55 protein-coding genes (2 of these 55 running past the window's edge) are annotated in these 57,671 nt (G+C 41.7%); 19 read left to right on the forward strand and 36 right to left on the reverse strand.

Annotated features, from left to right (window positions below; genetic code table 11):
• The 3 genes from BM192_RS06780 to BM192_RS06790 form a co-directional block, all read right to left on the reverse strand.
• A protein-coding gene (locus tag BM192_RS06780) for a replication-associated recombination protein A (protein ID WP_037442273.1) crosses the window boundary here: on the reverse strand, nt 1–479 show its 5' end (the start). It extends 802 nt beyond the left edge of the window; 479 of the gene's 1,281 nt are visible here — the first part of the coding sequence; its start codon is at nt 477–479; its stop codon lies off the left edge, out of view.
• A gap of 84 nt (nt 480–563) precedes the next feature.
• Nucleotides 564–1,877 carry a DEAD/DEAH box helicase gene (locus tag BM192_RS06785; RefSeq protein ID WP_051760022.1) on the reverse strand — a complete coding sequence of 438 codons (1,314 nt, stop codon included), beginning with the start codon at nt 1,875–1,877 and terminating at the stop codon, nt 564–566.
• Nucleotides 1,878–1,965: 88 nt separating this feature from the next.
• On the reverse strand, nt 1,966–2,703 hold the full coding sequence (locus BM192_RS06790) for a DUF4197 domain-containing protein (RefSeq protein WP_037442275.1): 738 nt from the start codon (nt 2,701–2,703) through the stop codon (nt 1,966–1,968).
• A gap of 154 nt (nt 2,704–2,857) precedes the next feature.
• On the opposite strand from BM192_RS06790, the gene BM192_RS06795 reads away from it, so the two are divergent.
• Nucleotides 2,858–3,436, forward strand: coding sequence for an RNA polymerase sigma factor (locus tag BM192_RS06795; RefSeq protein WP_051760024.1), 579 nt, complete (start codon nt 2,858–2,860; stop codon nt 3,434–3,436).
• Nucleotides 3,429–4,334 carry a hypothetical protein gene (locus BM192_RS06800; protein WP_037442277.1) on the forward strand — a complete coding sequence of 302 codons (906 nt, stop codon included), beginning with the start codon at nt 3,429–3,431 and terminating at the stop codon, nt 4,332–4,334. Before BM192_RS06795 ends, BM192_RS06800 begins: the two co-directional genes overlap by 8 nt.
• Nucleotides 4,335–4,371: 37 nt before the next feature.
• On the opposite strand, the gene BM192_RS06805 is transcribed toward BM192_RS06800, so the two are convergent.
• The 9 genes from BM192_RS06805 to BM192_RS06845 all read right to left on the reverse strand — a co-directional run bounded on the left by BM192_RS06805 (nt 4,372) and on the right by BM192_RS06845 (nt 13,013).
• The gene (locus BM192_RS06805; protein WP_037442279.1) at nt 4,372–4,992 is read right to left on the reverse strand and encodes a hypothetical protein; all 621 of its coding nucleotides are present in this window, start codon (nt 4,990–4,992) and stop codon (nt 4,372–4,374) included.
• Entirely contained in the window at nt 4,989–5,504 is a 516-nt protein-coding gene (locus BM192_RS06810; RefSeq protein WP_037442281.1) for an RNA polymerase sigma factor, read from the reverse strand. The genes BM192_RS06805 and BM192_RS06810 overlap by 4 nt, the downstream gene beginning before the upstream one ends.
• A gap of 696 nt (nt 5,505–6,200) precedes the next feature.
• On the reverse strand, nt 6,201–7,211 hold the full coding sequence (locus tag BM192_RS06815) for an inorganic phosphate transporter (RefSeq protein WP_037442283.1): 1,011 nt from the start codon (nt 7,209–7,211) through the stop codon (nt 6,201–6,203).
• A 12-nt stretch (nt 7,212–7,223) separates the two neighbouring features.
• Entirely contained in the window at nt 7,224–7,865 is a 642-nt protein-coding gene (locus tag BM192_RS06820) for a DUF47 domain-containing protein (RefSeq protein WP_037442285.1), read from the reverse strand.
• Nucleotides 7,866–7,951: 86 nt separating this feature from the next.
• Nucleotides 7,952–8,977, reverse strand: a complete 1,026-nt coding sequence (locus BM192_RS06825) for a sensor histidine kinase (RefSeq protein WP_037442287.1) — start codon at nt 8,975–8,977, stop codon at nt 7,952–7,954.
• A gap of 54 nt (nt 8,978–9,031) precedes the next feature.
• A complete protein-coding gene (locus BM192_RS06830) occupies nt 9,032–9,793 on the reverse strand; it encodes a TIGR03915 family putative DNA repair protein (RefSeq protein ID WP_037442289.1) in 762 nt (253 codons plus the stop codon).
• Between the two features lie 15 nt (nt 9,794–9,808).
• On the reverse strand, nt 9,809–11,065 hold the full coding sequence (locus BM192_RS06835; protein WP_037442291.1) for a putative DNA modification/repair radical SAM protein: 1,257 nt from the start codon (nt 11,063–11,065) through the stop codon (nt 9,809–9,811).
• Between the two features lie 52 nt (nt 11,066–11,117).
• A complete protein-coding gene (locus BM192_RS06840) occupies nt 11,118–11,777 on the reverse strand; it encodes an HD domain-containing protein (RefSeq protein WP_234797521.1) in 660 nt (219 codons plus the stop codon).
• Nucleotides 11,778–11,807: 30 nt separating this feature from the next.
• Entirely contained in the window at nt 11,808–13,013 is a 1,206-nt protein-coding gene (locus BM192_RS06845; protein WP_074588702.1) for a THUMP domain-containing class I SAM-dependent RNA methyltransferase, read from the reverse strand.
• 72 nt (nt 13,014–13,085) lie between these two features.
• Here BM192_RS06845 and BM192_RS06850 point away from each other — a divergent pair, with 72 nt between their 5' ends.
• The 4 genes from BM192_RS06850 (at nt 13,086) to BM192_RS06865 (ending at nt 18,489) form a co-directional block, all read left to right on the forward strand.
• Nucleotides 13,086–13,454 (forward strand): DUF3127 domain-containing protein, encoded by a 369-nt coding sequence (locus BM192_RS06850; RefSeq protein ID WP_037442292.1) that lies wholly within the window; start codon nt 13,086–13,088, stop codon nt 13,452–13,454.
• A gap of 172 nt (nt 13,455–13,626) precedes the next feature.
• Nucleotides 13,627–15,450, forward strand: a complete 1,824-nt coding sequence (locus BM192_RS06855) for a sensor histidine kinase (RefSeq protein ID WP_037442294.1) — start codon at nt 13,627–13,629, stop codon at nt 15,448–15,450.
• Nucleotides 15,451–15,503: 53 nt separating this feature from the next.
• Nucleotides 15,504–16,202: a response regulator transcription factor gene (locus BM192_RS06860; protein ID WP_037442296.1), complete on the forward strand. Its 699-nt coding sequence runs from the start codon at nt 15,504–15,506 to the stop codon at nt 16,200–16,202.
• 28 nt (nt 16,203–16,230) lie between these two features.
• Nucleotides 16,231–18,489 (forward strand): helix-turn-helix domain-containing protein, encoded by a 2,259-nt coding sequence (locus tag BM192_RS06865; protein ID WP_051760026.1) that lies wholly within the window; start codon nt 16,231–16,233, stop codon nt 18,487–18,489.
• On the opposite strand, the gene dapF is transcribed toward BM192_RS06865, so the two are convergent.
• On the reverse strand, nt 18,490–19,296 hold the full coding sequence (gene dapF / locus BM192_RS06870) for a diaminopimelate epimerase (RefSeq protein WP_234797522.1): 807 nt from the start codon (nt 19,294–19,296) through the stop codon (nt 18,490–18,492).
• A gap of 248 nt (nt 19,297–19,544) precedes the next feature.
• Between dapF and BM192_RS06875 the strand changes: the two genes are divergently transcribed.
• From BM192_RS06875 to BM192_RS06890, 4 genes are all read left to right on the forward strand, one after another.
• Nucleotides 19,545–21,080, forward strand: coding sequence for a S1C family serine protease (locus tag BM192_RS06875; protein WP_037442298.1), 1,536 nt, complete (start codon nt 19,545–19,547; stop codon nt 21,078–21,080).
• Nucleotides 21,081–21,289: 209 nt separating this feature from the next.
• Entirely contained in the window at nt 21,290–21,970 is a 681-nt protein-coding gene (locus BM192_RS06880) for a succinate dehydrogenase cytochrome b subunit (RefSeq protein ID WP_037442300.1), read from the forward strand.
• 27 nt (nt 21,971–21,997) lie between these two features.
• Nucleotides 21,998–23,977, forward strand: coding sequence for a fumarate reductase/succinate dehydrogenase flavoprotein subunit (locus tag BM192_RS06885; RefSeq protein WP_037442301.1), 1,980 nt, complete (start codon nt 21,998–22,000; stop codon nt 23,975–23,977).
• Nucleotides 23,978–24,001: 24 nt separating this feature from the next.
• Nucleotides 24,002–24,772 carry a succinate dehydrogenase/fumarate reductase iron-sulfur subunit gene (locus tag BM192_RS06890; RefSeq protein WP_037442303.1) on the forward strand — a complete coding sequence of 257 codons (771 nt, stop codon included), beginning with the start codon at nt 24,002–24,004 and terminating at the stop codon, nt 24,770–24,772.
• 92 nt (nt 24,773–24,864) lie between these two features.
• On the opposite strand, the gene BM192_RS06895 is transcribed toward BM192_RS06890, so the two are convergent.
• The 3 genes from BM192_RS06895 to BM192_RS06905 form a co-directional block, all read right to left on the reverse strand.
• The gene (locus BM192_RS06895; protein ID WP_074963936.1) at nt 24,865–26,115 is read right to left on the reverse strand and encodes a M56 family metallopeptidase; all 1,251 of its coding nucleotides are present in this window, start codon (nt 26,113–26,115) and stop codon (nt 24,865–24,867) included.
• Between the two features lies 1 nt (nt 26,116).
• Entirely contained in the window at nt 26,117–26,488 is a 372-nt protein-coding gene (locus BM192_RS06900) for a BlaI/MecI/CopY family transcriptional regulator (protein WP_037442307.1), read from the reverse strand.
• Between the two features lie 247 nt (nt 26,489–26,735).
• On the reverse strand, nt 26,736–26,924 hold the full coding sequence (locus BM192_RS06905) for a hypothetical protein (protein WP_139218412.1): 189 nt from the start codon (nt 26,922–26,924) through the stop codon (nt 26,736–26,738).
• Between the two features lie 341 nt (nt 26,925–27,265).
• Here BM192_RS06905 and BM192_RS06910 point away from each other — a divergent pair, with 341 nt between their 5' ends.
• Together BM192_RS06910 and BM192_RS06915 are read left to right on the forward strand one after the other, a co-directional pair.
• Nucleotides 27,266–28,291, forward strand: coding sequence for a sensor histidine kinase (locus tag BM192_RS06910; protein ID WP_037442311.1), 1,026 nt, complete (start codon nt 27,266–27,268; stop codon nt 28,289–28,291).
• A 33-nt stretch (nt 28,292–28,324) separates the two neighbouring features.
• Nucleotides 28,325–29,083, forward strand: coding sequence for a LytR/AlgR family response regulator transcription factor (locus BM192_RS06915; RefSeq protein WP_037442313.1), 759 nt, complete (start codon nt 28,325–28,327; stop codon nt 29,081–29,083).
• Between the two features lie 20 nt (nt 29,084–29,103).
• On the opposite strand, the gene BM192_RS06920 is transcribed toward BM192_RS06915, so the two are convergent.
• From BM192_RS06920 to BM192_RS06930, 3 genes are all read right to left on the reverse strand, one after another.
• Nucleotides 29,104–29,847: a lysophospholipid acyltransferase family protein gene (locus BM192_RS06920; protein WP_037442315.1), complete on the reverse strand. Its 744-nt coding sequence runs from the start codon at nt 29,845–29,847 to the stop codon at nt 29,104–29,106.
• Between the two features lie 7 nt (nt 29,848–29,854).
• Nucleotides 29,855–30,409 (reverse strand): NUDIX domain-containing protein, encoded by a 555-nt coding sequence (locus tag BM192_RS06925; RefSeq protein ID WP_037442317.1) that lies wholly within the window; start codon nt 30,407–30,409, stop codon nt 29,855–29,857.
• Nucleotides 30,410–30,499: 90 nt separating this feature from the next.
• On the reverse strand, nt 30,500–32,983 hold the full coding sequence (locus BM192_RS06930) for a TonB-dependent receptor (protein ID WP_051760029.1): 2,484 nt from the start codon (nt 32,981–32,983) through the stop codon (nt 30,500–30,502).
• A gap of 96 nt (nt 32,984–33,079) precedes the next feature.
• On the opposite strand from BM192_RS06930, the gene BM192_RS06935 reads away from it, so the two are divergent.
• On the forward strand, nt 33,080–33,679 hold the full coding sequence (locus tag BM192_RS06935; RefSeq protein ID WP_037442319.1) for a thioredoxin family protein: 600 nt from the start codon (nt 33,080–33,082) through the stop codon (nt 33,677–33,679).
• Between the two features lie 23 nt (nt 33,680–33,702).
• Here the strand turns inward: BM192_RS06935 and BM192_RS06940 are convergent, their stop codons facing one another.
• From BM192_RS06940 to dcd, 5 genes are all read right to left on the reverse strand, one after another.
• Nucleotides 33,703–33,984, reverse strand: a complete 282-nt coding sequence (locus BM192_RS06940) for an ATP-dependent Clp protease adaptor ClpS (RefSeq protein WP_037442321.1) — start codon at nt 33,982–33,984, stop codon at nt 33,703–33,705.
• A 65-nt stretch (nt 33,985–34,049) separates the two neighbouring features.
• Nucleotides 34,050–34,925 (reverse strand): SDR family oxidoreductase, encoded by an 876-nt coding sequence (locus BM192_RS06945; protein WP_037442323.1) that lies wholly within the window; start codon nt 34,923–34,925, stop codon nt 34,050–34,052.
• 4 nt (nt 34,926–34,929) lie between these two features.
• Nucleotides 34,930–35,688 carry an enoyl-CoA hydratase/isomerase family protein gene (locus BM192_RS06950; RefSeq protein ID WP_037442325.1) on the reverse strand — a complete coding sequence of 253 codons (759 nt, stop codon included), beginning with the start codon at nt 35,686–35,688 and terminating at the stop codon, nt 34,930–34,932.
• A 15-nt stretch (nt 35,689–35,703) separates the two neighbouring features.
• A complete protein-coding gene (locus BM192_RS06955; protein ID WP_037442326.1) occupies nt 35,704–38,397 on the reverse strand; it encodes a carboxypeptidase-like regulatory domain-containing protein in 2,694 nt (897 codons plus the stop codon).
• A 143-nt stretch (nt 38,398–38,540) separates the two neighbouring features.
• Entirely contained in the window at nt 38,541–39,077 is a 537-nt protein-coding gene (gene dcd / locus BM192_RS06960) for a dCTP deaminase (protein WP_037442328.1), read from the reverse strand.
• A 66-nt stretch (nt 39,078–39,143) separates the two neighbouring features.
• On the opposite strand from dcd, the gene BM192_RS06965 reads away from it, so the two are divergent.
• Nucleotides 39,144–39,779, forward strand: a complete 636-nt coding sequence (locus BM192_RS06965) for a 4'-phosphopantetheinyl transferase family protein (protein WP_037442330.1) — start codon at nt 39,144–39,146, stop codon at nt 39,777–39,779.
• 10 nt (nt 39,780–39,789) lie between these two features.
• Nucleotides 39,790–40,497, forward strand: coding sequence for a lipoyl(octanoyl) transferase LipB (gene lipB / locus BM192_RS06970; protein WP_037442332.1), 708 nt, complete (start codon nt 39,790–39,792; stop codon nt 40,495–40,497).
• Here the strand turns inward: lipB and BM192_RS06975 are convergent.
• The 9 genes from BM192_RS06975 to miaB form a co-directional block, all read right to left on the reverse strand.
• Entirely contained in the window at nt 40,478–41,905 is a 1,428-nt protein-coding gene (locus BM192_RS06975) for an L-serine ammonia-lyase (RefSeq protein WP_037442334.1), read from the reverse strand. The genes lipB and BM192_RS06975 overlap by 20 nt on opposite strands.
• 34 nt (nt 41,906–41,939) lie before the next feature.
• Entirely contained in the window at nt 41,940–42,596 is a 657-nt protein-coding gene (locus tag BM192_RS06980) for an MgtC/SapB family protein (protein ID WP_051760031.1), read from the reverse strand.
• A gap of 102 nt (nt 42,597–42,698) precedes the next feature.
• Complete coding sequence (gene groL, locus BM192_RS06985; protein ID WP_037442336.1) at nt 42,699–44,339, reverse strand: chaperonin GroEL; 1,641 nt, start codon at nt 44,337–44,339, stop codon at nt 42,699–42,701.
• A gap of 68 nt (nt 44,340–44,407) precedes the next feature.
• Nucleotides 44,408–44,698 (reverse strand): co-chaperone GroES, encoded by a 291-nt coding sequence (locus BM192_RS06990; protein ID WP_037442338.1) that lies wholly within the window; start codon nt 44,696–44,698, stop codon nt 44,408–44,410.
• Nucleotides 44,699–44,926: 228 nt separating this feature from the next.
• The gene (gene secG / locus BM192_RS06995; protein ID WP_037442340.1) at nt 44,927–45,280 is read right to left on the reverse strand and encodes a preprotein translocase subunit SecG; all 354 of its coding nucleotides are present in this window, start codon (nt 45,278–45,280) and stop codon (nt 44,927–44,929) included.
• Nucleotides 45,281–45,294: 14 nt separating this feature from the next.
• Entirely contained in the window at nt 45,295–46,386 is a 1,092-nt protein-coding gene (locus tag BM192_RS07000) for a hypothetical protein (RefSeq protein WP_037442342.1), read from the reverse strand.
• 36 nt (nt 46,387–46,422) lie between these two features.
• The gene (locus BM192_RS07005; protein WP_037442345.1) at nt 46,423–46,932 is read right to left on the reverse strand and encodes an LptE family protein; all 510 of its coding nucleotides are present in this window, start codon (nt 46,930–46,932) and stop codon (nt 46,423–46,425) included.
• Between the two features lie 3 nt (nt 46,933–46,935).
• Nucleotides 46,936–48,168, reverse strand: coding sequence for a sigma-54 interaction domain-containing protein (locus BM192_RS07010; RefSeq protein ID WP_037442347.1), 1,233 nt, complete (start codon nt 48,166–48,168; stop codon nt 46,936–46,938).
• 33 nt (nt 48,169–48,201) lie between these two features.
• A complete protein-coding gene (gene miaB / locus BM192_RS07015; RefSeq protein ID WP_037442349.1) occupies nt 48,202–49,635 on the reverse strand; it encodes a tRNA (N6-isopentenyl adenosine(37)-C2)-methylthiotransferase MiaB in 1,434 nt (477 codons plus the stop codon).
• A gap of 135 nt (nt 49,636–49,770) precedes the next feature.
• Between miaB and BM192_RS07020 the strand changes: the two genes are divergently transcribed.
• Nucleotides 49,771–51,591, forward strand: coding sequence for an AsmA family protein (locus BM192_RS07020; protein ID WP_037442351.1), 1,821 nt, complete (start codon nt 49,771–49,773; stop codon nt 51,589–51,591).
• Between the two features lie 80 nt (nt 51,592–51,671).
• Complete coding sequence (locus BM192_RS07025) at nt 51,672–53,456, forward strand: hypothetical protein (protein ID WP_037442353.1); 1,785 nt, start codon at nt 51,672–51,674, stop codon at nt 53,454–53,456.
• 35 nt (nt 53,457–53,491) lie between these two features.
• Here BM192_RS07025 and BM192_RS07030 read toward each other — a convergent pair whose 3' ends face one another.
• The gene (locus tag BM192_RS07030) at nt 53,492–53,776 is read right to left on the reverse strand and encodes an efflux RND transporter permease subunit (protein WP_201771393.1); all 285 of its coding nucleotides are present in this window, start codon (nt 53,774–53,776) and stop codon (nt 53,492–53,494) included.
• Nucleotides 53,777–53,838: 62 nt separating this feature from the next.
• On the opposite strand from BM192_RS07030, the gene BM192_RS07035 reads away from it, so the two are divergent.
• Together BM192_RS07035 and BM192_RS07040 are read left to right on the forward strand one after the other, a co-directional pair.
• Nucleotides 53,839–54,540 (forward strand): DUF3800 domain-containing protein, encoded by a 702-nt coding sequence (locus BM192_RS07035; protein WP_037442357.1) that lies wholly within the window; start codon nt 53,839–53,841, stop codon nt 54,538–54,540.
• Nucleotides 54,540–55,034, forward strand: coding sequence for a hypothetical protein (locus BM192_RS07040; RefSeq protein ID WP_037442359.1), 495 nt, complete (start codon nt 54,540–54,542; stop codon nt 55,032–55,034). The genes BM192_RS07035 and BM192_RS07040 overlap by 1 nt, the downstream gene beginning before the upstream one ends.
• A gap of 525 nt (nt 55,035–55,559) precedes the next feature.
• Here BM192_RS07040 and BM192_RS07045 read toward each other — a convergent pair.
• Both BM192_RS07045 and BM192_RS07050 read right to left on the reverse strand, forming a co-directional pair.
• On the reverse strand, nt 55,560–56,516 hold the full coding sequence (locus BM192_RS07045) for a gliding motility protein GldB-related protein (protein ID WP_074963937.1): 957 nt from the start codon (nt 56,514–56,516) through the stop codon (nt 55,560–55,562).
• Nucleotides 56,517–56,981: 465 nt separating this feature from the next.
• Nucleotides 56,982–57,671: the 3' portion of an endo alpha-1,4 polygalactosaminidase gene (locus tag BM192_RS07050; RefSeq protein ID WP_051760035.1), read on the reverse strand. It continues 153 nt past the right edge of the window; only the last 690 of its 843 coding nucleotides appear in the window; its start codon lies off the right edge, out of view; its stop codon occupies nt 56,982–56,984.

Below are 57,671 nucleotides of genomic sequence, written 5' to 3' on the forward strand. Positions count from 1 at the left end.
TCCTCATCCAGAGCCTGCAAAATATAGACCTGGCAACGGGACAGTAAGGCAGAAATGACTTCGAAAGAAGGGTTCTCCGTAGTGGCGCCAATTAAAGTTACGAGTCCTTTTTCAACTGCGCCCAGCAGACTGTCTTGCTGCGATTTACTAAAGCGGTGAATCTCATCAATAAATAGGACAGGGACACCCATCAGACTATCTTTTAATCTGGCCGCCCGTTCTATGACATCCCTGATATCCTTTACTCCGGAATTAATAGCACTCAGGTTAAAAAAAGGTCTGTCCAGCGTTTGGGAAATAATATAAGCAAGTGTTGTTTTTCCGACACCCGGCGGGCCCCAAAAGATCATGGAGGGTAATTGTCCACTTTGGATAGCTTTTCTTAAAACAGCATCCGGACCAACCAAATGCTTTTGACCTACATATTCGTCCAGATTTTGCGGACGCATACGTTCTGCCAATGGAGGGAGGTTTTGCATAAATATAAAGTTAAAAAAAAACAGGAGCAATTAGATGCTCCTGTCTGTGTTTGATCGTTTTCTGCTGCGGAAAAGGTCTTGCTTTTATGCCTGACTTGCACTGCTTTCACCAGAGACAGTACCTTTTGTATTATTATCAGAGGCCGGTCCGGACTGGTTAGCCGCGGTACCTGCGGTCTTTGGTTTTTTATTCCAGACCTTGCGCTGAGGTTTTCTTTTGTCTCTTCCAGAGCGGTCTGACGTAGATTTGTTTTCACTTTCTGCAGGAACTTCGCCCAATTCTTCGGGTAATGGCATCCGCTCAATGGTTTTACCGATCAGCTTCTCAATGTTTGCGAACTTTCGTTTGTCCTTTTCATTAACCAGTGTAATGGCCGTTCCTGTCGTGGCAGCACGTGCTGTACGACCAATTCTGTGAATATAGTCCTCTGGATCATGTGGCACATCAAAGTTGATCACCAATGTAATACCTTCCACATCTATTCCTCTTGAGAGTACGTCAGTACCAATTAGTACCGGAACTCTTTTGTTCTTAAATTCAGATAAAATCGCTTCTCTTTCTTTCTGGTCGAGGTCAGAATGAAAAGCTTCAGCTTTGAAACCCAATCCACGGAATACCTTACCCAGATTCTTAACTTTTTCCTTAGTGGAAGCAAAAATCAGGATGCTCGGATAGTCTACATTTTTCATCAGACGGGTGAGTAACTTTACCTTTTGTAAATCATGTACAAGGTAAGCTTGCTGGCTGATCCCGGCTGCGGGTTTGGATATAGCAATACTCACCTGTTCAGGTTCATGGAGCAAACTGCCGGCAAGTTTTCTGATCTTAGGGGGCATAGTTGCCGAGAATAATACTGTTTGTCTTTTCTCGGGCAAGAAACTCACAATTCTCATGATGTCGTCGTAAAAACCCATATCAAGCATGCGGTCTGCCTCATCCAGGATCAGATGCTGGAGCTGGTCTAGTTTTAAAACGCCTGAAGAAAGATGGGATATTAGTCTGCCCGGCGTCGCGATAATAATGTCGACACCGTCACGCATACTGCGTTTTTGCTGTTCATAGGCGATTCCATCTCCACCGCCATAAACTGTAATTGAGCTGATGTTGGTAAAGTAAGAGAGGGCTTCTACCTGTAAATCAATCTGCTGGGCAAGTTCCCTTGTCGGCGCAAGAATTAAAGTATTATTATGACGGTTTTCCGTTTGGCTGATCATATTCATAACCGGCAACAGATAAGCCCCGGTTTTTCCGGTGCCCGTTTGTGCACAGGCAATGAGGTCTTTCTTTGCCAGTATTAAAGGAATAGCTTCCTGTTGTATCGGGGTTGCATTTCTGAAACCCATGGCTAATAACCCTTCGAGTAATTCCGGGTTAAAATTAAAATCTTTAAAATCCAATATATTGTCTTTATGCGTAATGATTCTGTAAAGTAATCTTTTTTTTTTACTTCTGTTAATCAGTATAGTTAATCTGTCACCCCTATGCCTATTTCTGCTTATCGGCGTAGCCAAATACTTTCTGTAAAACAGGTGAGGTACGAGCTCCAAGATTATTGCGGACGTCAAGTTCTTCCCTGGCTACCTGGATAAACATCCCTTCAATTGCTTTCTCTGCTACATAGGCAGACAAATCTGTATCTACCTTTTTAACCAGTGGAAGCTGGTTATATTTACCTGCAGCGTCAGACCAGTATTTAGTTGCACCCATTTTATTCAAACTAGCGGTAACTACGGGACTAAATTTTTCCATCAGCTGTGAAGTTGTCACTCTTTTAAAATAGTTGGTTGCGGCATCGTCACTTCCCAGCAATATCTGGCTTGCATCTTTTATTGTCATTTGTTTGATGGCAGAAACGAAAATTGGTTTAGCCTCTTTGGCTGCATCTTCTGCCGCATGATTTAAACTGGTAATGACATTATCTGCAAGTTTGCCCATTCCTAGCTGACGCAACGACTTTTCTACCTTTTGTGCCTCCGGTGGAAACAAAATTTTCACAGCCGGATTACTTAAGAATCCATCTTTTGCTGAAAGTTGATCAGCACCTTTGGAGATGCCAATAGTTAGGGCTTCCTTTAAAGCTGAACTGATGTCAGTAGTAGTTGGATTGTTTGAAGATTTAGTCGATTTTAAGAGATTGCCGAGATTAATTTGTCCCCTGGCAGTAATGCTGACAAAGCTTAGTATCAGAAAGAAAGAGCAGATGCTCCATTTATATATATTCATAGTGTTGTGTTACAGACAAAAATAAGCAAAATTCCAGCCATTAATCTGATAATTAGCTGTCACAGCTATTTTATATGACCCGTTTGTGTATAAGAAACATGGCTTTCCCGGAAAAAATATTTATACTTGAAGAGAATTTTCCCCGAGAAACAACTTGAAATTTATTAAAAATACAGACGGAAAGAGAGATACGGCAGATGCAGAATTGATTGCCCGGTATAAATCGAGTGGCGATCTTGAGATCCTGGGTACACTATACAGTCGCTATATGCATTTGGTTTATGGTGTGTGTCTGAATTATTTCAAGGATGAAGAGGCAAGCAAGGATGCTGTTATGCAGATCTTCGAAGAGCTAATTCCCAAACTGAGGATACATGAAGTGCAGAATTTCAAAAGCTGGCTGCATGTTTTAACCAGGAATCACTGTCTGATGGCTATGCGTAAATCTTCTCGTTATCAGACTGTCTCTATTGAAGATCAGTTTGTGGAAAATGACACATTTGTGCATCTGGATATAAGTGATGTACAGGAACAGCAGTTTACTGTGATGGAAAAGTGTATGGAAACGTTATCGGAGGAGCAGCGCCAAAGTGTTGACCTTTTCTATTTGCAGGAAAAGTGCTATAAGGAAGTAGCGGAAATTACAGGATACGAAATGTTAAAGGTGAAGAGCTATATTCAGAATGGGAAAAGGAATTTGAAAATTTGTATAGAAAAAAACAGCGGTGAATAACGATTGGTTAGATATAGCAATACTGGAAGATTACCTGGATGGTAAGCTTGATGCCAAAAGTATGCATCAGGTGGAAAAACATGCGCTTGAGGACCCTTTTGTGGCACAGGCGTTAGCTGGTCTCGCCGAGCATCCTTCTCGTATGTCACAACAGGTTTCACTGTTGCAGAAACAACTTTATGAACGAACTGCGGTACAGCGTCAGCAAAAAAAATCCAGTGTTTTTACTTGGCAGCGTTTAAGTATAGGGGCAGCTGCTGCTGTCATGTTTATTACAGTGAGTGTAATCTTTCTAATGCGCGAAAGAGCCGGAAAAGAACAGCTTGCAGCAAATCCTAAGAAAGTTGAGGTCGATCTTGGTCCGGTAACCGGACCTGCCGGGCAAAGTCTGGTAAACCCGGGTGGAGATTCTGCGGAATTACCGCAGGCTGAGCTGAGCGTAGCCGCTGTTCAACCAAAACATAAACCGGTAACATCTGCCGGAAACACCGTTGACGCTGCTACAGCAATGTCAGCGCCAGTTGCTGCTGATGTACAAACTTTCGGCGCAAGTGATATTTCAGACTCAGTAGCCGTAAATACGGCCGCTGTAACTAGTAAGATGGCCTCTGCCCGCATTGCCACTGCAGTGCCTGCTGCTTCTGCGCCAGTAGATGGTTGGGCCGAACTTGACACTTACCTTAACGACCATAAATCGGTAAATACACCGGAAGGAATTGCGAAGATCGTTGAGCTTAGCTTTCAAATTAATGCTGCTGGTAAGCCCTTTAATTTTAAAGTACTGACAAGCGCAGGTAAGGCTCTGGATAGTGAAGCTATCAAGTTGCTTGCTGAGGGGCCGCTTTGGGAAAAACCAGCCACTCCCGAGACCAGAGTAAACTACACTGTTGCCTTTTAGCAGAAAGCAATCTGTCATTAATCTGATCCTGCTCAGTTTATTTCAGCTGTTCGTTTTCTTTTAAATCATTTAACAGTGACTCAAGCTCAGATTTCACCTCGTCTATTTCAATAAGCTGCTTTTTATGTTTGTAATTCCTGCTCCATAATGTAATTCCTAAAAGATAGGAAGTTGTGATAGCCATTGCAGTGAAAGTGAACAGGAAACTGGCACCTTTAGTTATCTCAATAATGTAGATGGAAAAGGCAAACCATAATATCGTGTTATAAATCCATATATAGACTGTGAGTGTTTTACGTTGCCATTGGATTTTCTGCAACTGGTGCCGGATAAAATCAATACTCGATTCACCTCTGTTCTCTTTTTTGAATGCGTAGCTTCGCCAGCTTACGAATAAGAAAACTATCATTGAGCAGTAAATTGCCGCAATGCTTAATTCGAATGGCCATTCATATTTACTCCGAAAAGTAAAGTACACCCAGCCGATTACCATTAGTGCCATTAGAAATCCAACGCTCATGCACATATTTGACCACAATACTTTACGTTGGTTCCGCTGCCATTTATCAGGCAGCGCGGAATTAAGTGCTTCTTGCTTAACAGATGTGCTGACAGGCTGGGAAAGCCAGTTCTTTTGTAAATCTTCGAAATTTGTCATGGCTTAATAGTCTCCATTAGATTAAGTAAACGACCTTTTATACGGTTAATTTTTACCCCTGTATTGCTCAAACTGCTACCGGTAATTTCTCCGATCTCTTTATAGCTTTTATTTTCCAGTACCAGTGAGATGATCAGCCGGTCCTGTGGAACTAGTTGACTAATACAGAAACGGAGTTTAATTAGCTGGGCTTCCTGTTCCTTTTTTTGCACCAGTGTATCCTGATAGGGGATTTGAAAAGATTCTGGTAAAGGCAAATGCTGATGGCGTTTGTTTTTGATATTATAACTAATCGCAGTGTTTACTGCGATACGATATATCCAGGTACTGGCTTTTGCCTGTCCTTTGAAGTTCTTAAGTCCCTTCCAGGCCTGGTAGAGTATCTCCTGATACAAATCATCAGCATGAGAAATATCATACAGGTAAGCTCTGCAAATACGATATATGCTCGCATGATTTTCCCTGACCAGTTCGGAAAACAAATCTTGTTGTTGATTTAAAGTATTTTGCACAGCCAGATCCTATTTATTTATTCTTTGCTGTATTAGTCCGGGCAATATCGAATTTATTACAGTTGCTGCTGGATTATTTTCAATCATGGTAAACACGGTTTTGATGGGTTAACCCCAATTTGAATAAAACGATACCCGACCAATACAGGAGCCATACGACCATAAAAAAGAGGTCGTGTCATTGATAATCTTAAGAGCTGCCTGTCCTAACCAGAAAGACATAACTTATATATTTTTGATTCATGCCAGCTGCCGTTCAGCATAAACATACACTTGTATCATTGCTTAAAGCAAACAGCCAAAAGTTGAGATCTTACGTATTTCGAACGTAAGCATCTTTGGTTCCTTTATAACAGAGAAATTAGTTAGCTAGTTTTACGCTAAAAGGCTATTGAGTCGGTATTGATAGGGTGTTCAGTCGGTCATTGGGTATATCAACACCGACTGAACACCCTGTCAATACCGTATCAACACCATTTTAACCTTTAACAATATCCGAGTTGTCCTATATTGGAATTAGTTTACAGTAAAAAAGTAAATTACTGATTAGTGTTTACATTAATAAGTGGTCTAATACAACCAACCGTTTTTAGATCGATTGCCAAATGATACCCGACCAATACAGGAGCCATACGGTCATAAAAAAAGGGTATCCATAACTATGGACACCCCTAATCAGGAAAACCTGTTTATTTTTTAAAAGAATAAGTGAATCACAGAAAAGATTAAAGCGGCAAGAGTTGCAGATACAGGGATGGTTAATACCCATGCCCAAAGTAAACTTACCGTTACACCCCAACGTACTGCAGAAACACGTTTAAGCAATCCTACACCTACAATGGAGCCAGTAATCGTATGGGTTGTAGATACAGGGATACCGAAATGCTCAGTGATACCCAGGGTTACAGCACCAGCAGTTTCAGCTGCTACACCTTCGAAGGCATTTACTTTAGTAATTTTGGAACCCATTGTTTTAACGATTTTCCAGCCACCACTCATTGTTCCGAGTGAGATTGCGGCATAACAAGTAATAGGAATCCATTCAGGCATTGCATCACCTGTTTTCAGTACGTTTCCGGCAACCATGGCGACATAGATGATACCCATTACTTTTTGAGCATCATTACCGCCATGCGTGAAACTTAAAGCTGCCGATGAAACCAGCTGTAATTTCTTAAACCAGTATTCAGCGACAGATGGTCTTGCGTTCTTAGACAAATGCAACAGAATAATTGATATAATCACGGAGATTACCATACCAATAACTGGAGCAAGTACGATAAAGGCAACCACTTTCAGGATAGGGGCAAGATTAATAGCAGTCATAACACCTGCGCCCATTGACGCTGCTTTAGCCATACCAGCGCCGGCAAATCCACCAATTAGTGTATGAGATGAACTGGACGGTATACCATACCACCAGGTTAGCAGGTTCCAGAGAATTGCTGCGACCAGGCCCGAAAGAATCACCTCCAGGGTAATGAAGTTCTCCACTACGGTTTTGGCTATTGTATTTGCAACTTTATGGTCTGTAAAATAGAAATATGCAGCAAAGTTGAAAATAGCCGCCCAAAGTACGGCTTGAAACGGGCTCAGGACTTTTGTAGACACAACTGTGGCAATAGAGTTAGCCGCATCGTGAAAACCGTTGATATAATCAAAGGCAATAGCCAGGAAAATAACAACAATTAATAAGGTTGATACCATTTTTTAAATTTTTTAAGCGTTCTTAACCAAAATAGATTCCAGCACGTTAGCTGCATCCTCACATTTATCAGTAGCCATTTCCAGCGTTTGCAGGACTTCTTTTTGTTTAATCAGCTCAATTGCGTTGGTTTCGAATTCAAATAATCTTGCGATAGCCAGATTACACACATTGTCTGCCTGGTTTTCACCACTATTAATTCTAACGCAGGCGTCAGCAATTACACGGATGTTTTTAAAGCTTCTCAATTCTTTGATCGCTTTTTCCAGGTCGGTACACATTTCTACAAGCAATTCTGCCAGTTTAACCATGGCGTCACCAATGTTAGTGATCTGGTATAAATGGATATTACTTGCCGAAGCGTGGATATAATCTGCAATGTCATCTACTGCACTGGCAAGGGCATGGATATCTTCCCTGTCAAAAGGAGTAATAAAATTCTTGCTGAGTTCCAGGAAGATTGAATGGGTGATATCATCACCCACGTGCTCTAAACGCTCGATTTCATCGATATGTTTTTTTCTCTCATCCAGATCTTTAGCGCTAACTGCAAGTAACAGTGCTTCAGAAATCTTTAATACATTACTTCCTGCCTGCTCAAACAGCGGTTGGAATTTCTTGTCTTTCGGGGTAAAGAACTTAAAAAGATTATTCATGCTAACTAATAAATATGCTACAAAAGTAGGATCGCAATGTTAAGTTAGTGTTAAGTGTTAACATAAAAACCATATTTTTTTAAAAACTACCCTCCTTTTTCTAAGGTGAATGCGAAGGTGGTACCAATTTGTAAAGTACTTCTTACAGAGATAATTTGCTCATGAGCCTCCAGAATATGTTTCACAATTGCCAGACCGAGTCCTGTGCCACCTACTTCTCTGGACCGGTGAGAGTCAATTCTATAAAATCTTTCGAACAATCGCGGCAGGTGTTTTTCATCGATTCCGATACCATCATCAGTAACTTCAATCAGAAACTGATCATGGAGTTCAAATATTTTAAGAGAGGTAGATCCATTTTCCTTGCTGTATTTCATTGAATTAGAAATCAAGTTAATAAGTACTTGACGGATCTTTTCCCGGTCAGCCCTGACAAAGGCAGGGTGCATATATTTATCCTTGAAGAATAGTTTGATACCACGTTTTTTTGCTTTGTCTTCCATTGATTCCATCACTTCCTTCGTCAACAAAACGATATCAAATTTTTCGTAATTAATTGGAATTTCGCCAGTCTCAAGTTTCGAAATAGAATCCAGATCATTGATCAGGTAACTCAGGCGTTCTACATTATTCTCTGCTTTCTGCAGGAACCTCACTGCAGTTTCCGGATCATCGATCAGGCAATCCTTTAGCGTCTCGATATAACCCTGTATTGCAAAAAGCGGAGTTTTAAATTCGTGAGAGACGTTAGATAGAAATTCCCGTCTGAACTGTTCTTGCTTTTTAAGCAGTTCAATCTCATTTTTTTTGGCTCCTGCCCATTCTTTCACTTCATGCTCCACATCATTAATCGGATCGGAACTCACATATTCTCCCAAGGCATCCTTCAGATCTTTACCGAGCTTGAGATTGTGTATGAGCTTGTAGATCAGCTTGATTTTAGAATAGATGAATTTTTCGAGCAGGTAATAAAATAAGATGAAACTGGTCGCAAAGGAGATCCCGAAGGAGACCAGCATAAAATACCAGCTCTGTTGAAAATGGAAATTTACAAGCCCGATCGACAGGCCTACCGCCAGTGCGGTGATTAAAACCAGGATACTTAATTTCATAGGACCAAATTAGCATTAAATTTGATCAAAGCTAAAGGAACCTGCATTACTAAATTATTGTTTTTCTGTGAGGTATTTCCAATAGCGTTTAGGCACGTGGCGGATATGCAGGGCGGTATTTTTTCGCGCCGGAATATTAGTGCTTTTAAAATAATCCTGCCACAGCAGTGAATACAAACTTTCTTGTGCCGACTGTTGTGTGGCAGGTAGTATCGAAGATCTCAGGCCCATTTTCAGGTCGAGCTGTATTTCCTGAACATCCTGTTTATTATAGAAGATCCCATACTTTCTTTTAAGGTCGTAAATTATCCACTGCTGGTCGGCATAGCGGTTTTGAAAATGCCGCTGCAATAATGGGATAACATTGAAATCCGGGTCGATTCCACAATAATAAATTCCGTCGGCTGTTTCCTGAAACCGTATAAACGCCTCCATGCGATGTTTTTCTCTTTCCACTTTCTTTGCAGTTTGGCTTAACAAAAGCACATTAGGATCTCCATAGTTGTATTGAATCGCGGCAGGTGTTGTAAAGAGATTACAGCAGAACTGGAAAAGGGCAATCCAGGTTTCTTCATTTTCGGCCAGACAGCAGCAGTGGAGCCTTCGGATCCAATCTTTGCTAAGTTTCTGTACCAAACCCTTCCAAACGCGGCTTGCTTTCTGACTGTCATTATGAATAAACATGACATCATAGAAGGCATCCGGCTGGTGTTTATCTTTGGTTTGCAGGCTGATTTTTCCAGGTTTTCGCTCAAACCATTCGAAGACCGCAGTGAGCAGACCTTCAGTAGTTCCGTCAAATAAGTATATCTGCATATTATTCCGGGGGAGCTAAAAAAGTTTAATCTGATTGAGGTCGTGTTTCAGGTACTTGCTCTGACTTTCTGCAAGGATAAAGGCTTTAATCTGAAAGCCCTGGTAGTCTCTCAATTGTATAGGGCTGTCTGCACACTGGATAAAGTGCCTTGCGCGATTGTAGGCCACGCCAATCTTTTTTAGCTGATCGATACGGAGCCGGCCAAATTGCCTGGCCTGAACGATCTTTTTAGCCGATCCCACGCCAATTCCCGGAACTCTCAGAATCATTTTATACGCAGCGGTATTAATGTCGACGGGGAAGTACTGCATGTTGCGGAGTGCCCAGCTTAATTTAGGGTCTATATCAATATCCAGATGAGGATTACTGTCATTAAGAATTTCATTGACATGGAACCCGTAAAAGCGCATTAACCAGTCTGTTTGGTATAATCTGTTTTCACGAATGAGTGGCGGCTGTGTGCCAATTACCGGGAGACGCTGGTCATGAGAAATAGGGATATAACCGGAATAATAAACACGTTTGAGCGAGAAATCCTGGTAGAACCGATGGGCAGTCTGCATAATTTCTTTATCTGTCTCCGGTGTTGCTCCGATAACCATTTGTGTACTTTGACCTGCAGGAACAAATTTAGGGACATTGCGGATAAGCTTGCGTTCCTCCTTAAATTGTACAATCTGTTTCTGTACGTAGTCAAGGGGGGTAATAACTTCCTGATGTGTTTTTTCCGGCGCTAGCAATCTCAGGCCGGCCTCGGTTGGCATTTCCAGATTAATACTCATACGGTCTGCATAAAGGCCGGCTTCTTTGATGAGTTCCTCACTGGCACCTGGAATCGTTTTGAGGTGGATGTATCCGTTAAACCGTTCTTCAAGCCGTAATTTTTTGACCACACGTAATAAACGTTCCATCGTGAAGTCTGCATTTTTGAAGATACCGGAGCTGAGAAAAAGGCCTTCTATATAATTTCTCCGGTAGAAATTCATCGTTAGAGAAACTACTTCCTCGACAGTAAAAGCTGCTCGCTGGATGTCATTGCTTTTTCTGGAAACACAGTAAGCACAATCAAAAATACAGTGATTGGTTAAAAGGATTTTGAGCAAAGAAACGCAACGTCCGTCCTCAGTATAAGTGTGGCAGATTCCTGAGGAATGGCTGTCGCCTAGACCTTTATTAGTGTTTTTTCTGGTTCCGCCGCTTGAGGAGCAGGAGACATCATATTTGGCTGCATCAGCCAGAATGTTTAATTTTTCCCGAATACGATCTGACATAAGACTAATTTGCTAACAAATATAGTATTATGTTACTAAATAAATTAGTTATTTATTTTTTACCTTCCCATTCAGCGTAAAACTGGTCAAGAAACTGCAGCATAAACTCGTGTCTTCCTTCAGCCATTTTTCTTCCTGTATCGGTTTGCATCAGGTTTTTCAGGCGCAAGAGCTTTTCGTAAAAATGATTGATGGTAGGGGCAACAGAGTTCTTATAAGTTTCTTTATTGAGATCTTGTTCGGGGGGGATAGCAGGATCGTAAAGTAGCCGGTTTTTATAACCGCCATAAGTGAAAGCACGGGCTATACCGATGGCTCCGATTGCATCCAGCCTGTCGGCATCCTGTACAACCGCCATTTCGTGGGAATAGTAAGTAGTTCCACCCAGACTTGCTTTATAGCTCATGTTTCTGATGATCTGTTTCACATCTTCCACAACACGCTCTTCGACCTGGATTTTTTGCATAAATTCTACAGCCAGCTGCGGGCCTATCTCTTCATTGCCGCCATGAAATTTACTGTCTGCTATATCGTGCAGCAGGGCAGCAAGCGATACTCTCAAGGATTCGGCATTTTCGACAGCATTGATATGAAGTGCATTGTGATAAACCCGTTGGATATGAAACCAGTCATGCCCGGCTTCTGCACCTTCGAGTGTCTTCTTTACGAAAGTGATTGTTTTTTCGATGATTGAACTGATACTGGTCTCCATAACACTAAAGATAAAACAAAAAAAACCGGATTATTGTTCCGGTTTTGGTGTTTTTGGCTGGGGCCTTTCATGCTCAGGTCTTTTTGTACCGTCGTACAGCTCGTACTCCAGCAGACGGCAATCCAGTTTCCCATTATAAAATTCGACTTTTCTGGAAGCTTTCAATCCTATTTTTTTGGCAAGATCAGGATTACCGGTAAAAATATAGCCGTTATATCCTTTGCACTCCTGTTTAAGGAAATCTCCTATCCTTTTATAAGTCAGTTCAAGTTGTGAATGTACACCCAAACGTTCACCGTATTCCGGGTTAAAGACTACAACACCTTTACCCCCCTGCGGTACCTGTGTATCGGCGAAGTCACATACCTCGAAAGTGATCAGTGTATCTACTCCTGCGGTTTTTGCATTCTTCCTGCTGATATCAACTGCATCTTCGGAAAGATCGGTAGCCACAATCTGCAGGTCTGTATTTTTTATAACCTGGTCTTTCAGAATCCGGCGTTCTGCAAAGAACACTTCTTCATCATATCCCAGAATGTGCATAAATCCATAATTCATACGGAACAAACCTGGTCTTCTGTTGGTCGCAATTAATGCAGCCTCAATAGCCAGAGTTCCCGAACCACACATCGGATTAATAAATGGTGTTTTGCCGTCCCAGCCTGTACCCATCACTACACTGGCTGCAAGTGCCTCCAGCATCGGTGCTTTTCCAGGGATTTTACGGTAACCATGTTTAGCCAGTGTTTCACCTGAAGTGTCCAGGAAAATATCGGCTTTATCATCTTTCCAGTAAAGGTGAACTACAGTTTTATTTGCATCCGATCCTGAATTGGGGCGCATACCCTTTTTTTCTTTGATTCGGTCTACAATTGCGTCTTTTACTTTCAGGTTGGTGAAAAGCGGTGTAGTTATGGTTGGGTTATCCACATTTGAGGTAACCGAGAAATAGCCCGAAAAATCAATCAGGTCTTCCCATGGCATATCGACTAATTCGCGGTAAAGTTCTTCCGGATTATTTACTTCAAAACTTTTCAGGGAATACAGGATCTGACTTGCGCAACGCAGGTTTAAATTCAGTTTAATGCACTCCGAAAGTGTGAGGTGAAGCTCTAGTCCGGTAGGGAACTCCCTGACAATTTCGTACCCGAGTTCAGTCACCTCAGTTGCGAGGTAGGCGGAAAGCCTTTTGTTACAGGTTATAATAACCTTACTTTTGTTGTGGAAAACTTGCATAATTTATTGTGCGAAGTTATCAATAATAATATAGAGATTTGAATTAGAAAGTAGAATAAAAGAGTATTTGTTATGGAATTAAAAGGAAAAGTGCACGAAATCGGTGCATTACAGCAGGTGAGTGAGACATTTAAAAAGCGTGACCTCATTATTGAGTACGCAGAAAACCCTACTTATCCTGAATATATCAGGTTCGAAGCTTTACAAGATAAAACTGCATTATTTGACAGCCTTAAAACCGGTGACGACGTGGAGGTTTCCTTCAATCTTCGTGGCCGTCCATGGACTGACAAAACAGGCAAAACCTCTTATTTTAACAGTTTAGTAGTATGGCGTATCAATGCATTGACTAACAGTGCAGCAGCGGCTTCTACTCCACAATATGCACCACCGGCAGACCTGAATAGCGCTCCAGGCGAGGAAGATGATCTGCCATTCTAAGACCTTTTTTAGGAAAACAAATTGTACCATGAGTGCCGGGAATTTATTCCCGGCATTTTTTTTGCCGTTACCCCGCCGGTCCTGCGGTGTTAAAATTTGTTAAAATAGCTGCTTTATCTGCCTGTCTTACTTATTTTTGGATTTAATCCGATAAGCTTAACAGCTGCGATTCATGAAGAGAAAAAGCCTTTGGTTAATTACCGCTTTAATGACTGTGGCCTTATTAGGGGTCTTTGTAATGCAGCTGTATTACATCAGGGAAGGATACAGGCTAAAATCTCAGCTGTTTGAACAGGATGTCAATCAGGCCCTGACTGCTGTTGCAGGAAAAGCACAACGCTTAAATGCGGTAGATAATATTAATAAGAAGGATCTGGAATGGCGTATTAAGCTCGAAAACCAGCGTCGTGACCGCACCAGAAAGCTAATAGATCTCGATCAGAAATTTAAAGAAGACGAGCGTCAAAGAAAATACCGGCAGCAGAAACAGATTATTGACGAACTGAATTATCAGGACGAAATTATCCGTAAAATATATCTCAGTCCTGCTATTATATCTGAAGCAGATTTTTTTGCATTAGCGAATGAATCGACCACCCCGTTAAATGTTGACGTTAATGTCGGGTTTGATGCCGACTTAAATATGATTGGCAGTAATGTGCGCAAGACCTTCAGAATGGGAGGCACCAAGACTTTTAATATTGAGCCTAAGAAACTTCCGGATAGTATTCGTTATCTGGTCTATAGCAGGGTAGATGGCCGGCCGCTCCGGGTTTCACTGCCTAGTCAGACCGATGAGATGAAATCGAAATTTCGTCTGGAAGATGAGGTTGCAGCAAGGCGGAAAAAGAATGAATTGAAGGAACTTCAAAGCGATACCGTTCTGTTCCATGAAAATGATTTTAATGTGCTGGAAGCGGCTGCTAAAGAGATGAGCCAGGTAGATGTGCCGCTGCGCTCCCGTATTGATCCGGACATGCTGGACACATTGCTCAGGAAGGAATTGGAGAATAGAAATATCAGATTGGATTACAGCTTCTGGTTGAAAAGTGTAACACATAATACGGTGCTTTTTCGCAAAGCCTCCGTCGAAAAAGGAGAACTTTTGCCAGCCAATACTTATCAGACCACACTGTTCAGCCAGGATGTTATCCGCGATCCCGGAATGCTTTATGTTAATTTTCCAGATAAAGAGTCTTTGATCTTCAGTAATCTGGGTGTGACTATGGCTTCCTCAGCGGGACTTTTGCTGGTGCTGATTTCTATTTTCTCCTATACGCTTTATGCAATTTTGAAACAGAAGAAAATCTCCGAGATGAAAACGGATTTCATTAATAATATGACGCATGAATTTAAAACACCGGTATCTACGATTATGATTGCCAGTGAGGCGCTGCGTGACCCGGAGATTCTTGAGGATAAGACAAGGGTGAGCAGACTTGCGGGGATTATTTATGATGAAAATGTCAGATTGGGTAATCATATAGAAAGAGTGCTGAGTATTGCCAGACTGGAAAAGAGAGAGCTTCAACTTGACTATGAGCCTGTAGACATGCATACTTTAATTAATGCGGTGGTGGACAGTATGGATCTGCAGTTTCAAAAACGATCGGCAGATGTATTGCAGGAACTTCATGCTGTAAATCACGTCGTGACTGCAGACGAATTACATTTGTCCAACGTACTCTATAACCTGCTCGATAATGCCAATAAGTACAGTAAAGAGAAACCGCAGATCCGTCTGACTACCCGTAATTCAGGGAATAATCTGATTATTGAAGTAGCGGATAAGGGAATCGGAATAACACGGGAACATAGTAAACGGATTTTCGACCAGTTTTACAGAGTGCCGACTGGAAATCTTCATGATGTGAAGGGTTTTGGACTTGGGTTAAACTATGTAATGGATATTATCACACAGCTGAAAGGGACAATCAGCGTTAAAAGTGAAAAGGATAAAGGTACTGTATTTGAGATCGTATTGCCGCTGGCTTAATGCCGAAGCAGGAAATTAGAGCTAACCTTATATAAACGTATAAAAAAGATAAGATGAAGAAAATTCTGCTGGTGGAAGACGACCCTAATCTGGGCATGCTGTTACAAGACTATTTGCAATTGAAAGGTAAGTTTGATATTGTCCTTTGTGTAGATGGAGAAGAAGGTCTGCGTGCTTTTAGCCGCCAGAACTTTGATCTATGTATCCTGGATGTGATGATGCCTAAAAAAGATGGTTTTGCACTGGGGAAGGAAATTCGTAAAATGAATGAGCATGTGCCAATTATTTTTGCGACGGCGAAAGCAATGATGGAAGATAAAGCTGCAGCCTACGATCTGGGCGGAGATGACTATATCACCAAACCATTCCGAATCGAAGAGCTTTTATTGCGTATCAATGCTTTATTGAAAAGAGTGTCGGCTAAAGAGACCGTTCCCGCTGCTCCTGAACAGACTCTTTTTGAAATTGGAAATTACACATTTGATTATACGACGCAGCTGATTACCCACAAAGGAGTGCAGCAAAAACTCTCCACCAAAGAGGCCGAATTACTCCGTTTACTCTGTTTGAAGCAGAATGCCGTGTTGACAAGAGAAGAAGCATTACTCAGTATATGGCACGATGATAATTATTTTAACGGACGATCTATGGATGTGTTTCTCAGTAAGTTACGTAAGTATTTAAGGGAGGATTCCAGGGTTGAAATACTAAATGTACATGGTAAGGGTTACAAACTCCTGATCAATCTTTAGTACCTTTGCAGTTCAAATGCTGCGAAATATGTCCGAATACAATCCTGCTGAAGTTGCTGCCAGATTCATCAATTACACCTCCAGACACATTTTTCTGACCGGTAAAGCCGGAACCGGAAAGACTACTTTTTTGAGGAATCTGATGGAGCTGACACATAAAAGAGCAGTAATTGTCGCTCCGACAGGTATTGCAGCGATCAATGCAGCTGGAGTTACTATTCACTCACTTTTTCAATTACCTTTCGGGACTTATCTGCCTAAAGCTCCTGCAGTGGAGCCTTTCAATCAGTTGTATAATACCCCGCGGTCAATCGTGCGGCATTTGCAGATGAATACGACCAAGCGGCGGATATTTCAGGATCTGGAACTGCTAATTATTGATGAGGTCAGTATGTTGCGGGCAGACCTGCTTGATGCAATTGATATGGTGCTGCGTTATATCCGTAAAAATAATGAAAGCTTTGGCGGAGTACAGGTTTTGTTTATCGGAGATCTTCATCAGCTGCCGCCGGTCGTTAAAGCCAATGAATGGCAATTGCTCGGAGAGTTCTATAAAAGTATTTATTTCTTTGATGCACATGCGCTGCAGCATCATCCACCTGTTTATATTGAGCTGGAGAAAATTTACCGCCAGGCCGATGATGTCTTTATCAGCCTGCTTAACAATCTCCGGAATAATGAGATCACGGCGGAAAATATAGCATTGCTGGAAAAATATTACCGTCATGATTTTGTACCCGGAAAAGACGATAAATATATTACACTTACCACGCACAACCAGCGTGCAGACACCCTGAACAAGAAAAGTCTGGAAGAACTTGAAGGTAAGTCATATTTCTATAAAGCTACAATTGATGGTGAGTTTTCCGAAGGGTCTTATCCGGCGGAACATCGTCTGGAATTAAAGCTTGGCGCACAGGTTATGTTCATTAAGAACGATCAGAGTGGGGAAAGGAAATTTTTTAATGGTAAGATTGCAACCGTCATCAGCCTGGACGAGGACCGGATAGAGGTGCTCACAGATGGAGAGGGTGAAAAGATTGTACTGGAAAGCTTTACCTGGAAAAACATCAGGTATACAAACCATAAGGTTACCAACGAGATTGAAGAAGAGGTAATCGGTAAATTCATCCAGTTTCCGATAAAACTCGCCTGGGCTATTACTGTGCATAAAAGCCAGGGTCTTACTTTCGATAAAGCAATTATTGATATTGGGAATGCTTTTGCCCCCGGACAGATTTATGTAGCACTATCAAGGCTGCGTTCACTAGATGGTCTGGTGCTGACTTCCCAAATCTCCAGAACGGGAATCAGGCAGGATCAAAACGTATCGTTATTCTCTAAAAATAAGCAAACTCAGCAGACACTGGATGAGCAGATCAAGCATGAAAGTGAATTCTTTCTACGCAGGTATCTGCTGCAATGCTTCGATCTCACGCCACTTGATAATTTTGTTTACGAACACGTACATTCCTATTCAAAGGATATTAATAAATCTGCGAAGCAGAAGCATGTAAAGTGGGCTCAGCAACTCTTAAAGGATCTAAGTGAGGTTAAATCTAATGCGAGTAAGTTTCTTGCTCAAATACAACGGCTCTGCCAGGATCAATCAGAAGACGGGCTCCGGATTTTACTGGAAAGAACGCAGGCTGCGGAGAAATACTTTAATCCCCTGCTGCTGGACTTAAGCCGGAGAATCTTTGAAAGGATGGAACTGGTAAAACAAGACAAACTGGTTACAGCCTATTTAACAGAGTTGCTCGAAATGGAATCTTTGTTCTATGAGCAGTTTAAGAAAATTAGAAAATCTTCGGGTCTGCTGCAATGTAAGATTGATGGTACCGATTTTACAAAAGCAGAAATGAGCGGTCTGCTGAATCAGGAGGAAAGAGAAGCCCAAATGAAAAAGGTTCATGCGGTGCCCGGTAAACTTGATTTTACAGCGAAGCGGGAAAGGGCTAAGAAATCTGATGCGCCTAAGGAGCCTAAAGAAGATACGAAGGAAGTTTCACTGGAGCTTTTTCTCGATGGAAAGTCGATCTCTGAAATTGCTTCGGAACGAAAGATGGTCGTTGGTACAATAGAGGGGCATTTGGCCCATTATGTGGCCAAACAGGAGATTTCTGCGCTGGATATACTTGGAAAGAAGAAATTAGATAAAATCCTGCAGGCAATTAAGGTACTGCAAACGATGAACCTGACACCGATCCGTGCCCACCTGGGTAAAAGTTATACTTTCGGTGAGATTAAGATCGGTATCGCAGCGCATCTGGCGGAGGGAGAGTAATCAGATTTCCCCTTCGAAAACTCTCTTTGCCGGTCCGCATAAAAATATATTACTGTAGTTATCGCCATTCGCTTCAAACTGTACTTTCAGTCTACCGCCCAAGACCTTAATGTCAGTTTCAATTTTACCCTGCTGACCTTTGGTATGCGCAATCGCCAATGCAACTGCAGTAACTCCGGTTCCGCATGCATAAGTTTCGTCTTCCACACCCCTTTCAAAAGTTCTTACAAAAAGATGATCAGGGTGTTCTTCCACGAAGTTTACATTAATACCTGCTGTTTTATAATTTTCCTGATTGCGAATCTGTTTGCCGTCCTGATATACATCTTTAGTGTCCAGGCCAATTACCTGTTGTACATAATGCGGTGAGCCAGTGTTCAGCACATAATCTTCACCATCGCGGTTTAGCGCATGGACATCTATCATCTGTAGTTCGACCCAATTACCTTCAGCTGTAATTTTGGCATAGTGAGGCCCGTCGACTGCCAAAAAGTTAGTCTCACTGTCAATGATATTCAGGTGCTTAGCAAATGCGACGATACATCTGCCTCCATTTCCGCACATACTGCCGGGATTTCCATCTGCGTTGTAATAAACCATTTCGAAATCGTAATCCGCATGATTTTGAAGGAGCATAAGACCGTCTGCCCCAACGCCAAAACGCCTGTCGCACCACTGGCGGACAGTATCTGTGTCCTCCGGATTAAAGGCTCCGCTGCGGTTATCAAGCAGGATGAAATCGTTACCGGCTCCCTGGTATTTATAAAAATGTACTGACATATCTTTGGTGTAGGATTGATTTAACATTTTTTAACACTAATAGCTGTGTTTATACCTGCAAATATCGTTCTAATGGTATTAAATTTGAATACCTTGTACAAAAGAATTTCATATGCCGCCTTAAATTCAATTTAATGCCCAGTCTTGATATCATCGGACAAAAATATCGTGGCGGGCAAATCAGGAACAGAGGTTAGCTGTTCATCAGAAATAATCTTATACACAAATAGACCCGGTATTCCACCGGTTTTATAACAAATGAAAAATAAAACAACATGAAAAAAATAGCATTAATTTTCTTAGCCGCATTCGTAGGTGGCGCAGCAGCAATCGGTGGCTACAAAATGTTGGAAAATAAAACCAACAACATGACCCTTGCTGAGAAGCAGAACCTTCTTTTTGCGAGTAATCCTTCAAAAATTTCATCTGCCGGAGCAGTTGATTTTGTTCAGGCAGCCGCAGTGGTTTCACCAGCTGTCGTGCATATTCAGACTACATTTAGTTCTTCTGGTTCATCCGGCCCTTCCTCACCGATGGATATGATGGAAGAATTCTTTGGCGGCCGGGGCGGCCGCAGAGCTCAGCGTGCGCCAAGAGCAGCTTCGGGTTCCGGAGTTATTTTAACTTCTGACGGTTATATCGTGACGAATAATCACGTTGTGGACAACGCTGAGAAAATTCAGGTGATTTTGTCTGACAGACGTAAAGTAGAAGCTAAAGTAATTGGCCGTGATGCGAATACCGACCTTGCACTGATTAAAGTGGAAGCAACAGATTTACCAGTAGTTAAAATGGGTAATTCAGATAACGTTCAGGTAGGAGAGTGGGTTCTTGCAGTAGGCTTCCCGCTAAACCTGCAAACCACAGTGACGGCCGGTATTGTGAGTGCTAAAGCCAGAGCAATTGGTATTTTAGGCCGCGAACAGCAACAGCCTACAGAAGAAGAATATGAAGAGTATCAGCGTACAGGTAAAGTTCCTTCACGTACAAATTCTGCCATTGAATCTTATATTCAGACAGATGCGGCAATTAACCCAGGTAACAGTGGCGGCGCCCTGGTAAATGCGAACGGTGAGCTGATCGGTATTAATGCAGCTATCGCTTCACAGACTGGTACTAACGAGGGTTACGGCTTTGCTATCCCTGTTAATCTGGCTAAAAAAATTCTGGAAGATTTTAAAAAATACGGAAGCGTAAAAAGAGGTTATGTGGGAGTAACATTCCAGGAGCTGAATGCAGACGTTGCTGAGCAAAATAAAATTAAAGATATCAGTGGTTTGCTGGTTAGTGGTGTCGTACCTGGTGGTGGCGCGGCTGCAGCTGGTATTAAAGAAGGAGATATCATTAAGAAAGTAGATGGTAAAGAGATTTTTGCCTCACCAGACCTGCAGGAAAAAATTGGCAGACTGAGTCCTGGTGACAAAGTTCAGCTGACTATTTCCAGAGGCGGTAAAGAACAGAATGTATCGGTAACCTTAAAAGGTGAAGAAACACTGGCTAAGACCAAATCAGAAACAGCAGGTAGAAGTACCGGCATGAGCATTGATAAATTGGGCGCAAGTTTTGCTCCGGCATCCGCTTCGGCTAAGGAAAAATATGGGGTGAAGAATGGTGTCATTGTAACCAGCGTTGTTCCAGGTAAACTGTTTGATAGTTTAGATATCCCGAAAGGATTATTGGTAACTACGATCAATGGTAAAGCTGTTAACAGTGCAAAAGATGTCGAGTCGGCATTACCAACTTCGAAAAACGGCAAGATTACTGTTTCAGGAGTCGGACCTAACGGAAATTACACGTTTAGTTTCAACTAACCGCCGCATTTTAAAACTTTAAAACGGGTAGCAATTAAATTTGCTACCCGTTTTTTTTGCTTAAAAAGGCCCATGGCGGCTTGTCAGGGCATTCTGATGTAGAATGTTTCTAAATAGGTTAATTCTTTTTATTTGGACTGGTATATGTATAAATTAAGTCATTTATTAAATACTTTTGCATTAATAGAACTCAAAAATAAATAAATCTAATGGCTAGTTTCGGAAACGCTTTTTCCTCATCTATAGGAAAAAAACTAATAATGGGTATCACCGGCCTGTTTCTAATTTTATTTCTTATTGTACATTGCTTTATCAATGCTTTGATATTTGTCAATGACGGTGGTTTAACTTTTAACATCGGTGCACATTTTATGGCAACCAACTGGCTGATCAGAGCTTCTGAAGTAATTCTGATGGCGGGTCTATTGCTGCACATCATTCAAGGTCTGCGCCTTACCTTTCAGAATCAGGCAGCCCGCCCTGAGAAGTATGCAGTGTATGATGGTAAAGCAAACAGTAAATGGTATTCCCGCTCTATGGGTTTATTAGGTACGTTATTGCTGATTTTCCTGATCGTTCACTTATCGAACTTCTGGGTAGTTTCACGCTTTACTGGTATTCCTACTGAAGATGCTAACGGGCACGAAGACCTGTTCGCGGTGATGAAGGAAACATTCCAGAACGTATGGCTGGTAGTATTGTATGTATTGGCAATGGGTTCATTGCTATACCACTTATTACATGGTTTTGCATCTGCGTTTCAGACTTTAGGCTGGAATCACAAGAAATACTCACCGCTTATTAAAGCGCTTGGTGTATGGTATTCCATCATTATTGCAGTGGTCTTTGCGGCAATGCCGATTGCCATGTATGCAGGGTTTATTAATTAAGGTTTAGAACGTATAACGCTAAATAGAATGGCAGATATGAATGCAAATATACCGGAAGGTGAACTGACCGGTAAATGGACTAAACTGAGGTCTTCAATGCCTCTTGTTAATCCGGCGAATAAAAGAAGTATAGAAATAATTATTGTAGGTTCAGGTCTGGCAGGTGCTTCGGCAGCGTCCACCCTGGCTGAAATGGGATATAAGGTTAAATGTTTTTGTTTCCAGGATTCACCTAGAAGAGCTCACTCAATCGCGGCTCAGGGTGGTATCAATGCGGCAAAAAACTATCAGAATGATGGTGACAGCGTTTACCGTTTATTTTATGATACAATTAAAGGTGGTGATTACCGTGCCCGTGAAGCTAACGTACACCGTTTAGCTGAGGTTAGTGCAAACATCATCGACCAATGTGTTGCTCAGGGTGTTCCCCTGGCCAGAGAATATGGTGGATTACTGGATAACCGCTCATTTGGTGGTACACAGGTTCAACGTACTTTTTATGCAGCAGGTCAGACTGGTCAGCAATTACTTTTAGGAGCATACAGCGCACTGGAACGCCAGATTGGCATGGGTAAAGTCGAAATGTTTACCCGCCATGAAATGCTTGATGTTGTCGTAATTGAAGGTAAAGCGCGTGGAATTATTGCACGTAATCTGATTACCGGAGAACTGGAGCGTCATTTTGGTCATGCAGTATTGTTGGGTACCGGTGGATATGGTAACGTATTCTATCTCTCTACAAATGCAATGGGAAGTAACGTAACTGCAGCCTGGAAAGCACATAAAAAAGGCGCTTACTTCGGTAACCCTTGTTTTACTCAGATTCACCCGACCTGTATTCCGGTTTCAGGAGATCACCAGTCTAAGTTAACCCTGATGTCTGAGTCCTTACGTAATGACGGACGTATCTGGGTTCCTAAGAAAAAAGACGATCAGCGTAAAGCAACCGATATTCCAGAAGAAGAAAGAGATTATTATTTAGAGCGTCGTTATCCTGCTTTCGGTAACCTGGTTCCACGTGATGTGGCTTCCCGTGCTGCTAAAGAGCGTTGTGATGCAGGTTATGGTGTTGGCCAGTCTAAATTGGCTGTATACCTCGATTTTACTGCAAATACAGAACGTTACGGACGTATCGAGGCTACAAAACACAATATCCACAATCCTGACCGTGAAACTTGCATGCGTTTGGGTCGTGATGTAATCAAAGAAAAATATGGTAACCTGTTTGATATGTACAAGCAGATCACAGGAGAAGATCCTTATGAACTTCCGATGCGTATCTATCCTGCTGTTCACTATACAATGGGTGGTCTTTGGGTTGATTATAACCTGATGACGACGGTACCTGGCCTTTATGCGCTGGGTGAAGCGAACTTTTCTGATCATGGAGCTAACCGTTTAGGTGCGTCTGCACTGATGCAAGGTCTGGCAGATGGTTATTTTGTAATTCCTTATACAATAGGAGCCTACCTGTCAAAAGAGCTGGCGACTAAACCTATTCCATTGGATCACCCTGCCTTTGTTGAAGCAGAAGCTAGTGTAAGAGGTATTCTTGAGCATTTCCTGTCGGTTAAGGGAACGAAATCTGTGGATTTCTTCCATAAACGTTTAGGAAAGATCATGTGGGAGAAATGCGGAATGGCGCGTAATGCAGAAGGTCTTACTTCAGCGATAGCCGAAATTCAGGCTTTACGTAAAGAATTCTGGCAAGATGTGCGTGTTCCCGGTGAGATGAATGAATTCAATCCTGAGCTGGAGAAAGCCGGACGTGTGGCAGACTTTATTGAACTTGGTGAACTGATGTGTATGGATGCATTGCAGCGAAACGAGTCTTGCGGTGGTCACTTCAGAGAGGAATATCAGACTGAAGAAGGTGAAGCATTAAGAGATGATGAAAATTATGCTTTTGTTTCAGCCTGGGAATACAAAGATGATGTGAAGTTTGAACTGCATAAAGAGCAACTGAAGTTCGAAAACATCAAAATCGCACAAAGAAGTTATAAATAAGCTAGTACTAAAATCTCCAATACCATGAGTACAGGAAATATGAATTTAACGCTGAAAGTTTGGCGTCAGAAAAATAACAAAGCCAAAGGTAATTTGGTCGATTATAAAATGTCGGAGATTTCTCCTGACATGTCCTTCCTAGAAATGTTTGACGTTTTAAACGAGCAGCTGATCAATAAGGGAGAAGAACCAATTGTATTTGATCATGACTGCAGAGAAGGTATCTGCGGCGCATGCTCGATGTATATTAACGGAAGACCTCACGGGCCTAAAGAAGGCATTACTACATGCCAGCTTCATATGCGTTCGTTCCAGGATGGCGATACCATTGTTGTAGAACCATGGAGAGCTAAAGCATTCCCGGTAATTAAAGATTTAGCGGTAGACCGTACAGCATTTGACAGAATTATTGCGGCAGGTGGTTTTATTTCTGTGAATACAGGAAATGCACAGGATGCAAATGCATTGCCTATTCCTAAATTTCAGGCAGACTCTGCTTTCGAAGCAGCAGCTTGTATCGGATGTGGCGCTTGTGTAGCAACATGTAAGAATGCTTCGGCCATGTTATTCACCTCGGCGAAAATATCTCAGCTTGCACAACTGCCTCAGGGTCAACCGGAGCGTTACCGTCGTGTTCAAAGTATGGTTGCACAGATGGATGCTGAAGGTTTCGGTAACTGTACTAATACCGGCGCCTGCGAAGCAGAATGCCCTAAAGGAATCTCCCTGGAGAATATTGCAAGAATGAACAGAGATTTTTATTCAGCAAAATTTGTTTCTGAGGAAGAAGTTTAATAGATTTAGGTCTACGAGACAAGGATTTAACAAGAAACCCCGGCAGATTTTGCCGGGGTTTCTTGTTTTTAGGCCATGCTAAAACCTGCTGTTTATGCTTTTGCTGGTTTCTTAGTCAGCCCGAAATGGATTGGGATATTATACTTCACCCGGACTGGTGTATTACCTACTTTTCCGGGAATCCAGTTAGGGGATTCTGTCAGCACTCTGACTGCTTCCGCATCCAGGGCTGCATTCAATCCTCTTTCGACTTTAACATGGCTAATTTTACCATCCGTTTCTACGATATAGCTTAGGAACACTTTGCCCTCCACCTTATTTTTAGCGGCTGATTCCGGGTATTTAAGTGATGCGCCCAGATATTCATAGAATTTTTTCATGCCCCCCGGGAATTCCGGTTGGGTGTCAGTTTTAACGAATTCGTAGACCTTTCCTGGCTCCTGCTGCTGTAAGCCGAATTGATTTAGTGGCGTGGAGGCAAAGTAGGAATTTCCGGTGCCTGAGTTTTCGGACTTTGTCTCTTTTGTCAACGTTGCAGATGTCAGTAATAATGTTCCTGCGCAAAGAGGTACGAACAGCGCGTATTTCAATGCCGCCGGTTTTGCTGATTTTCTTTTGTTTAACATATGAATTCGGGTTTTAAGTAAAGGTTCATTGAAAAAACTATTGGTCAGTACCTGGGGATTAATCCGGAGCGCTTTACTGAGCAGCAGCATGGCATAGGCAGACTTGTCGCCCTGATATGCAGAAGCTATTTCATCTGCATAGAACTCATGGACCTGTACTATCGACTTTTTATAGGCGTAGATCACCGGATTGAACCAGCACATAATTGCCAGGATCTCAAAAAAGATAATGTCCGCACTATGTAAATGTCTGATATGGACCTCCTCATGCCTGTCAATTATCGCTGCACCAACCAATCTTCTGTCGACACATTTAAAGCTGAAAAATGAGAAGGCCACGCCCGAAAGGGGTTCGCTTATTATTTTTCTGAGTTGAATCAGACGCCTGAATAGCTTTAAGGTGAAGAAAATACCACCAGCCAGATAAATACTCAAGGCAAAACTGATCCATACGGGAGTATTGCTTTTCAATGGCGATACGCTAACCTCAGAGAGCATAATTAGTATCTCCCGGGGGTTGTTCTCATTAAGGAGGTCTTTTTGCAAGGGCAGCCAGTCCTGTGGTATCAGCGGTATAAGCATCGCGGACATTGCAGCCGTGATCAGGTAGTATCTGTTGAGCCTGAAAAACGTCTCCTTTTCAAGGAGCAGTTTATAGAGAAGATAAAATAGCAGCAGACTGCTGTTGACCACCAAAATATAAATAATCCAGTTCATCTTATTTCTTTTTTAGTTCATTGATCATTTTGAGAATATCATCCACATCCTTAACGTCCAGCTTTTCCTCTTTCACGAAAAACGAAAACATGCTTTCCACTGAGTTTCCGAAATAATTGCCCAGCAATTTGTCTGTGGCGTGGCGCTTATAATCTTCAAGTGAGATAATCGGATAATACAGGTGCGCTTTGCCGGCTGGCTCATGTGCAATAAATCCCTTGGTTTCCAGGATCCTGATTATTGTAGATACGGTATTGTACGCTGGTTTTGGTTCTGGAAGTAAGTCAACTACTTCTTTCACAAAGCCTTTTTTAATCTGCCATACAATTTGCATGATTTGTTCTTCTGCTTTAGTCAGGTCTTTAATTTCCATAATTCTTTTTATTTGGCTTTGTGCCGTTTGTAACTAAGCCTTTAGTTAAATGTACAAACTAAACTCTTAGTTACAAAGAGAAATATTGAAAACTTTGATAAATAAAAAAAAGGTAGCCATCCAGCTACCTTTTTTATTTATTAACTAAAACTAAACTATATATGGTGTTAATCCCTCCAGAACGGAGGAAAGGGTGTTTAGTGCAATTTAAAGGGGCTGTATTGCCCGGTCAAATACGATCTTTTTCTTAAAAAAAGCTGTAGATCATCACAGTTAAAACGGGAATCAGCATTAACAGGAATGGAGAAACAGTTGTTAATTTATCCATAATATATGTTTTGGCAGCGGATAAGCTGCTGATATGAGATTGGTAACTATTGTACATCCTGTCACTTACAAGCGGTTGTGAAAGGTGTTGATATGCTGAAGTTTTCATAGGTATATATTTTGTTGTGAAACTGCTGATATTATGCTGAACTGTTTTTTGGTCGAGGTAGTAAGCAGAAGTTTTCATCTTTATTTCGTTTTGTTGAAACAAATAGAATTATAAATTTTTGGCTGTTAAAATGTTTTATACGAAGGGGATATAATTCTAGATCAACGGCTCAAATCAGATAAACAGGCATATTTCATGGGTTTATCCAGTTCGTAGAATAAAAATGCCTGTTCGTCGATTTAAATACCGATCAATCGGAGATTTCTTGTTTTATTCCTATCAGAACGCGGTTTAATTTTAAAAATTAATAGCTTTAGACCTGATTCTTATTGTGCAAACAAATGAAAGATAATAGAGAGATCATTTCCCATTTAGCTTACTGGCTGTTTATCGGGGCAATTCTTGGCCTGACGATATTTATGAGTGGCAAAAGTATATTTTCCCGGGAAGTCGTTGTTAGTCTTGGCTATTATTCTATAATCAATATATCCGTATTCTATATTAATTATACCCTGCTGATCCCTCAGCTGCTGAAAAAGTACTGGATGTATATTCTGGCGCTTGTATTATTAATTGCTGGGATGACGGCTGCAAAAACGATCATCGCGGTATTATACAGGGACGTGATTTTAGAGCACCACGACAGTAAAACAGGAGCGCTGCAGGAAACGGATCTCTCTGTATATATGATTAGTACTGTGTTCGTGTCCGGTTTCTTTATCATTTCCAGCTGCCTGATTAAATTCATGCTGGATTGGTTCAGTAATATCAGGGTACAACGTAGTCTGGAGAATGAAAGGAAAGATATGGAGCTGCAATTCCTTAAATCGCAACTTAACCCGCATTTCTTGTTTAATTCGCTGAATAATATTTACTCACTCGCTTACCAGAAATCTGAGAAAACAGCTGATGCCGTACTTAAATTATCTGAAATAATGCGCTATATGATCTACGAAAGCAATGATATATGGGTGGAACTTAGCAAAGAGATCTCCTATCTTGAAAGTTATGTAGACCTGCATCGACTGCGTTTTAAAGATGGTGCAGCCATTGAGATGAGTATTAATGGCGAAATTAAAGATCAGAAGATTATCCCCCTGGTGCTGATCTCATTTGTAGAAAATGCATTTAAACATGGCGTGGCAAATGATCCTGCCGACCCGATTCGTATTAATATCATCGCCAATCAAAAGATTCTTCATTTCAGTATTACGAATAGGAAGAGAATTGGAAATAAGGATGAGGTGGGTGGAGTAGGTCTAAACAACGTTGAAAGGCGTTTACAGTTGCTTTATCCAGATAGATATAAATTAAATATTGTAAATTCAGCAACTCATTATACCAGCGAGCTGATGCTGGATATATAGATTATAACGAAAAAATTATTAAACAGCCCTAAAATGACTTTGAAGTGTATAGCTGTAGACGATGAACCATTAGCGCTGGATATCATCGAAGATTACGTATCGAAAGTACCTTTCCTGGAACTGGTTAAAAGAACCGAAAATGCAATTGAAGCTTTGCAGCTGGTTCAGGCAGGTGGTATAGACCTGGTTTTTCTGGATATACAGATGCCCGATCTGACTGGTATACAGTTTCTTAAAATTGCCAGTAATAAAGCCAGTTATATTCTTACTACTGCCTATTCACAATATGCGCTGGAAAGCTATGACCTGGACGTTTCAGATTATCTGCTAAAACCAATCGCATTTGACCGCTTCTATAAGGCAGTTGAAAAAGTACATAACAGACAGAATAAACAGCTGGAAGGGAATCAGACAATTGTAGCTGCAACCACTCCGGCTCCGCCACCGGCTCCGGCAAACCATTCAGAACAGGTGACAGATTTTATCTTTGTTAAATCAGAACATAAGATCCAGAAGATTGAACTGAACGATATCCTCTATATTGAAGGTTTAAAAGATTATATCTCAATTTATACAAAGAATGAGCGGGTGATCACGCTGCAGAACATGAAAAGGATGGAAGAAACTTTGCCTTCTGCAAATTTCATCAGAGTACATAAATCCTATATCATCGCACTGGATAAAATCGAAAGTATAGAGCGCAGCCGAATCAGTATCTGTGATAAGATCATTCCGATAGGAGATACGTACAGGGATGAGTTCTTCCGCCGGATTGAGAATAAGAATCTATAATATTTCGTTCTTCAGCTGGCTTAGTTTTTCATTTGATTTAAGCTTATCCGGATTGATTTTTCTGCCTGCAAAGCAATTTCCTCAGGATTCAGCCCTTCAGTGATGATAGGGCTGAGTACAGTCCAACGGAGTTTTAACCCGGCGCAAAGTGGAAATGGTCCGTATTGCACAATTTTCCAGGAATTTTCAATAGCAACAGGTACGATGAGTGCGTCGGGAACCGCTTTCAGCAGTGTAGCTATACCACCGACCTGAAAAGGTTTCATCTGTCCGTCTTTAGCACGTGTACCTTCAGCGAAGATCATTGTCGACCAGTTATTCGATTTCATTCTGCGACCCAATTTGATAATTTCAGATACGGCTTGCTTACTGTCTTTCCGGTTTATATTGGCTCCTCCTCCATGTTTCAGGTTATAGGATATGGAGGGAATACCCTTGGTAAGTTCTATCTTCGAGATAAACTTTACGTGGTATTGTCTGAGAAACCAGATCAGAGCGGGAATATCATACATGCTCTGGTGATTGGCAATAAAGATTACCGGGCGGCCCTGCGGAAGTTTTTGTTTATTAATAAATGTAGTAGATGAACCCAGGAATATCTGGCAATAGGTCAGACAAAAATTAAGGTAATCTACAACCACTTTATGTGCCCGGTATCCAAATAAACGGAAAGAAATCCATTGGAGCGGATGAAAGATCAAAAGTGACAAGGTGAAAAAAAAGTAGAAAACAGGGGTAAGGATATAACCCAGAAATTTGCTCATGTGTAATTTATAATTTGCCTTCGAGTATCATTATTTTAGCTTTTAGCAGAGCGGCCACGCTGATACTATCAGTGATAGATCCATTTTCTGCCATTGTGCATGCTTCTTGCAACGGGAGGCGGCGTAAAACCAGTTCTTCGGTATCTTCAGGGGCAGCCTGTCCCTGTGTTAATCCTCTGGCTAGATAAACTATTGCCAGTTCGTCCGTAACTGAGTTAGATAGGTGTAAACGCTGTATTTCCGTCCATGAATCTGCCGAAAGACCTGTTTCTTCCTGAAGTTCCCGTTTTGCACTATCGAGTGGGGATAGATGTAACGGACCACCACCCTCAGGAATTTCCCAGCTGTAGGCTTTTAGGGGGTAGCGATATTGTCCGACAAGCCAGGTATGCATTTCATCGTCAACCGGAAGAATCCCAATAGCCAGGTTTTTAAAGCTTACCTGACCGTAAATACCTTTGCCGCCGGAAGGATTAATCACCTGGTGTTCAGTAAGACCAATCCAGTTATTTTCATAAACCAATCTGCTTTCCAATGTAGTCCAGGGATTTTCATTTTCCATGCCGCAAGATACAAAAATCTAGAATCTCCAAAAACCTGTCATTCGGATAGGCCTTAAACAAAAAATGACCGCTGTAAAGCGGTCATTTCCTTAAAATTGGCCTTCATCAGGTCTGTTGTCAACCTGTTCAGGTTTCTTCTGTTTTTTCTGGAATGTCGTCTGACCGAAGCGGTAAGAGAACGTAATGTTGCCCATTGGACCTGTCATATAACGTTCAAAATCTACGATAGACCTGCCGTCATTGGTTACCATACCAAACTGGCGTGTGTTGAAAATATCTCTTACATTCAGGCCGAGTGAAGCTTTTTTACCCGGAAAATCGTATTTAGCGCCGCCGTCAAAAGTATACATCGACTTCCGTCTACCTTGAGCCAGTACCTGCGACGAAGTGTATTCACCTCTGAGCTGTAAAGTAATTCCGTAAGGAAGTACAAAATTGTTAGTCAGGTTAGAGTTCCAGCTAAAACCCGAATTGCCGGCAATGTCATAAGCTGGGACAGCATCAATTTTACTGTGATATACATTTACGTTTGCTGTAAAGTTCCATGCTTTTAGCACATCGACTTTAGCAATTAGTTCCAGCCCGCTCGAAAGATCTTTAGTTAAATTCTGAGGAGTAGAGATAATCACCCCATTTTCATCAGGCTGAGAACGTACACGCTGAATAAGGTCGTTCGTTCTGCGTACGTATGCACTGGAAATTAAGGTAACTTTAGGCCAGAATTTGCTGTATCCGAGTTCGAAAGCATGTACATCTTCAGGCAGCAGGTTTGGATTACCGCGACGCCAGTTTAAAGGATCACCATAATCAATAAACGGATTGGTATCCCATGGTCTTGGTCTGTTTACTCTTCTGCTGTAACTTAACTGGATCTGCTGCTCATGTTCCATTTTCTGTGTCAGATAGATACTTGGATAAAGACGTTTATAAGCAATTTTAGAAGTTGCATTTACCAATTGGTTATTCAGGTCATAACCACCGCTATTAGATACCAGGGAAGCATCTTCTGCACGTAATCCGAACTGATAACCGAATTTGCCAATCTGATTCTGATAATTCATATAGATTGCATGTACCTGATCTTTACTGTCAAATAAATTTGTCAGACGCAGATCCGGGCGGTAACTTTCTAAATCGTAGTCAAATAACTGGGCATCTGTAGTGTTGTCTGAAAAACGGATCTGGCTGCGATATCCTGCCTCCAGTTTACCTGTTTTACCGATCGAAGTATTATAATCTGCCTGAATATTATAGTTTTTGTTATCGCCCTCATTATCATTCGTACGTCTTTCGCCATTACCAGGAGCAATACCGTTCAGGCTTTGCAGATCGGTAATGTATCGCTGGAAATTGTCGTTATTACCTTTGGAGAAGCCAAAATTGAAAGTCAGCTCTTCACCTGGTTTAAACTTATGGCTATAATCCAGGTTAGTATCAAAACTCTTGCCGCTGCCCAGATTAGTATTTGTCCGGTTGCTCAGTTCGAGCGGATTACGTTGTGCATTATATTTATTAATGTCCAGTAATTCAGTCCGGTCATTATCCCTGATATTAAAACCACCAGAAAAACTCAGAATATCTTTAGAAGTCAGATAATAATCCAGACCTGCTTTTACATTATGACTTTTATCGGTGTTTCTAGAGTCTGTCAACTGATCGGCGAAGGCAAGTTCACCAATGGGCTGCAGGTATTCTATATTATTGAAACCGCCGCCAATTCTATTTCCTCTTCTGAAAGAATAATTACCATAAAGATTCACTTTTTTATTTTGAAAACTCAGACTGGTATTTGCGTTATAGTTATCCCTGTTTCCTGCAGTAAGTGCAACATTCCCGTTAAAGCCTAATTTAGCGTTCTTTTTCAATACGATGTTAATGATACCTGATTGCCCTTCTGCATCATATTTGGAAGAAGGGTTTGTGATTACCTCCACAGTTTCGATAGAACTGGCAGGGATGGACTGCAGAATCTGCGCGACATTTCCACCCGCAATTAAAGAAGGCTTACCGTCAATCAGTACCCTTACACCAGTAGAGCCTCGTAAGCTTACATTTCCGTCCACATCAGTCTGCACAGAAGGAACATTCGCCAGCAGGTCTGTGGCCGAACCACCTTCACTGACAAGACTTTGTTCAACAGAAAATACTTTTTTGTCTATGCCCAGCTGTATAGGACTTTTCTGTGCTGTAATCGCAACTTCATTCAGCACATTGCCTTTAGAAGCTGTCATTTTTACAGTTCCAAGATTGAAGTCTTTACCTGCAACCAGTGTCACGTTATTTTTTACCATTGTTTGATAACCAACATAGCTGATTTTAACCGTGAAACTGCCAGCGGGAAGATTTGGAATCGAAAGGTTACCGTCTGCATCAGTCTGGGCAGTACGGACAACGGCTTTGGTACTGTTATTTAAAACAACAGCCGAAGCGAAAGGAACAGTTTCATTATTTTGCACATCTACAACTTTTCCGGTAAGTTTACCGTTGCCGGTATTTTGAGCCTGGATAGCTGAAGAGACAAAGAAGTTTAAAATTAAACTGAATAATAGAATTTTGTAGATAGACAGGTTCATTAAGTTAGTGTATTTTGGTGTATTTTCTTAGGATGGACAAAGTAACGGTGCGATAGTTTAAAAAACAGGTGGTAACTATTTTATTACAACGCATATATGGTTAATTACAGTAATATTTTTGTGAATGAAGGTTTAAGCTATTCTGCCTATAAAGAATTAGTTACAAAGCGCCTTGAGAATGGTCAGACTACGGGGGAAGACAGTAGTGAAGCCATGCTGCATTACAGTAAAATGAATCTTCAGCGTATGAAGCGGGTTGAAAAAACTATTCGGGTTCTGCCAGAACTCGAAAAAGAGCTTTTGGCATTAACAGATCGATACCGTCTACTGATTATTACTGAAGGCTGGTGTGGTGACGCCGCTCAGTTGGTACCGGTATTTCAGCACATCGCTTTACAATTTCCTGAAAAACTGGAGCTACGACTCGTCCTGCGTGATCAACATTTAGAATTGATGGATGCGCATCTCACTAATGGTGGTAGGGCTATCCCTGTTATGCTGATAATTAATGAAGAAGGTGAGCAGATTGCAAAATGGGGTCCCCGGCCTGCAATTCTGCAGGAAATGCTCGGTGGATGGAAGAAGGAAGAATCAGATCTATTCAAAGTAGCTGAAAAACTGCATCACTGGTACGCAAAAGATCAGACCAGACATACACAAGAAGAGCTCAGCCAGGTTTTCCGGTCTTTGAAATAGAGCAGGCAGACCGGAAGGCCGGATTAGTCTACAGTCACAGTCAGTCCTTCCTGCTGTAATATTTTACGATAGATTTCCATTTCAGTAAAAGACCCTTTTAAAACGGCACATTTGCCCTTGTTATGAACTTCCCAGGCAATCTTTTCTGCCTGTGAATCTGTATAGTCCAGATATTTGGTCATACAATGGATTACATGGTCAAAAGTATTCACATCATCATTCCAAAGAATAAGACGGTGAGAAGTCTTCAAAGAGGACAGGATCTCTTCCAGCGTAAATGATTCTTCTTTCGTTTCTGTAGTCATTTTACAAAAATAACCTAATTTCAAAAAAAAGATACGTTAAAATAAAATTATTATTATCTACTGGATCAGCTTCCTTTTGCCGAACGTGTCATTTGTGCGAATGAATCCCAAAGTTCATCTGGAATTGCTTCCAGGCCGTTAAATTGCCCGGCACCCTGCAACCATTCGCCTCCGTCAATAGTGATTACCTCACCGTTAATATAAGAAGAGAAATCGCTGAGCAGAAATGCAGCCAGATTAGCCAGTTCCTGATGCTCACCGACTCTTTTTAGCGGAACCCTATTTTTGAAATCGAACTTTTCGGCCAGATCTCCCGGTAGAAGACGTTCCCAGGCTCCCTTGGTTGGAAATGGCCCCGGTGCGATCGCATTAGTACGGATACCATATTTACCCCATTCTACAGCCAATGACCGGGTCATTGCCAATACACCGCCTTTTGCACAGGCAGAAGGCACAACATAGGCAGAACCAGTAAATGCATACGTAGTTACAATATTGAGAATGCTCGCTGGCTGTTTAGCTGCGATCCAATGTTTACCGAAGGCAAGCGTACAGTTAACCGAACCTTTCAGCACAATGTCAATTACAGTAGAGAAAGCATTGGCAGAAAGACGCTCGGTAGGGGAGATGAAGTTTCCCGCTGCATTATTCAGCAGGCAGTCGACCTGTCCGAAAGTCTGCAGGGTTTCTTTCAATACATTTTCGACCTGTTCGTACTCGCGTACATCACAGGCAACAGCAAGTACCTTCCCGCCTGTTTCCTGCTCCATTTCTTTTGCAGTCTTTTCCAGTACATCAGCTTTTCTACTGGTGATTACTAAGTTTGCACCCAGCTTCAGGAAGTACGTACCCATTGCTCTCCCCAGCCCTGTACCACCGCCTGTAATTACAATTGTTTTGCCTTTCATGGCATCGTCCCTTAACATTGGCTGATTATACATATGCTTACTTTTTAAGGTTATCAATTAACATTTTGAGAATACTGCGTGTTGCAGGAGACCACCATTGTTCCAGCATCCTGTCCAGCGCGAGCGTTTGATCTGCTGAAGTGGCTGCTATAATTCCCGCACGGATATTCAGTTTACTTTGCTGCCAGGTCTGCGGTTCAAAAGCCATATACTTTCTGACTTTTCTTTCGGCGGCGGTCATGATACTTTCCGGCTTAACCAATTCATCTACCAGCCCGATCTTTAATGCCTCTTCAGGGTCAAATAATTTACCTTCGAGCAGACTTCTGGATGCAGCGGCATGACCCAACCAGAAAGCATAGAGCTGAAAGATGCTGTCCGGAACAATAATGCCGACAGGTACTTCGTTCAGACCGATAATAAACTTGCCCTCTGCCATAACCCGCGCATCACAGGCCAGTGCGATCACACAACCGCCAGCAGGAGCATGCCCATTCAGTGCGGCCACCAGTGGTTTTTTAAATGCAGTAATAATAGATCCAAAACGGAGAAAGAGCTCCCAGAAAGATCGGGTATCTTCCTGATCATATCCGTATAATTCGATCAGGTCCAGGCCGGCCGAAAAGAAATTATCACGTCCGGTGATTAGTAAGCCACCTATGTTATCATCTTTCTCGATATTCAGCAGCATATCCGTCAGCTCGGTGATCATCTCCCGGTTCATAGCATTTGACTTTCCTCTGTTGAGGGTTAATATAGCCAGACGGTCTTTGATCGTTACATGTATGGTGTTCATATTTTTGTCTTAAAATTAATCTACAGTATAAGTCAGGACTTTACGCCCGGGCCTTCCCAAATTATCCATTCCCTCTATTACAACTCTGTAAGTTCCGGATTCGTCTGTATTATAGAAATTTATTTTTGTATTCCCTCCGGTTCCGGTATATAAATTTGGTTTCCACCAGACCGTAGAACGCAAATCGCGGCCCTCTGGTTTTTGCTCCGGGGTGTATACCGGCGAATAAAATTCTGGGGAAGAAGTATATCCCTGCACGAATACCGTAACAAGACCAGGTATATAACTTTTAAAGGCTGAGCGGGAGTCACCACGTTTGGTTGTGATAAGCAGGACACCACCTGCAGCACGCATACCGTAAATAGCCGTGTAATTTATACTTTTCAGGATCTCCACCGTCTCCACATCCACAGGGTTGATATCATCCAGAAACTCGGGGTCTACATTCATGCCATCTACTACAATCTGCATCGGATTCTCCAGGCTTCTAACCAGATAGGCCTTACCTGTCTGAATAACCAGACCTGCAACCTTCCCTTGCAGACAGTCCGATAATCTGACGCACGTGCCCAGCTCGGCAGCCAGCAAAGTCCGGTCTGCATTACCGCTTCCATTGAGATTATCTGTTCTGATAGTCTTTTTTCTTTCAGTGCGGACCTGAACCTCATTTAACTGAAAACTTCGCTGTAGCAATCCTTTGCTGGTCTGGTCATTCAAAAAAGCTTCGCTTCGCAAAATATATCTGCTGATTGCTTCATTAACATTCAATGTAATATCAGCGAAATTCTTGTTCCGAGTCGCTACCATGGCAGGCCGCAGATCCATTTTAATTTCAACATGTTTTTTGTCCTTTGCTGTTCTGGCCTGAACGACGAATTTTGTCGTGTCATTGAAAGCCAGGTTGTCAAAATTGAACCGGCCAGATGCGTCAGTCAGCGTATCAAGCAATAAAACACCATCCTTATTGCTGAATAAAGAAATTTTACCGCCTGCTACAGGTTTACCTCCTGTAGTCAGGACAGTTCCACTGATAGCAAGGGATTTTTCTACACCGAATACGGGTTTTGCCTGCTGATCGGCCAGGATATCTTTCCAGCTATACCTGCTCCATCCCTGTGTTAGAAGTAAATCGTCCAGTTTTTCAAGAGTTGCCGGTTGCCGGTCTGCCAGATACTGGTTTGGTTTCTCAACATATCCTCTTAGATCTGAGGTCAGTAACAGCGTAGTGAGGATATTTGATTCATTTTCCGGTTCGGGAATTACGATATTGGTGTTGGTTACTGAGACGGAAAAACTACCGTTTACCGGTTGTCCAGCAGCAGTAGCCTGTAATGTCGCCAGGACATTTCCACGTTTTTTATAACTAGTCTCTATCCCCTGCAGGTCGATGTCAATTTCTTCGGCTGCATTATGGACAAAAGCAAGCCTTTCTGCTAGTGGTCTGTTCTGGTTGTCAAAGAGTGTCAGCCGTATAAGACCCGAAGGAAGATCCTTTTCCGGTATAAGTACGTTGGTCAGCTGCTTGTCAGAAAGAATCTTAATAGTACTTAACACCTTTTGGTTATGCTGTACCATAATTCTGAGTTCGCCCTTATCCAACATGGACTTGCTCAGCATGGCTTTAACCTGTAGCTTCTGGTCAGGCCTGTGGTTCACAGCCAGTACATACCCGTCCTGCTTTACGGGAGGAAGCTGTAAGGTCTGGGTTGATCCGTCTCTGAATTCAATTTTAGCTTGATAGATCATTCCGGGCTGTGGGCTGAGAAAGAAACTGCCCATACCTGTTTCTGCGGTTTTAAACTTTACAACCAACTGTCCGTCCTGATCCACTACAGTCCCTGTACAAGGTTCGGCGAGACCTGTTGTCCCTAAAGATTTGACACCTACTTTAGCGGGCAGACCCTCCACAAGGTATCCGCTTTCTGGAAAAAATTGTACAGCAGTTTGCGCTGACAGCCTGTGGATAGGGATTCGTTTATCAATTCTTTGCTTGTTTACCAGATCCAGCCGCGTTTGAATATATCCGGACTGTGGGTATACAGATTTGCCGGAGAAGGATAGAATGATCTCTCCATCGCTGTTTGTAAAAGCTTTACCGCGCTCCACGGTTTTGTTTTGCAAGAAAACTTCATAGCTTACCGGTCTGGCGGCGTATGGGATTCCCTTTTTATCCGTATAGCTGATCTTAGCTTCGGTTCTGGTACCACGCTGATCTGCCGTATATGAAAAAGAAGTATGTGTGAACACCTGGTTAGCCCAGGCATTTCCGATTTTAATTGTACGGTCGTAAAAAAACTCTTCACCTGCATTGCGCATATGATTAGTATAAGCCCTGATCCGGTAATTTCCTTCCTGAAGTGTATCTGTCAGCTGAACAGAACCCCAGGTTATGCCCGATGTTAAAGGTAAGATGAGCTGTTTGGAAACAGAATCTTCGGGATTGATCAGCTCAACATAAAGTAACTGGCTTAATTGCGTTGAACGATCTTCCAGATCTGTGCTGACATAGGCTTTAAACCAGATTCGGTCTCCAATTGCATAATAGGGCTTATCCAGATGGAGGTGTACTTTTTCTTGGGGATTCAGTTCTGCATAGGCATTAATTCTCCGAAGTAAAAGCTCAAGGGGATCGTCAGCATTACAAAATGCAAAAAGGAGAAAGCAGACTGCTGCCGAGAGAAAAGATAGAAGAGAGGCGCGGAATTTCATCAGGGGCTAAAATGAATTAACCCTCAAATTAAAGTATTTGAGGGTTAATTACAAATTAAATTATGCCTTTTCTCTGAAATTTATCTAATCAAATGTTGTTTTGTCTCTGTTGATTGTTAAATATCTGTATGTCCTTCTGATGTTTAGAAGGTATTCTTCCACATCATACTTTCTACAGGCTTCGTTGTTTTATTGCTATATTTTGCATTGTCTTTGGCATGATACATCGTTTCGATCTGCCCTTCAACAACGAAATAGATCAATTGTCCGATAGGCATCCCCGCGTAAATCCGCACTGGCTGTGCACAAGAGATTTCAAGTGTCCAGGTATTGCAGAAGCCCACATCACCTTTTCCCGCCGTTGCGTGGATGTCAATTCCTAAACGACCGGTGCTGGATTTACCTTCCAGAAAAGGCACATGTGCGTGTGTCTCGGTATATTCGACAGTAACCCCGAGATAAAGTGTACCTGGCTGCAAGACAAAACCTTCTTTAGGAATTTCAAAATGCTGGATTTTATTGTGCGCTTTAGCGTCCAGTACCCGGTCTGTATAAGTGGCCAGGTATTTACCCAGATGTACATCGTAGGAATTTGTACCCAGGCATTCTGCATTAAAGGGTTCAATAATGATTGTTCCTTTGTCAATCTCTTCTAATATACGCTTATCTGAAAGTATCATTTGTCAAGTCTTTCGGCGAAATTATGATTAATTTAAGATACTTTTGCATTGATTTTTTAAAATAGAATGCCGGTAATCTATAAACATGAAATTGATGAACAGACTACACTAGCGGTCTGGAAAATCGAAGAACAGGAACAAGAGCTGATCTCTGGTTTGCAATTAAAGCAACATGAACTGGATTTTATAGCCAGCCTGAACAAAGGGAAAAGACTTCTCCACTGGTTAAGCACAAGATTACTGCTGCGAACCTTGCTCAATACCTCTGCTTATATTGATGTCCGTATGGACGATCACGGGAAGCCATTTCTATCAGATTCTTCATTTCATATTTCCCTGAGCCACTCCTATGATTATGCTGCAGTGATGATCGGAAGAACAAGAAGTGTTGGTGTGGATATTGAGATGATCAAGCCTAAAATTCAAAGTATAAAGCAGAAGTTCTTATCGCTTACCGAACTTGGAGAGCTAAATCTGGAAACGAACAGCCTGTATATTAGCTGGTGTGCAAAAGAAGCTATTTATAAATGGTACGGTAAGAAAGGACTGGAATTCAGAAAGCATATCCGTTTATTGCCATTTATACCTTCTGATCAGGGAGAACTTCAAGCAATTGTTACCTTGCCTGAAGGACCTAAAATTTTGAAAGTCAGTTATTTTAAAACACAAGACGGCTATATGACCGGTTATATTGTCGCTTAACAGAACCAAGATGAACAAACAAGTCAGTTTTCAAGACTGGGGATTAATAGATTATCAGGAAGCCTGGGATAAACAGGAAACTACCCTTCAGGCTACAGTTGCAGTTAAGACGGCGAACAGGAATGAAGGGACTAGTAATCCAACACCTAATTACTTGTTCTTTTGTGAGCATCCACATGTTTATACATTGGGTAAAAGCGGGCATGCAGAGTATCTGCTGCTCGATGAAAAAGGCCTGGAGGATAAAGGAGCTGCCTTTTATAAGATTAATAGGGGTGGTGATATTACCTATCACGGACCGGGACAGCTGGTTGGCTACCCCATTCTGGATCTCGATAATTTTTTCACTGATATACATTTATATCTGAGAACACTCGAAGAAGCCGTTATTTTAACCTTGCAGGAATACGGAATCAAAGCCGGCCGTTACCCCGGATATACGGGAGTCTGGCTGGACGCGGATAATGACAAAGCCCGGAAAATCTGTGCCATGGGTGTGCGGTGCAGCCGTTGGGTAACCATGCATGGTTTTGCGTTAAATGTTAATTCCGACCTTGATTATTTCAAGAGTATTGTTCCTTGTGGAATAGACGATAAAGATGTCACCTCCATGGAACGCGAACTCGGGTATAAATTACCCATGGAGGAGGTGAAAGAGAAACTTAAAAAGCATATTGCATCACAATTTCAGATGGTAATTAACATTCTGGCAGACTGATAGGAATATTAGTAGCCAATCCGCCATCGGAAGTTTCTTTGTATTTGGAGTTCATATCCAGCGCAGTTTCCCACATCGTATTTACTACAGCTCCGAGACTTACTTTTGCTTTGTCAGGATTACTTTGCAAGGCCAGTTGGGAAGCCGTTATCGCCTTAATTGCGCCCATGGTATTCCTCTCTATACAAGGAATCTGTACCAGACCGCCAATCGGATCACAGGTTAAACCCAAATGATGTTCCATGGCTATCTCTGCCGCCATCATCACCTGTCGCTGAGAGCCACCCATACATTCTGTCAGTGCCGCTGCAGCCATAGCTGAAGAAACACCTATCTCTGCCTGGCAGCCGCCCATAGCTGCGGAAATTGTAGCACCTTTTTTAAAGATGCTGCCTATTTCGGAGGCGCAGGTTATAAATTGAATAATCTGTGCGTCAGAATAGCCGTCGCAGAAAGTAATATAATATTGAAGCACAGCCGGAATTACCCCTGCCGCTCCATTGGTTGGTGCAGTAACTACCCTGCCAAAAGAAGCATTTTCTTCATTTACGGCAAGCGCGAAACAACTAACCCAGTCCAATGTATAATTAAATCCATTACCACCTGAACGGATAGCTTCAATCCAGCTTTTATAATCGTGATATTCTTTTTTGCCGATGAGTCTTTTATTCAAAGCGGCAGCCCTGCGGCCAACATTCAGTCCGCCCGGTAAAAAACCGCCGGTATGACAACCTCTGTACGTGCAGTCCTTCATCACTTCGAAATGGCGTAGTATTCCGGAGCGGGTCTCCGCTTCAGTGCGCCATGCCAGTTCATTTTCCATTACCACTTCAGAAACTTTCAGGCCGGTAGTCAGGCACCAGTGCAGCAGATCGCCTGCTTTTTCAATTGGGAAAGGTAGATCGACCTGTTCCTTCTCTGCTCCGGTATCACCTTCTTTTACAACGAAACCACCACCAATAGAGTAGTAGGTTTCAGAAAAAGCTTTTCCATTATCCAGGAAAGCCTGAAAAGTTACTGCATTCGGGTGGAAAGGGAGGCTCTCCGAATAAAGGAATAGCAGATCTTCTGTATAGTTAAAACTTATTTTTCTTTCACCACCCAGTAACAGACCGGCGCCATTTTTCATAGCAGCGACAGTAGGTTCGACAGCATTAACGTCAAAAGTAACAGGATCTGCACCTGCCAGCCCAAGCATAACAGCGATATCAGTCCCGTGTCCATGCCCGGTTTTGGCTAATGAGCCATAAAGCAGAATCTTCACCTGGCTAACCGATTCCAGTAAATGCTGTGCGGAAAGAGCTGCTGTAAACTGCTGCGCGGCACGCCATGGCCCAAGAGTATGTGAACTCGAAGGGCCTATGCCGATTTTAAATATATCAAATACAGAGATTTGTTCTCTAAGCATGATGCAAAACTAATAGATAAAAAGGATAAAAATTTTAGAAGTGGAATTCCAGGATGTCTTCGTCCTGCAACAGGTGATCGACAAATTTGTCATGATTCCCGGGCTTTCCGGTAGCTGTCCAGCTTCCGCTTATTTTGCCATCTGACATCACTTGTACGCCTCTTTCCATTTGAAGATCAAAGTGCCTGAAATAGTCTTCATACGAGTCCAGTTTGCCTTTGTCAAATTCCCTGACAATTCGGTACTCCCGGGTAGTGGATCTACGGATAACATATCCCTCCAGGTATGGGAAAGTAAGTAAGGCCAGCAAAACCAGTAGTGTTACACCTACAGCCTGTTCATAAAAACCAGATCCTATGGCCATGCCAATGGCAGCGACGATCCAGATTACGCAGGCGGTTGTCAGGCCTTTGATCCTGTTCTCTTCCCTGAAAATTACACCCGCACCCAAAAAACCAATACCTGTGACAATATTGGATGCAATCCTATCCTGACTGGTGGTTTCAATTTTAACAGAAAGAATAGTGAATAACGTTGCTCCCAAACCAATCATAATCATGGTTTTGAGACCAGCCTGTTTAGCTCTGAGCTCCCGCTCCAGGCCTATAAGACCACAAAGTAATGTAGCCAAAAGGAATTTATTAACTTCCGACTGAGTAATGAAATGACTGGCTTCTGATAGGTTTTCCATAGCTTGTTCCAGAGGTCAAAGATAAGTGCTTCCCGGCGTTATTGCATAAAAAAAGACCCACTAAAATATAGTGGGTCTTTTTTAAGCTTTATGGAGGAAGAATTACATCATTCCGCCCATGCCACCACCGCCCATAGGAGGCATAGAACCACCAGCAGGACTATCATCTGGCTCATCTGCTAATACACATTCTGTAGTTAACAACATGGCCGCGATAGATGCAGCGTTTTCTAAAGCTACACGACCTACTTTAGTAGGATCAATAACACCAGCACTGATTAAGTTTTCATAAACATCAGTACGGGCATTGTAACCGAAGTCAGCAGTACCTTCTTTAACTTTTTGAACAACGATAGATCCTTCAATACCTGCATTCTGGCAGATCTGACGTAATGGCTCTTCAATTGCACGACGAATAATCTGGATACCAGTAGTTTCATCTTCGTTAGCGCCTTTCATTCCGTCTAATGCTTCGATTGCACGGATGAAAGCAACACCACCACCTGCTACGATACCTTCTTCAACCGCTGCGCGAGTTGCATGTAAAGCATCATCAACACGGTCTTTTTTCTCTTTCATCTCTACTTCAGATGCTGCACCAACATAAAGAACAGCGACACCACCAGCTAATTTAGCCAGACGTTCCTGTAATTTTTCTTTGTCGTAGTCAGATGTAGTAGTTTCAGTAGCTGTTTTAATTTCGCTAACTCTAGCTCTGATTAAATCAGGGTTACCAAAACCATTGATGATTGTAGTATTGTCTTTATCAACAGTGATTTTTTCTGCAGTACCTAAGTATTCAAGATCAGCTGTTTCCAGTTTGTAACCTTTTTCTTCAGAAATTACAGTACCACCAGTTAATACAGCGATATCTTCCAGCATAGCTTTTCTACGGTCACCAAAACCAGGAGCTTTAACAGCTACTACTTTCAGGGAACCACGGATTTTGTTAACTACTAAAGTAGCTAAAGCTTCGCCATCTAAGTCTTCTGCAATAATTAATAACGGTTTACCAGTCTGAACCTGCTTCTCTAAGATCGGCAGTAATTCTTTCATGTTGCTGATTTTTTTGTCGTAGATCAGGATATAAGGATTTTCCAGTTCTGCTTCCATTTTGTCAGCATTGGTTACGAAATACGGAGATAAGTAACCACGGTCAAATTGCATACCTTCAACTGTTTTAACTTCAGTTTCAGTACCTTTTGCTTCTTCAACAGTGATAACACCATCTTTACCTACTTTACCCATTGCTTCAGCAATCAGTGCACCGATTACTTCGTCATTGTTAGCAGAGATAGATGCTACTTGTTTAATTTTATTGTTGTCTTCACCAACTGTTTGAGACTGAGCTCTTAAGTTCTCAACGATTGCTGTAACAGCTTTGTCGATACCGCGTTTCAAATCCATTGGATTAGCACCTGCAGCAACGTTTTTAATACCTGCTGTTACGATAGCCTGAGCTAAAACAGTAGCAGTAGTTGTACCATCACCTGCGATATCCGCGGTTTTAGAAGCAACTTCTTTTACCATTTGAGCACCCATGTTTTCGATAGGGTCTTTTAATTCAATTTCTTTGGCAACAGTTACACCATCTTTTGTGATTGCAGGTGAACCGAATTTTTTATCAATAATTACGTTACGACCTTTAGGTCCTAAAGTTACCTTAACGGCATTAGCCAAAATGTCAACACCTCTTTTCAGGGCGTCACGGGCTTCTACATTATATTTTACTTGTTTAGACATCTTTGTTTTTGATTAATCAGAATGAATTTTAAATAAAAATTATCTGCGAAATTTTAATTATTGGAGGATTAAAGCTCGACTGCGTAAATATCAGTTTCGCGCATGATTAAGTAATCTTTGCCTTCATAAGGAAACTCAGTGCCTCCGTATTTGCCGTAAATTACTACGTCTCCAACTTTCACAGTTGGTTTTTTACCTTCTGAATCTTCTTCAGAAACAGATACCACAGTTCCTTTTGATGGTTTTTCCTGTGCAGTTTCCGGAATGTAAAGTCCAGATGCAGTTTTAGTCTCTGCCGGAGCAGGCTCAACAATTACACGATTTGCTGTTCCTGCGATGGTTTTAAGGTTTAAAGCCATAATTTAATATAAATTTATTTTTTAGGGTAACATTAAAATTTGTAGATAACTACTTACTAAGTCTGTATCAGTTTTTATGCCAAGCGGGTTTAGCTTGACAAATTTACGCAGGCTTGTCAGCTAATGGATTATGCGTCTGATTTTTTGTGTCAGACTGGCAGAATAAAAAAAAGGCCCGTCAGCGTTTAAATTCTGACGGGCCTGATTATGCCTTGATAGCTTTAAATATTATTTAGCAGTATCTGCTGGTGCTGGTGCCGGCGCAGTTGTCTGCGGAGCAACATTTCCACCAATCGGAGAAGGCGTAGGTGTTTTATCCAGGTGTTCCTGAATTTTAGAACTTCCGCTGCCTGTACTGGCGCCACCGGTTTTACCAATAGTGGTAATAGCCAGAGAGATCACAACAATCAGTGTTAACAATACCCAGGTGCCTTTTTCTAAAACGTCTCCGGTGCGTTGTACACCAAACATGTTACTGCCGGATCCGCCTGTTGCAAGACCACCACCTTTTGGGTTTTGTATCAAAACAAACAGCCCTAGAGCAACACAAATAATGATTAATAAAATAATTAAAAAAAGCATAGTATGTTAAATGGTTAAATTTTCTTTTGAATACCTTGGATAAGGTCGGCAAAGTAACGGCTTTTTTCTGGAAACTTCAAACTTAATTTTTCATAAGTATCTATCGCCTTGTCGTAAAGCATTTGCTCTATGTAAATGTTAGCCAGGGTCTCTGACACCAGGTCATTCTGGTCTTCGGCACTCTTTTTAGCCTTATTTTCCGTGTCGATCTGCTCAGCTTTTGGCGGGTTGATCTGCGGGTCATTTTTAATAAAACTCTCGATCAGTTCGAACTCTTTTCCGGTATGTTTTGGTTTATCTTCAGCCTCCGGTAATTCCGCCTGCCCGGTAAGCGGACTTTGCAGGTGAAAAATATGTTCTACATATTGCTGTTGTAATTCAGGAGAGTCATTATTTCTGGTTTTCTGAACTGCATAGGGCTGAAAAATACTCTGATGTTCTTTGCGGGTTTTAGCCAGCCACCATAAAAACGTATAGGGTAGTTTCTCATCATGATAATTACTGACACTGCTTTTTTCTTCTGGTTCAGCCGGCTCCACTTTTTCTTCGGTCTGTACTGGCGCAGTAACCTGAAGCTCCTGTTCCTGAATTTCTGCCGGAGCCTCCGTCCCAAAGTTTTGCTCAAAAGCAAAAAAATCAGAGGAAGCAATACTTTCCACAGCAAAATCATGTTCCGGCGACGGTCTGCGTGGCGCGTCCGCAGCAGGCTGTGTTCCGTTACGGAAAGGACGATATTCTGTGTTTTCAGTTTCCGCAGGTTGTTCAGTTGCAGCCGCACTCAGAACGTGCAGGATTTCATGTGGTTGACTGGTTGCCGGATGCTGATCTGCAGATAGTGCTATAACCGATAAGTTCCGGGAATAAAATTCCTTCTGTTTAATAAAATTATGGAGTGAAGTCCCTCCAGTGTAAAAAGCGGCAGTAGCAAATACCTGTTCTTTTTCAGGTTCCTGCATCAGGGCCCTGGCAAGCAGTAGGTGCAGTGGCTGAAAATAAGGATATTCCTGAATTAATTCTTGCAGCATGAATCGATCAGCAGGGCCTGCTTTTGCAGGGTCCGCCAATAATTCTGACAGTTGATTTTTAAGATGATTATCCAGCTCCACGTGACTAAGTTAAACAATGAAATTTAATTTTCCTCTTTACCACTGCGCAAAAGCACGGTTAAAGATGTCTTCAATAAGCTGAGCATTAATTTCCCTGATAAACTGCTGTTGCTGTGATTCCAGTGTCTGTCCGGTTGCAGGAAATTCTCTGAACCTTTCGAAGGACTCTTCAAAACTCTGTTTAGGGTCTAAGTTACTGGTATATTTAACGCTGATTCTAATGGTCAGTTTATTCGTTCCTGCACTTGGTGAATTATTATTTTGCAGGGAGGTCGGGCGGATATCGTAACCTGTAATCCTGCCTTCGAATATAGCATCGGCATCATTATTCCGGATCGCCAGACTGGTCTGGTTACGAATCCTTGTTTTCAGGGCTTCAGTAAAGTCCTGGCTCAGGGTAGGAATAACCAGTGGCGCATTATTCTCGAAATATAAAACAGCTACTGTTTTCATAGCCGGTGGAATAGAAGCTCCGTTTAATTTGATGGAGCAGGAATGCAGCACTGACGCGAAAGGGATCAACAACAGTAAAAATATTTTTTTCATTGCTTAATTTAAATTCAGTTCTTTAATTTTTCTGTAGAGCGTCCGTTCTGAAATTCCCAGTTCCTGTGCAGCAAATTTCCGCTTGCCTTTATGCTTTTTTAAAGCCTTTTTAATCAGGTCAGATTCTTTGTCGATCAGGGAAAGTGATTCTTCCACTTCTTCTGCATCATGCGTGTAATTATAATCTACCGGGGCATTTTGAGAAGGTTTTTTAATAGTCAGCGTATTCTCGTGGCTCATTTCCGGATCTACATCCTGGTAAAGCTGATTAATATAATGCGGGTTCTCAGCCATGATATGCGAGGTGTTACCACCGCTCTGAATAATTTCTGCAACCAGTTTTTTCAGGTCCATCATATCCTTTTTCATATCAAAGAGAACTTTGTATAAAATATCACGTTCAGAAAAATCCTCTTTATTATTATTGTTAATAGCCATAGGAAGATTGCTGCCACCTTCATTTGGAATATAGTTCATTAGTGCCTGTGCGGTGACATTTCTGTCTTTCTCTAACACACAAACCTGTTCTGCAATATTCTTCAGTTGTCTGACATTTCCAGGCCAGCTGTAATTTGTCAGTAACTGGATAGCTTCATTGTCCAGCTGAATGCCGGGGCTGCGGTATTTATCGCTGAAATCGGCAGAGAACTTACGGAATAATAAGTAAATATCTTCTTTACGCTCCTGTAAAGCCGGAATGCGCAATGGAACGGTATTTAATCTATAATAAAGATCTTCTCTGAATTTTCCAGATTTAACCCGGTTATATACATCAACGTTGGTTGCAGCAATGATCCGGACATCTGTCTTCTGCACTTTGGAAGAACCTACCCGCAGGTATTCACCGCTTTCCAGAATTCTCAGCAGGCGTGCCTGCGTACCAAGAGGTAGCTCTGCCACCTCATCCAGAAAGATTGTACCGCCATTTGCTACTTCAAAGTATCCTTTGCGCGCTTCGTGTGCGCCGGTAAAAGAGCCTTTCTCATGGCCGAATAATTCCGAATCAATTGTACCCTCCGGAATAGCTCCGCAATTCACTGCGATAAAAGAACCATGTTTACGGGCACTGATCTGGTGAATGATATGGGAAAAAACTTCTTTACCACTACCACTTTCGCCCGTGATCAGCACGGACATATCTGTCGGGGCTACCTGCCTGGCAATATCTATTGCACGGTTGAGCAAGGGTGAGCCGCCAATAATTCCAAATCGGTTTTTGATATCCTGTACGTCCAAAATAAAAGTATGTTTTGTAAAAAAATCAGTTTGTTAATCTGCAATTCTGCCCAGAAGGGTCGCTGATGTACAACGCTCAATCACGACATTTACATATTGACCGGGCTTAACATTTTCGACAGCCGGAAATACGATCATTGCATTCTGGTCATTTCTGCCGCAAAGGTCAAGGTCCGATTTTTTTGAATAGCCTTCTACGAGAATTCTAACTGTTTTGCCAACAGATTCCTGCAAACGTTTCCGGGATGACTCCTGTTGTTTCAGCAGAATTTCTTTCAGCCTGCGTTTTTTGACTTCCTCAGGAACATCATCCTCCAGTTTACGGGCGGCCATTGTTCCTGGTCTTTCCGAATAGCTGAAACAGAATGCAAAATCATAATCCACATAATCCATCATGCTCAAGGTTTCCTGGAATTCCTCTTCTGTCTCCGAGCAGAAACCCGCAATGATGTCCGTAGAGATGGCACATTCAGGAATGATACTTCGGATTGCATCCACGCGGTTAATATACCATTCTCTTGTGTAGGTCCTGTTCATCAGTTCCAATACTCTGGTACTGCCCGACTGAACCGGCAGATGGATATTGTTACAGATATTATCGTGTTTTTTAATTGTATATAGTACCTCGTCGGTAATGTCTTTCGGGTGTGAAGTGGAGAAACGTACACGGAGTTCCGGGCTGATCAATGCAACCTTTTCGAGTAATTGTGCGAAATTAACCATGGTTTCAGCCTGGTCATCTGCCTGATCAGATCCTTTCCATTTATAAGAATCCACGTTTTGCCCCAGCAGTGTAACTTCTTTGTAACCACGTTCATGCAGGTCCTGTGCTTCCGCCAGAATTGAATGCGGATCACGGCTGCGTTCACGTCCCCTGGTAAAAGGAACCACACAGAAAGAACACATGTTATCGCAACCTCTCATAATAGAGATAAAAGCAGTAATCCCATTTCCGTTCAGACGAACCGGGCTGATATCAGCATAGGTCTCCTCGCGTGATAAGAGCACATTAATTGCTTTCTGGCCTTCTCCAACCTGCTCAAGCAGTGCTGGCAGATCACGGTAAGCATCAGGTCCGACTACAACATCGACAAGTTTTTCCTCTTCCAGAAATTTAGATTTTAATCTTTCGGCCATGCAGCCCAGTACACCAACGATCAGTTTCGGGTTTTTACGTTTTTCAATTCCGAACTGTGATAAGCGATTTCTAACACGCTGTTCTGCGTTTTCCCGGATCGAGCAGGTATTAATGAAGATGGCGTCCGCTTCCTGATAATTTCCTGTTGTCTCAAAACCCTGGTCGAGCAGAATAGAAGCTACAATTTCAGAATCGGCAAAATTCATCTGACAACCATAACTTTCAATATATAGCTTTCTGGCATTAAGGGCTTTAGGTGCATCAATAATCAGGGCTTCACCCTGACGCTCTTCATCGTGTGTCTTATCTGTTAGCTGTAAATCGATCATATCGGATTAAATGTTACTAGGCGCAAAAATACTAAATATAATTCGTAAATGACAAATTGGCAGCATTTAAAAAGATCTGATGAATGTCAAACATTGTCCTGTACACATTTGTCTCTGTATACAAATACCCGGTTTATGATCGAAAATCCGCAATTAAGGAAAATATTAAAATGGACAGGCCTGACAGTCTTAACCGTATTAGTGCTGTTAACTGGAGTCTCGGTATATTTCAGTAAAAACTGGAAACCTGAACTGGAAAAAAAGATCACAGAAGCTGTCAATAAGGGGTCGCAGGGGCTATATCAGGTCAGTGTGAAAGATCTTCACCTGAACATTCTTACAGGTAGCATCAGTGCGGACAGCATCTGGTTGCGGCCGGATACGGTAATGCTCAATGCATTACTGGATAAAAAAGTTGCACCTACACACCTGTTTGAGCTCCGGTTGGCGAAACTGCAGCTTCGCAGGCTTTCCCTGCTTCGCATCTGGCGTAAAAAGGAAATAGATCTGAATGATATTATCCTGAATAAGCCTTCTATTAACATGACATATTATGCCGGACAGCACCGGCCTCAGACTGAGACAAAGCCAAAGAGCCTGTATGAACTTCTTTCAGGCACATTACATGCTGTCCGGATTAAGGCAATGCGCATTGCCGATGCAGATTTCGATTATATCAGCGGGGCCACAGGTAAGAAACTTAATTCGGTACATAAGCTGAATCTCACCGTCCGGGATTTTCTGCTTGATGAACATTCTGACGATGATACCACCCGTTTTTATTATACGAAAGATGTCAGGTTCGAAATAGCCGGTTATCAATCGCCATCTAAGGATGGGATGTATACCACTAAGGTTGACAGTATTACCGGATCGTTGCGAAAAAAAGAACTGGAGGTAAAAAACTTCAGGATGATCCCTAAATATCCTGAACTGGAGTTCAGCCGAAAACTTGGAACACAGAAAGACCGATATGATCTACATTTTAAGCACATCCTATTTTCGGGTATAGATTATCTGCGACTAAATAGTGAAGGTGTGCTGCATGCGCAAAGTCTGCTGCTCAATTCTGGTATTGCAAAGATTTTTATGAACCGTGAATTGCCGGGTGACGCTACGCAGGATAAGACGAAGAATTTCCCTCATATGGCATTGCAGCGGTTACCGGTAGCGACAACAATTGATACACTGAAACTCCGCCAGCTCAATGTAGCTTATACCGAGTATAACCCAATGGCAGAACAAAAGGGCACTATACACATTGACCATTTGAAAGGAAATGTCTTAAATGTAACCAACGATTCAGTTTCTCTGGATAAGAGTGCGGTGGCCGTTGCCCTGCTTGAAGCAGATTTGGTTAAGGCAGCGCATCTAAATATCCGGATAGATTTCAAACTTCGTTCCCCTGTCGCTGGATTTCACTATAAAGGTCATATAGGCCCAATGGATATGGTTAAACTCAATCCACTGTCCCGCGCACTGGGTTTAGTAGAAATGGAAAGCGGCAAAATCAGTAAAATCGACTTTGAGGCAGAAGGCAATCGTTATGGTGCCAAAGGTAAAATGCAGATGCGTTATACTGATTTGAAAATACGGCTGCTCAAAGTGGACGAAGATGGAGGGGCACCTAAAAAGAAAGGATTCTTGTCATTCCTTGCCAATAACATCCTGATCAAGGATTCCAATCCTCTGCCAGGTAAAGAACTCCGCGAGGTGAAAATTGATTTCGAAAGGACACCTTCCGCTTCTTTCTTTAATCTCTTATGGAAAAGTGTATTTGTCGGTCTTAGAGAAACCGTCGGACTAGGTATTGTTCCGATGAAAAGTCCGGAACAGGGGAATAAAGACATGCAGAAAAAGCTCAAAGATCGAAAAGAAAAGAGGGCGGAAAAACAAGAGGAAAAGAAAGAAGAAAAAAAGAAAAAAGAACAAGAGCGGCAGCAAAATAAAAATTAATGGGAAGCCTTTCCGACAGCTTCGAAAAATAAATATTGTGTGAAGTGAATTATGTATATTGTAAACAATAGAGCTGCTGCATGAATGAAAAATCACGAAAGACAATCAGTCTGATCAAATGGATAGTTATTACCCTGTTCCTGCTGTTTGCTCTGGCAGATGCGGCTTCGTGGTTACTGGCAGCAAGGATGCGGCCGGCTATAACGCGTGAATTGAAAGATCTCGTCCTCAATTCAACTGACAGCCTGTACAGTGTTAAATTTTCAAGGGTTAATACTAATTTTCTTTTCGGCAATGCCTCAGTAAGTGATGTGGAAATTATCCCGGATACAGTTATCTATAACAAGCTCGTGCGCCTGCAGCGTGCGCCCAATAACACCTATGCGGTTACAGTAAAGAAATTAACAATCAGAAACTTCCATCCTTATCAACTTTGGAAAGGACAGCGTTTACGGGTAGATCAGCTTCTGTTTGAACATCCCAAAGTCGTGATGACCAATAAACAGCTGGAATTTAATGAAGACAGACTGCCCCGGCCCTATAAATCTCCATACGCCTATATATCACAGTTTTTAAAAGAGATCAGCGTTCAGAGCATTGATCTTAAGGATATCAGTTTTAGCTATGTGAACAAGAACGGTGATGTGCCGGTTACAGATTCTTTAAATAAGTTGAATATCAGCTTAAAAGACTGGCTTATAGATGCAGGGTCAGCGACAGATCCCGGGCGTTTCTATTTGTTAAAAGATGTATGGATTAATCTCAGTGATTATAAGTATGCAACACCGGACAGCCTTTATCATATCGAACTAAATGAATTGTCTTTCCGTTCTTCCACCGGCAAGCTGAACGTACGTAAGTTTGGCGTTATACCACGCTACGGAGAAATGGAGTTCGCGAGGGTATCTGGTTTCGCCAAAGACAGGTTTAGTATTCTGCTGAATGATATTGATCTGAAAGGAATAGACCTGCCTTTATATGTCAGGAAACAGGAGCTGCTTGCCAATGAAATGAACATCAGCAATGGTTATGTGTCTGTCTTTAATAACAATGAACTTCCTTCCAGAGGAACGGTAAGAATGGGTAAATTTCCGCATCAGCTACTGCAAAGTGTTAAAGGACTGGTTACCATCCATAAGCTGACATTGGCAAATCTGGATCTCAGTTATGCCGAGTACGATAGAGAAAGTAAGATGAAGGGGAAGATCACTTTCGAGAATACTTCCGGTACGCTGTTAAATGTAACCAATGAAGCTAAAGCCAAAGCTAAAAATCCGGTTATGCAGGCCAATCTTCGAAGCGATATGATGGGGCAGGGCAGGCTGATTGTAGATTTTCGGTTCGATTTGCTATCTGAAAAGGGTGCTTTCTCCTACAAAGGAGAGCTGGGGCATCTGGATGGACCACTGCTAAACAGAATTACCAAACCTCTGGGGATGCTTCAAGTTAAAAGCGGGGTGGTCAGAAAACTAAGCTTTGATATTGCTGCCGACGAGAACCAGGCGAAAGGAAAGCTTAATTTCGCATATAATGATCTTTCGGTTACGCTGCTGAAAAAGGTAGAAGGTAAAGACTGGCTGGTTAAGCAGGGGCTTATCTCCATGCTGGCCAATGCCATGGTCATAAATGCAGACAATCCAGATAGCAAGGGTAATTTCATTACTGCAAAAGTCGATTATAAACGTAATCCTACGCACTCATTTTTTAGTTTTATCTGGCAGAGTCTTTTTCAGGGGATCAAATACACAGTTGGCCTCAGCCCGCAGAAGCAGGCTGAGATCAACAAGAAAATCCAGCAATTCGAAAAATTAAAGACCGACCGCGAGCTCAGGCGCCAGGCCCGGGAAAGAAGAAAGCGGGGATAGTACTGGCCAAACCCGATAGGTCTTCTCATCACTTATCATATCTTCTCATCCATTTGCGGCGGTATGAGCTTATACATAACCGGGGTCACAATACGCGATAAAATTGTAGAACTTATCAGTCCGCCAATCAGTACGATGGCAAGTGGTGCGATCTGTGGATTGGGATTCATGGCAATCGGAATCAGGCCACAGATGGCAGTGATAGATGTAAGTACAACGGGCAGGAATCTGGTCTCCCCGGCAATGTTTATGGCCTCGTCTATACTTTTTCCCTCTTCGCGCAACTGGTTGGTGAAATGAAGACCTAAATATCGATAAATGACATAGTGATAAGTTTAAATAAACGAATGATGCTATCTTTGCCGAGATCTGCTTATTAATTATGACCTACGATTTATTTTTAGATGAAAGCTGCCATTTAGAACATGATGGAATTTCGATCATGACTTTAGGGTACGTTAAAGTGCCACACTTAGTGTCTAAGGATCTGCGACTAGGCATTAGGAGCATTAAGGAGAAGCATGGAAAGTTTAAGGAGCTTAAGTGGAGCAAATTTTCTGCAAAAAACTTGGATCTCTATAAAGAGCTGGTGGATTATTTTTTCGAAACACCTCTTGAATTTAGTTGTATTCTAGTGAAGTACAAAGAGCGTCTTGACCATTCAGACTTTAATATGGGGAAACATGACAATTATTACTACAGGATTATTTTTCATCTATTACAGCCAATGCCCACGAATGGTGATTACCGCATATTTATCGATTATAAGGATACAAAGGGTAAAGAAAAGTTAAGTAAGATAAAAGAATATTTAAATGAAAAATGCGCTGGCGTTTCGCCATTCAGGAGATTCCAACATTTAAGATCGCACGAAAATGAGTTTTTTCAGCTCACAGATCTTTTCATAGGTGCAATTGCTTATAAATCTAGAACCAATATTAAAGATAATTTGCCTGCAAATCCCGCAAAGCTTGAATTCGTACAATATTTAGAAGCGAAATCGGGCTTTTGTCTTGACGAAGGAACAACCCCGTGGGAAACCAAATTTAAAATTTCAGATCATCAGGCACCACTTCGGCAATAATGGAATTATTTGAACTTGATGACTTAATTCCTGGATTGTCTATGGATCCAACTTACGATCAATTAGATGAAATTTATGAAATATACGTTCGTGATTTTATAGATAACCCTTTTGTATTTAAGGGTCTTACGGTTAGAATAATCATGAGTGCATCTACAATCGAAGGCTATGGGGGCTACCCTGAAACATTCGTGCATTCAATTACCAGGAAAGGCAAAGGTAGGGAACGGGTATTTGATCGACATCGCGCGAACAAGGTACAATGGATTAGATGCATACTAGAAAACTATCAGGACGAAGAAATCACTTGCTTTGATTATCCTGAATCCGATGGAATCAGTAGAGAGTACTATTGGTATAAAGAAGAAAACTTTCTAGTGATCATGCAACGAGTTACCCCAGATTACATCATAGTCAGTTGCTTTCATATTGACAGCAAACGGAATCGGGAATATTTTGAAAAAAGAGAAGACTGGTATAAAAATCAGAGATAAAAAAAATGCCGCAATTACGGTAATGCGGCCAACCAGGTCCTTTTCCCGAGGGAAATGACGATACAAATATATAATATTATTATTAATTACAATAACTATGCTACAAATATCTCCTATCTTATTATCTTGTATTACAAGATCACCAACTTCTACATCTTCTTCTATAGTTAGAGTACTTCAAATTCCATAGTCAAAATAGGTTACCGATTACTGTTTTCGCTACGTAATAAATGGCATTAGTTTATTACGGTGATTTAATCATTTTCTCATAATTTCAAAAGTTAGGTTAGATATTGGTCATACCTTCGTTTTTTGAGACTGTTATTTAATGTTTATCTAGCAGATTTATTTAACAATGATTATAAGTTGTGATAGTATGTATTATTTAGCTTTAACTTAAGCTTGGTCAAAGCATGAAATATATATAAAAACTCACATACTGTATATCTTAGTTTAAATTCAGTAAAAACATTTTTAAGTTTCAAAGCTTACGCACTTGCACCGTGCAACTTCCAAAAATTTATATTACAATTTTGATCCGTATGCGCTTTTCTCTAAGAACGAGCGGAAGTTGCTTATATTAAAAATTTCCTCAATTGCCTTTCTCTTATCTTTTGACCTCAGGTAATAGGCTTCCGTGATCTTATACCCAATGTAATAACCCAGGTCTGAAGGCCTTGAGTCGGTCGCAGGATAATAGAACCATTTCTGAATATCATTACTGCTAAGTTCATTTTTAAATTGCGTCCATAATTCTTTTTCATGCATTTTCCCGTATTGGTGCAAAAGATGGTTAGCAGTAGTACCGGTTATCAGTTTACATACGAAGTCGGCGCTCCCTTCTGCTATAGCACGACTAAGGATGTTCTTGCTGGTATCGGTATAGTTCTGCTGATAATGGATTAATTCATGTGTCACTAGGGTTGGCATTTTATCCAAAGTCAAGGATTTTAAGACTTTGGAGAATGCTGGGCTTATGTTGGTGAAGTCTGAACTTTCATCCGCACAGTTTACATCAGCGCCGATAAAAAGTCCCTCGGCCATAGAACGCCCACCTGACCCCATTGACCCCATTACGATATAAACGTCAGGAAATACGGACGCAGGATAAAGCTCTTTCAGCCGCTGAAACGATTTCCTCATTGCAGGTATGGCACCTTGTACCTGAAGGGTGTTCCTTCTGATAGATCGATAATACTTATCGTATTTTTCGATCTTGGAAGCGAATGCTTCGGTAGTCCCTATGGCCGCAGTCTTAAATATTCCCAAGCCGTAGGAGCCTTTGTTAAAATAAAGTTCATCATAAATTTCCCGGCTCCTAAGCGGCGCCCGCCCGGCAGAATCAAAAGCTGCCCAGAACTGAGGTATATCGCTGGTAATAAATTGCGCCTTTAGTGGAACGGTGTTTTTGGAATGGTTTTGTTGGCCAAGACATACGACTGATGAAAAAACAGATAATACTAGGAAAATAAAATTCTTCATAGTCATAGGACAATATAGTTTTGGATTAGTTGCGCCAAAAGCAAAAACGCACTTAAAAAATTAATTCACAAATGGACCTGGAACATGTTTTTACCTAAGTTTTACATCTAAAATCTATCTGTTATAGAGCTGAGCAAGTTTGGGTAAGCGATATTACCATTATCCAATTGAAGCAGCAATGGGAGTAGTTGTGATTGTCTAACTCCAGAGCAGGCACACCTGAAACACGGGCCATTGAAAAAAAGATGGAAACCTAAATGGTGCAAACCAAATGAAAAGCAACTTGTATAATTGATACAGGAATAACAAATTTGCGTGTATAGTCTATCTAAAATTAATTCAGTAAACTGTATTGCCATTTCAGGATAAGACATTTTATATTGCAACTGCAAAACTATACAAGGTTTACAGTCGCTATATACATTACAATTTATAAACTAATGAGTTTCTTAATGATGAATGTGTTTATTTACATTTGAAAACCCATTTATCAAGGTTCCTGTGCTTAAGTACAGCCGTATATTTTAAAATTTGAGAAGCTGGACATACCTCATCTGCAAATGTTTTTTCAGATATTTTATCGGTGTATTCTACTACAAATACGGGTTTGTTAAGATCTATATAAGATTTAACATCCTTCTGCCAGCCTTGATCAAAAGCATCTTCAGTTAATACCCAATCGAATTTAGTACTGTACTCCACCGATAATTCTTGCACATTTTTCTGACCGATACCTAAACCATTCTCATGTGCCAGTTTTATAAGATAGTCGCAATATAGTTTCGTGTCATTCAAGGTTATTTTAAAGCCTGTCTCATTTGAGTAACTATCAAGATTGTCAGGTTCTATTGCATCAAATCCTTTTTTTAAAATCATATTGATTCTGGAATTGAGCCAGGGTTTTAACTTATCCAATTTTTTAATGTTCAGCCAGCGCTCATTAGGCCACTCCGGGTATACTTTTCCAATGACATCCGCGGGAAGTAAATTAACATCAGGTCTGTCGTTTTCTATTGTCCCCACAGAAATATAGGCAATAACCTTTTTACCTTGAGCGTGTAATGTGGCTACTTGTGCGGCAGAGGTTGTAAATGCATCGACGTCCACAATTTCAGACGTAAAGGAAGCTCCGGGTTGAAGGTCATCCAGCATCCA

The sequence above is a fragment of the Pedobacter antarcticus genome (assembly GCF_900112985.1).
In the GTDB taxonomy this organism is placed as follows: Bacteria; Bacteroidota; Bacteroidia; order Sphingobacteriales; family Sphingobacteriaceae; genus Pedobacter; species Pedobacter antarcticus.

What these genes read in the sequence shown, in the direction of transcription:
- BM192_RS06790 (WP_037442275.1), bottom strand. Translation starts at nt 2,703, where the DNA reads ATGAATATATATAAATGGAGCATCTGCTCTTTCTTTCTGATACTAAGC.
- BM192_RS06805 (WP_037442279.1), bottom strand. Translation starts at nt 4,992, where the DNA reads ATGACAAATTTCGAAGATTTACAAAAGAACTGGCTTTCCCAGCCTGTC.
- BM192_RS06815 (WP_037442283.1), bottom strand. Translation starts at nt 7,211, where the DNA reads ATGGTATCAACCTTATTAATTGTTGTTATTTTCCTGGCTATTGCCTTT.
- BM192_RS06820 (WP_037442285.1), bottom strand. Translation starts at nt 7,865, where the DNA reads ATGAATAATCTTTTTAAGTTCTTTACCCCGAAAGACAAGAAATTCCAA.
- BM192_RS06825 (WP_037442287.1), bottom strand. Translation starts at nt 8,977, where the DNA reads ATGAAATTAAGTATCCTGGTTTTAATCACCGCACTGGCGGTAGGCCTG.
- BM192_RS06830 (WP_037442289.1), bottom strand. Translation starts at nt 9,793, where the DNA reads ATGCAGATATACTTATTTGACGGAACTACTGAAGGTCTGCTCACTGCG.
- BM192_RS06835 (WP_037442291.1), bottom strand. Translation starts at nt 11,065, where the DNA reads ATGTCAGATCGTATTCGGGAAAAATTAAACATTCTGGCTGATGCAGCC.
- BM192_RS06840 (WP_234797521.1), bottom strand. Translation starts at nt 11,777, where the DNA reads ATGGAGACCAGTATCAGTTCAATCATCGAAAAAACAATCACTTTCGTA.
- BM192_RS06845 (WP_074588702.1), bottom strand. Translation starts at nt 13,013, where the DNA reads ATGCAAGTTTTCCACAACAAAAGTAAGGTTATTATAACCTGTAACAAA.
- BM192_RS06850 (WP_037442292.1), top strand. Translation starts at nt 13,086, where the DNA reads ATGGAATTAAAAGGAAAAGTGCACGAAATCGGTGCATTACAGCAGGTG.
- BM192_RS06855 (WP_037442294.1), top strand. Translation starts at nt 13,627, where the DNA reads ATGAAGAGAAAAAGCCTTTGGTTAATTACCGCTTTAATGACTGTGGCC.
- BM192_RS06860 (WP_037442296.1), top strand. Translation starts at nt 15,504, where the DNA reads ATGAAGAAAATTCTGCTGGTGGAAGACGACCCTAATCTGGGCATGCTG.
- BM192_RS06865 (WP_051760026.1), top strand. Translation starts at nt 16,231, where the DNA reads ATGTCCGAATACAATCCTGCTGAAGTTGCTGCCAGATTCATCAATTAC.
- dapF (WP_234797522.1), bottom strand. Translation starts at nt 19,296, where the DNA reads ATGTTAAATCAATCCTACACCAAAGATATGTCAGTACATTTTTATAAA.
- BM192_RS06875 (WP_037442298.1), top strand. Translation starts at nt 19,545, where the DNA reads ATGAAAAAAATAGCATTAATTTTCTTAGCCGCATTCGTAGGTGGCGCA.
- BM192_RS06880 (WP_037442300.1), top strand. Translation starts at nt 21,290, where the DNA reads ATGGCTAGTTTCGGAAACGCTTTTTCCTCATCTATAGGAAAAAAACTA.
- BM192_RS06885 (WP_037442301.1), top strand. Translation starts at nt 21,998, where the DNA reads ATGGCAGATATGAATGCAAATATACCGGAAGGTGAACTGACCGGTAAA.
- BM192_RS06890 (WP_037442303.1), top strand. Translation starts at nt 24,002, where the DNA reads ATGAGTACAGGAAATATGAATTTAACGCTGAAAGTTTGGCGTCAGAAA.
- BM192_RS06895 (WP_074963936.1), bottom strand. Translation starts at nt 26,115, where the DNA reads ATGAACTGGATTATTTATATTTTGGTGGTCAACAGCAGTCTGCTGCTA.
- BM192_RS06900 (WP_037442307.1), bottom strand. Translation starts at nt 26,488, where the DNA reads ATGGAAATTAAAGACCTGACTAAAGCAGAAGAACAAATCATGCAAATT.
- BM192_RS06905 (WP_139218412.1), bottom strand. Translation starts at nt 26,924, where the DNA reads ATGAAAACTTCAGCATATCAACACCTTTCACAACCGCTTGTAAGTGAC.
- BM192_RS06910 (WP_037442311.1), top strand. Translation starts at nt 27,266, where the DNA reads ATGAAAGATAATAGAGAGATCATTTCCCATTTAGCTTACTGGCTGTTT.
- BM192_RS06915 (WP_037442313.1), top strand. Translation starts at nt 28,325, where the DNA reads ATGACTTTGAAGTGTATAGCTGTAGACGATGAACCATTAGCGCTGGAT.
- BM192_RS06920 (WP_037442315.1), bottom strand. Translation starts at nt 29,847, where the DNA reads ATGAGCAAATTTCTGGGTTATATCCTTACCCCTGTTTTCTACTTTTTT.
- BM192_RS06925 (WP_037442317.1), bottom strand. Translation starts at nt 30,409, where the DNA reads ATGGAAAATGAAAATCCCTGGACTACATTGGAAAGCAGATTGGTTTAT.
- BM192_RS06930 (WP_051760029.1), bottom strand. Translation starts at nt 32,983, where the DNA reads ATGAACCTGTCTATCTACAAAATTCTATTATTCAGTTTAATTTTAAAC.
- BM192_RS06935 (WP_037442319.1), top strand. Translation starts at nt 33,080, where the DNA reads ATGGTTAATTACAGTAATATTTTTGTGAATGAAGGTTTAAGCTATTCT.
- BM192_RS06940 (WP_037442321.1), bottom strand. Translation starts at nt 33,984, where the DNA reads ATGACTACAGAAACGAAAGAAGAATCATTTACGCTGGAAGAGATCCTG.
- BM192_RS06945 (WP_037442323.1), bottom strand. Translation starts at nt 34,925, where the DNA reads ATGTATAATCAGCCAATGTTAAGGGACGATGCCATGAAAGGCAAAACA.
- BM192_RS06950 (WP_037442325.1), bottom strand. Translation starts at nt 35,688, where the DNA reads ATGAACACCATACATGTAACGATCAAAGACCGTCTGGCTATATTAACC.
- BM192_RS06955 (WP_037442326.1), bottom strand. Translation starts at nt 38,397, where the DNA reads ATGAAATTCCGCGCCTCTCTTCTATCTTTTCTCTCGGCAGCAGTCTGC.
- dcd (WP_037442328.1), bottom strand. Translation starts at nt 39,077, where the DNA reads ATGATACTTTCAGATAAGCGTATATTAGAAGAGATTGACAAAGGAACA.
- BM192_RS06965 (WP_037442330.1), top strand. Translation starts at nt 39,144, where the DNA reads ATGCCGGTAATCTATAAACATGAAATTGATGAACAGACTACACTAGCG.
- lipB (WP_037442332.1), top strand. Translation starts at nt 39,790, where the DNA reads ATGAACAAACAAGTCAGTTTTCAAGACTGGGGATTAATAGATTATCAG.
- BM192_RS06975 (WP_037442334.1), bottom strand. Translation starts at nt 41,905, where the DNA reads ATGCTTAGAGAACAAATCTCTGTATTTGATATATTTAAAATCGGCATA.
- BM192_RS06980 (WP_051760031.1), bottom strand. Translation starts at nt 42,596, where the DNA reads ATGGAAAACCTATCAGAAGCCAGTCATTTCATTACTCAGTCGGAAGTT.
- groL (WP_037442336.1), bottom strand. Translation starts at nt 44,339, where the DNA reads ATGTCTAAACAAGTAAAATATAATGTAGAAGCCCGTGACGCCCTGAAA.
- BM192_RS06990 (WP_037442338.1), bottom strand. Translation starts at nt 44,698, where the DNA reads ATGGCTTTAAACCTTAAAACCATCGCAGGAACAGCAAATCGTGTAATT.
- secG (WP_037442340.1), bottom strand. Translation starts at nt 45,280, where the DNA reads ATGCTTTTTTTAATTATTTTATTAATCATTATTTGTGTTGCTCTAGGG.
- BM192_RS07005 (WP_037442345.1), bottom strand. Translation starts at nt 46,932, where the DNA reads ATGAAAAAAATATTTTTACTGTTGTTGATCCCTTTCGCGTCAGTGCTG.
- miaB (WP_037442349.1), bottom strand. Translation starts at nt 49,635, where the DNA reads ATGATCGATTTACAGCTAACAGATAAGACACACGATGAAGAGCGTCAG.
- BM192_RS07020 (WP_037442351.1), top strand. Translation starts at nt 49,771, where the DNA reads ATGATCGAAAATCCGCAATTAAGGAAAATATTAAAATGGACAGGCCTG.
- BM192_RS07025 (WP_037442353.1), top strand. Translation starts at nt 51,672, where the DNA reads ATGAATGAAAAATCACGAAAGACAATCAGTCTGATCAAATGGATAGTT.
- BM192_RS07035 (WP_037442357.1), top strand. Translation starts at nt 53,839, where the DNA reads ATGACCTACGATTTATTTTTAGATGAAAGCTGCCATTTAGAACATGAT.
- BM192_RS07040 (WP_037442359.1), top strand. Translation starts at nt 54,540, where the DNA reads ATGGAATTATTTGAACTTGATGACTTAATTCCTGGATTGTCTATGGAT.
- BM192_RS07045 (WP_074963937.1), bottom strand. Translation starts at nt 56,516, where the DNA reads ATGAAGAATTTTATTTTCCTAGTATTATCTGTTTTTTCATCAGTCGTA.